The organism is Chitinophaga chungangae (assembly GCF_017742215.1).
Lineage (GTDB): Bacteria > Bacteroidota > Bacteroidia > Chitinophagales > Chitinophagaceae > Chitinophaga > Chitinophaga chungangae.
On the sequence record NZ_JAGHKP010000003.1, the window covers coordinates 1,117,703 to 1,175,373 of the forward strand.

Here is a 57,671-nt window from a genome sequence, read left to right on the forward strand (position 1 = left end):
GTGGCGGAGTTCAAAGAGGCGGGTTATGCCAATACCCGCAAGATCACCGGCGCTCTCAGCGAGGCCGACCTTATTAAAGAAGTGAAAGATGTGCACCTGCTGGGCATCCGCTCGAAAACACAGGTTACATCGGCTGTACTGGCCGCGGCGAAAAAGCTGCAGGGCATCGGCTGCTTCTGTATCGGCACCAACCAGGTGGACCTGAAAAGCGCCACTGAGCATGGAGTAGCCGTATTCAACGCCCCTTATTCGAATACCCGTTCGGTAGCCGAGCTGGTGATCGGTTTGTCGATCATGCTCATCCGCCGTATACCGGACAAAAATATAGCCGCCCACCAGGGCACCTGGATGAAAGAAGCGACCGGTAGTTATGAACTGCGGGGCAAAACCCTCGGCATCGTGGGTTACGGCAATATCGGCAGCCAGGTAAGCGTGCTGGCCGAAGCGCTCGGCATGAACGTGCTGTATTACGATGTGGAGACCAAACTGCCGATGGGCAACGCCGTTCAGATCCGCACCTTAAAAGACCTTTTCAAACAATCCGATATCATCTCCCTGCACGTGCCTTCCAACAAAAGCACGGTGGACATGATCAACAAGGAAACGCTGAAACACGCAAAAAAAGGCGCGATCTTCCTGAACTACGCCCGCGGTGAAGTAGTGGTGCTCGAAGACCTGAAGGAAGCGCTGGAAAAAGGCCAGCTGTCCGGCGCGGCGATCGACGTGTTCCCGGTAGAGCCTGAAAAGAACGGCGCCGCTTTCAGCACGCCGCTGCAGAAGATCCCGAACGTGATACTCACCCCCCATATCGGCGGCAGCACCGAAGAAGCCCAGCACAACATCGGGCTGGACGTGAGCAGCAAAATGCTGAACTATCTTGAAAAAGGCGCTTCATTCGGCTCTCATACCGTTCCGGCGCTGAGCGTACCGGCGATCGAGAACACGCACCGCATCCTGCACATCCACCGCAACGTGCCGGGGGTGCTTTCCGAGATCAACAGCACATTGTCGAACAAAAACATCAACATCCTGGGGCAATACCTCAAAACCAACGAACAGATCGGTTACGTGGTGCTCGACGTGGATTCCAAACTTTCACAGGAAGCTTTTGCGCTGCTGAAAGAAGTGAACCACACCATCAAAACAAGGATGTTGTATTAATATCGTTTTTTACGTTCAAAGCCCTCTTCCCGGCCGGGACGGAGGGCTTTTTTTATTTTGTGGTCCGGTGAAATCTGCTGAGCTTTGCCCATCAAATAAACCGAAATGACCGACCGCAATATCCTTAAATTGCTGAAACTGGAAGAAGCCGCCATGTTCGCGCTGGCTTTACTGATGTTCGAACAGCAGTGCACCATTTCGTGGTGGTGGTTCTTGGGATGCCTGCTGCTGCCCGACCTGAGCATGCTGGGGTACCTGACCAACGCGCGTACCGGCGCTTACGTTTACAATTTTTTTCATCACAAGGGCGTGGCGCTGCTGGTATATTTCGCGGGCACTTTTTTCGCTTACGAGCCGCTTGTTTTCACGGGCATCATATTGTTCGCCCATTCTTCCATGGACCGGGTTTTCGGTTACGGCCTCAAGCTGGTCACCGGTTTCCAGGACACACACCTCGGGCGTATCGGCAAACACAAATAGTTTATCAGGGAAGCACCGTAACGGTATCGCGGTGCCAAAGGCCGTTGTTCCGCGCAAACTTCAGGTAATATGTGCCCGGCGCGGGAAAAGCGTATTTGAACGGTTTGGTGTGATAGCGGATCTCTTTGGTACAGCCAACGTCTTTCGGGGTAAGGCCCCAAACTTTTATGATCAAAGTATCCCCGTCGCGGTGGCTTTCGAACGAATCGAAAATGCTGCAGCTGTTCTCCAGGGAAAACTTTATGTCCATCGTATTCACCTGGCCCGCCCTGGGCACATAAGTGAATGTGTTGCTGGTTACCTGGCCCTGCGTTCTGTTATACTCCACCTGCGGGTCCCTGCTGCAGGAAATTGCCGCCAGCAGGGCGATTGCAACGATATAAACTTTCATAAGCAAGCGTTTTATTTGACGGTGATGGTATCGCGGTGTGTGACGGTTTCAGGGCCGCTCTGCGCCGGGCCTACCCATTTGATGTAATAGGTGCCGGGCGCGGGGAATGTCTTTTTAAAAGTGGCCGTCCGCTGCGGGATGTCCTGCGTGCAGAAGGCTTCTTTGGGGTAACGGGCGAGCACTTTTACCACGCCGGTGTCTTTATCGCTGGAAACCACGAAAGAATCGAACTGGCCGCAGCCGTTGTAAACTTGGAAAGTCACCTTTAAACTTACCGTAAGGCCCGCCGCGCCGGCGTTCTGCAGTTCGGTGCTCACCACGGGACTGAATTTCCTTTCGTATTTGCTTTCTGCCGGGTCGTCTTTATGGCAGGACGTGATGGCCGACAGCATGATTACGGCAGCGAGGTATAGCTTCATGAGGGTCCGTTTCGTGTTTAAACGGGCCGGTATTCAAAAAAGTTACAATCCATATAAAAAGAGAGGCCGCCCAAATGAGCGGCCCCTTCCGGTGAAAGAATCGGTTTTTTGTTTGAAAATATTATCTCACAACGGTCACGTCTCCTTTGATGATGAATGCCGGGCCGTTGGTTACTTTCTTGTAAGTGAGCCACCATACGAAGGTTCCCACGTCTACCGGGCGGCCTTTGTAAGTACCGTCCCAACCCTGGTACTGGTCTTTGCTGAGGTACACCAGCTCGCCCCAACGGTTGAAGATGCGCAGTTCGTAGTCGTACATCGGGCCTCTTACCACGGGACGGAACAGGTCGTTTTTACCGTCTCCGTTCGGCGAGAAGGCGTTGGGTACTTCCGGTTTGCTGTCGCATTCTTTTACATCGATGGTGATCTCGTCTGTACTGCTGCCACAATCGTTGAACACTGTCACGCTGTAGGTGCCCGGCTCGATCACTTCGATGTAGCTGGTGGTGGCGCCGTTGCTCCATTTATAAGCGGTGGCGTTCACAGCGTTCGCCTTCAGTACGTGGCGGCGGCCTTTACAGATGATGGTGTCGTTGCCCAGGTTCACCGTCGGCGGGCCTGCGATGGTCAGTTTCAGGCTGTCTTCCTGGTACCTGTCGCAGTAGCGGTCGAGGATGCCCAGTTTATACGTACCGCCCACGCTGAGGCTCTTCACAGGGTTCAGGTCTCCGTCGTTCCAGCGGTAAACGGACGCATCCGGATGGGTGGCGTTGACAATGATGCTTCCGCCTGGGCAGATGATGCGGTCCGGGCCGAGATCGAACGATATGTCCGGGCGTTCGGCCACTCTCACTGATTCACGCACCACGCAATTGTCTCTGTACACTGATACGGAGTATGTTCCGGCCCTGCTTACGAGGATGGAGTTACCCATTTCACCGGTACCCCATTGTATGCGTCCCGCGTTGGTATTTACGGTCAGCATTACGGTCTGGCCCGGGCAGATGGTGGTATCCCTGCTCAGCGTAATATCCGGCGGCGGGTTTACGGTCACGTCGATGGTATCGATCGTGATACAACCGTTTTTGATCACCTGTACCCAGAAACGTTCCTGCGTGCTTACGTTGATGGCCGGCGTAGTGGCGCCCGTGCTCCAGAAGTAGCTGGACGCGCCATCCACGGTGGCGTTGAGCGTTACGCTTTGGCCGCGGCAGATCGTGGTGTCCGGGATGTCTATCAGCGGCATCGGTATCACGCTTACTTCGATCGAATCCATGGCGGTACACATGCCGTTGCTTATGGTCACTTTGTATTTTCCGGCCTGTGTTACCCTGATGCGCTGGGTGGTTTCGCCGGTGCTCCAGGTGATGTTGTACCCGAAGTTGGCCGGGCCCGCATCCAGTACCATGCCGTTGCCGCCGCAGAGGCTGGTGTCTTTGCCGAGGTTCACCACCGGCATGTTCAGGTAGTTGATGGCGTAGGTCATGGTGTCTGACACACAACCTGTGAGGCCGTCCCTTACAATGAACGATGCGGAAGTGGCGCCGTTCACATTGAACATCGGGTTGGTGGATGTGATCGGTACCTGTACCGCGTTGGCGGGCGTTACCGCTACGAGGGTGTATACCGGCCTGTTCACACGGCCGCGCGTTTTGAGCGTGATAAACGGCGTGCTGCTGCAGTTGGTGAATACATCGGCTTCCAGCTCAGGTTTCGGACAAGGCAGCACGATAATGCGCTGGATCACGTCCTGGGCTGCGTTGCCGCATTCGTCCGTAACGCTCCACCTCCTGGTGATGATGTAACCGTTACAGAGGTCAGGCGTATACGGGTCGACGGTGTATTTCACTTTTTTCGGGAAGCTGCCGTCGCAGTTGTCTGTGGCGTTCAGCTCTATCATGCCCGTGGGGATGGCTTGCCCGCAGCTGAGCGTGATGTCGGCAGGCGGCGTGTCGATCACCGGTCTTGTAGTATCGCGTACCGTGATCACCTGGCGCATGATGGCGGTGTTGCCGCACTCGTCTTTGGCCGTCCAGGTGTAGATCAGGCGGTAGCTGCTGGCGCAAGCGCCCGGGATGTTTTCGCGTACCTGGTTGAAGGTGACGCTTACAGCGCCCGGCATGCTGCAGTTGTCTGAAGCGGAGATGCTGATGGGCGAGGGGATAGCGTCGCAGCTTACCGTTGTATCCGCAGGGGCGGCCATGTTGAATACCGGTCTGGTGGTATCTATCACGGTGATCACCTGTGTAGCGGTGGCGCGGTTGCCGCACTCGTCTGTAGCCACCCATGTGCGGGTGAGCCTGTAGTTGTTGATACAATCGTTGGACAGCTGCATTTTGGTAAAGCTGTACATGATGGTCACATTATTGGCGGAACAGTTGTCTGTCGCTGTCATTACAGGCGCGGCGGGCACTTCGTCGCAGTTTACGGTGATGTTGGTCGGCGGCTGCAGTGTGAATACCGGTGCGGTCTTGTCTTCCACGGTCACCACTTGTCTTACGGTGGTGCTGTTGCCGCACTCGTCCGTCGCGATCCAGGTGCGGATCAGGCGGTAGTTGTTCGTGCAGGCGCCAGGGATGTTCTCGCGCACTTCATTCTTCACAATGTTCAGGCTCATCGGAGAACAGTTGTCTGTAGCGTTCAGGTCAGGCATTGCCGGGATGGCGTCGCAATCTACCGTTACATCGGCCGGTACCGTAGTGGTGAACACCGGTGCGGTGCGGTCTGCCACAGTCAGTACCTGTTGAATTGTCGTGCTGTTGCCGCATTCGTCGGTAGCGGTCCAGGTGCGGATCAGGCGGTAATTGTTCGCGCAGGCGCCGGGGATGTCTTCACGGCGTTCCGCTTTCACCACCACTACATTATTGGCCATGCTGCAATTATCGCTTGCGGCGAGGTCGGGCTGTACCGGTATCGCATCGCATTCCACGGTGGCGTCAGCCGGTTTGGTTACGGTGAATGTTGGCGCGGTGCGGTCTGTTACGGTCAGTACCTGCTCAACCGTCCTGCTGTTACCACATTCGTCGGTAGCCGTCCAGGTGCGTACCAGGCGGTAGTTGTTCGCGCAGGCGCCCGGAATGTCTTCACGGCGTTCTGCTTTCACAACGGTCACACGGTTTGAAGGCGTACAGTTATCGGTCACGTTCAGATCAGGCATGGCAGGTATCGCGCTGCATTCTACAGTGGCATCCGCGGGGATGGACACGGTGAAGTTCGGCCTGGTGGTATCCTGAACGGTGATGGTCTGTGTTACCGTTCTCGCGTTGCCGCATTCGTCTGTAGCGGTCCAGGTGCGGATCAAACGGTAATTGTTCACGCAGGCGCCGGGTATGTCTTCCCGACGTTCCGCTCTTGTTACCGTGATGCGGTTGGTGGCGCTGCAGTTGTCTGTTGCGGTCAGCTGCGGCTGTGCCGGGATGTTGTTGCAATCCACGGTGGCATCTGCCGGTACAGGCATGGTGAATGTGGGCGCGGTGGTATCTGTTACGGTGATCACCTGCGTTACGGTGGCGCTGTTGCCGCACTCGTCGGTAGCCGTCCAGGTGCGTATCAGGCGGTAGTTGTTCGCGCAGGTTGCGCCCGGTATCTGTTCAGTGCGTTCGGCGCGGGTGATGGTCACTCTTGCCGTCTGGCTGCAGTTGTCGGTAGCGGTCAGCGTGGGCATCGCCGGGATGCTGCTGCATTCCACGGTGACATCGGCAGGTACGAGCAGGGTAAACACCGGTTTGGTAGTGTCCTGCACAGTGATCACCTGCGTGCCGATGGCGGTGTTGCCGCATTCGTCCACGGCCGTCCAGGTGCGGATGAGGCGGTAGATGTTCGCGCAGGTGCCGGGGATGTTTTCACGGCGTTCCGCTCTTGTTACCCTTACGCCCGCAGCAGTGCTGCAATTGTCGGTAGCGTTCAGCACCGGCTGCATCGGGATGCCGTCGCAGTTCACGGTGGTATCGCGCGGTATCGCGGTGGTGAACGCCGGCCTGGTCGTATCCTGTACGGTGATGATCTGGAGCACACGGGTCATGTTGCCGCAGCCATCGTTGGCCGTCCAGGTGCGCAGCAGGCGGTAATTGTTCGCGCAGGCGCCCGGGTTGTCGATATGCTGTTCGTCGTAAGTGATGCTTACGGCAGGCGCGCAATTGTCTCTCGCGGTCATTACCGGAGCAACAGGGATGGCGTCGCAGTTCACAGTGGTGTCGCGCGGGATCATGCTGGTGAACACCGGTTTGGTACGGTCTGCCACGATGATCGTTTGCGTGATGGTCCTGCTATTGCCGCATACGTCCGTTGCCGTCCAGGTGCGGATGAGGCGGTAAGTGTTGGCGCAGCTGCTGTCAATCCGCTGTTCCGCTTTGGTGATGTTCACGATGCCGGAACAGTTGTCCGTAGCGGTCATATCGGGCTGAGCGGGCACTGCGTCGCACTCAACGGTGATGTTGGCGGGAGCGGGGGCGCTGAATACCGGCGGCGTTGTATCGCGTACGGTGATGATCTGTACGGCGGTGGTGAAGTTGCCACACTCGTCGGTGGCGGTCCAGGTCCTGCGCAATTGATAATTGTTCACGCAGGCGCCCGGGATATTCACGCGGGTTTCGTTGTATGTGATCGTGATCCTGTTGGTAGCGCTGCAATTGTCCCTTGCGGTCATCTCCGGCGCAGACGGGATGTTGCTGCATTCCACTGTTACATTGGCCGGGATGGTAGAAGTAAATACAGGTGCTGTACGGTCTACCACAGTGATGGTCTGCGTTACCGTTCTCGCGTTGTTGCATTCGTCCAGCGCCGTCCAGGTGCGGATCAGCAGGTAATTGTTGGCGCATGCGCCGGGAATATTCTGCCTGATCTCGTTTTTCAGAATCCTCACGGATGCGGCGGGACTGCAATTGTCGGTCGCAGCGAGGTCCGGCATGGTCGGAATGTTGCTGCATTCTACGGTCACGTTGGCCGGGGTGGCGATGGTGAACGCCGGCGGGCGTGTATCCTGTACGGTGATGATCTGTATCACGGAATCACGGTTGCCGCAGATGTCACGGGCGATCCATACGCGACGGAGCTGGTAATTGTTCCGGCAGGCGTTCGGCGCGCGAACGGTATCCTGGCGTTTGGTCACGGTTACGAGGCCGTTACAGTTGTCGGTAGCGGACAGGTCTCCATGAACCGGGATGCTGCTGCACTCAACCGTTATGTTAGCCGGGGCTGGTGTAGTAAATACCGGCGGGCGGGTATCGCGTACAGTAACGATTTGTATCACGGAATCGCGGTTGCCGCACACATCGGCAGCGATCCACACGCGGCGCAGCTGGTAGTTATTCAGGCATGCATTGGCTGCGCGGATGGTATCCTGGCGCCTGGTCATGGTTACGAGGCCGTTACAGTTGTCGGTAGCGGACATGTTCCCCTGAACAGGAATGTTATTGCATTCCACTGTCACGTTGGCCGGGGTAGGCGTTGTAAATACGGGCGGGCGGGTATCGCGAACGGTGATGATCTGAATCACGGAATCGCGGTTGCCACAGGTATCGCGGGCGATCCATACGCGGCGGAGCAGGTAGTTGTTCAGACAGGCGTTGGCGGCACGGATGGTATCCTGGCGTTTGGTGATCCTTACCAGGCCATTACAGTTGTCGGTTGCGGTCAGGTCTCCCTGGACAGGGATGGCGCTACATTCCACCGTAGTGTTGGCCGGGGCAGGCGTTGTGAACACAGGCGGACGGGTATCGCGCACCGTGATAATTTGTATCACGGAATCGCGGTTGCCACAGGTGTCGCGGGCGATCCATACGCGACGAAGCTGGTAGTTGTTCAGACATGCGTTGGCGGCACGGATGGTATCCTGGCGTTTGGTAATTCTTACCAGCCCATTACAGTTGTCGGTTGCGGTCAAATCGCCCTGAACAGGGATGGCGCTACATTCCACGGTCACATTAGCCGGGGCAGGCGTTGTAAACACCGGCGGGCGGGTATCTCGAACCGTGATGATCTGAATCACGGAATCGCGGTTGCCACAGGTATCACGTGCGATCCACACACGGCGGAGCTGGTAGTTGTTCAGACATGCGTTGGCGGCACGGATGGTATCCTGGCGTTTGGTAATTCTTACCAGGCCATTACAGTTGTCGGTTGCAGTCAGATCACCCTGAACAGGGATGGCGCTACATTCCACGGTTACATTAGCCGGGGCAGGCGTTGTAAACACCGGCGGGCGGGTATCTCGAACCGTGATGATCTGTATCACAGAATCACGGTTGCCACAGGTATCACGAGCGATCCACACGCGGCGGAGTTGGTAGTTGTTCAGACATGCGTTGGCGGCACGGATGGTGTCCTGGCGTTTGGTAATTCTTACCAGCCCATTACAGTTATCAGTAGCCGTCAAGTCTCCCTGAACAGGGATGGCGCTACATTCAACGGTTACATTGGCCGGAGCCGGAGAATCAAATACTGGCGGTCTTGTATCCTGTACCGTGATAATTTGTATCACGGAATCGCGGTTGCCACAGGTGTCGCGGGCGATCCATACGCGACGAAGCTGGTAGTTGTTCAGACATGCGTTGGCGGCACGGATGGTATCCTGGCGTTTGGTAATTCTTACCAGGCCATTACAGTTGTCGGTTGCAGTCAGATCACCCTGAACAGGGATGGCGCTACATTCCACGGTCACATTGGCCGGGGCAGGAGAATCGAACACAGGAGGACGTGTATCCTGTACCGTGATGATCTGAATTACAGAATCACGGTTGCCACAGGTATCGCGTGCGATCCATACGCGGCGCAGTTGGTAGTTATTGGGGCAAGCGTTGGCGGCACGGATGGTATCCTGGCGTTTGGTAATTCTTACCAGCCCATTACAGTTGTCGGTTGCGGTCAGGTCTCCCTGAACAGGGATGGCGCTACATTCCACGGTTACATTAGCCGGGGCAGGCGTTGTAAACACCGGCGGGCGGGTATCCTGCACGGTGATGATCTGAATCACAGAATCACGGTTACCACAGGTGTCGCGGGCGATCCATACGCGGCGAAGCTGATAGTTGTTCAGACATGCGTTGGCGGCACGGATGGTATCCTGGCGTTTGGTGATCCTCACCAGGCCATTACAGTTGTCGGTTGCGGTCAAGTCTCCTTGAACGGGGATGGCGCTACATTCAATGGTTACATTGGCCGGGGCAGGAGAATCGAACACAGGAGGTCTTGTATCCTGCACGGTGATGATCTGAATCACGGAATCGCGGTTGCCACAGGTATCACGAGCGATCCACACACGGCGGAGTTGGTAGTTGTTCAGACATGCGTTGGCGGCACGGATGGTATCCTGGCGTTTGGTGATCCTCACCAGGCCATTACAGTTGTCGGTTGCAGTCAGGTCTCCCTGGGCAGGGATGGCGCTACATTCAACGGTAATGTTGGCCGGAGCCGGTGTTGTAAACACCGGCGGGCGGGTATCCTGTACCGTGATGATCTGTATCACAGAATCACGGTTGCCACAGGTATCACGAGCGATCCACACGCGACGAAGCTGATAGTTGTTCAGACATGCGTTGGCGGCACGGATGGTATCCTGGCGTTTGGTGATCCTCACCAGGCCATTACAGTTGTCGGTTGCAGTCAGGTCTCCCTGGGCAGGGATGGCGCTACATTCCACGGTGATATTGGCCGGAGCCGGCGTTGTAAATACCGGCGGGCGGGTATCTCGAACCGTAATGATCTGTATCACAGAATCACGGTTGCCACAGGTATCACGAGCGATCCACACGCGGCGGAGTTGGTAGTTGTTCAGACATGCGTTGGCGGCACGGATGGTATCCTGGCGTTTGGTGATCCTCACCAAGCCGTTACAGTTATCAGTAGCGGTCAAGTCTCCTTGAACAGGGATCGCGCTACATTCCACGGTTACATTGGCCGGGGCAGGAGAATCGAACACAGGAGGTCTTGTATCCTGCACCGTGATGATCTGTATCACGGAATCACGGTTGCCACAGGTATCACGAGCGATCCACACACGGCGGAGTTGGTAGTTGTTCAGACATGCGTTGGCGGCACGGATGGTATCCTGGCGTTTGGTGATCCTCACCAAGCCGTTACAGTTGTCGGTAGCGGTCAAATCGCCCTGAACAGGGATCGCGCTACATTCAACGGTGATGTTAGCTGGAGCAGGAGAATCGAACACAGGAGGTCTTGTATCCTGCACCGTGATGATCTGTATCACGGAATCACGGTTGCCGCAGGTGTCGCGGGCGATCCATACGCGGCGCAGTTGGTAGTTATTGGGGCAAGCGTTGGCGGCACGGATGGTATCCTGGCGTTTGGTGATTCTCACCAGGCCATTACAGTTGTCGGTTGCCGTCAGATCACCCTGAACAGGGATGGCGCTACATTCCACTGTGATGTTAGCCGGAGCCGGAGAATCAAATACCGGCGGGCGTGTATCCTGCACGGTGATGATCTGAATCACGGAATCACGGTTGCCGCAGGTGTCATGTGCGATCCACACACGGCGCAGTTGGTAGTCGTTCAGACAAGCGTTGGCCGCGCGGATGGTATCCTGGCGTTTGGTAATTCTCACCAGGCCATTACAGTTGTCGGTTGCGGTCAAATCACCCTGAACAGGGATAGCGCTACATTCCACGGTTACATTGGCCGGGGCAGGAGAATCGAACACAGGAGGTCTTGTATCCTGCACCGTGATGATCTGTATCACGGAATCACGGTTGCCGCAGGTGTCGCGGGCGATCCATACGCGGCGAAGCTGATAATTATTCAAACAAGCGTTTGCCGCACGGATGGTGTCCTGGCGTTTGGTGATCCTCACCAGGCCATTACAGTTATCAGTAGCGGTCAAGTCACCCTGAACAGGAATCGCGCTACATTCAACGGTGATGTTGGCCGGAGCCGGTGTTGTAAATACCGGCGGGCGGGTATCCTGTACCGTGATGATCTGAATCACAGAATCACGGTTGCCACAGGTATCACGGGCGATCCATACGCGGCGCAGTTGGTAGTCGTTCAGACAAGCGTTGGCGGCACGGATGGTGTCCTGGCGTTTGGTAATTCTTACCAGGCCATTACAGTTATCAGTAGCGGTCAAATCGCCCTGAACAGGGATAGCGCTACATTCAACGGTGATGTTAGCTGGAGCAGGAGAATCGAACACGGGAGGTCTTGTATCCTGCACCGTGATGATCTGAATCACGGAATCACGGTTGCCACAGGTGTCGCGGGCGATCCATACGCGGCGCAGTTGGTAGTCGTTCAGACAAGCGTTGGCGGCACGGATGGTGTCCTGGCGTTTGGTAATTCTTACCAGGCCATTACAGTTGTCGGTTGCCGTCAGATCACCCTGAACAGGGATGGCGCTACATTCCACGGTGATGTTAGCCGGAGCCGGAGAATCAAATACCGGCGGGCGGGTATCCTGCACCGTGATGATCTGAATCACGGAATCACGGTTGCCGCAGGTGTCGCGGGCGATCCATACGCGGCGAAGCTGGTAGTTGTTCAGACAAGCGTTGGCCGCGCGGATGGTATCCTGGCGTTTGGTAATTCTCACCAGGCCATTACAGTTGTCGGTTGCGGTCAAATCACCCTGAACAGGGATAGCGCTACATTCCACGGTTACATTGGCCGGGGCAGGAGAATCGAACACAGGAGGTCTTGTATCCTGCACCGTGATGATCTGTATCACGGAATCACGGTTGCCGCAAGTGTCGCGGGCGATCCATACGCGGCGCAGTTGGTAGTCGTTCAGACAAGCGTTGGCTGCGCGGATGGTATCCTGGCGTTTGGTAATTCTTACCAGGCCATTACAGTTATCAGTAGCCGTCAGATCACCTTGAACGGGGATGGCGCTACATTCAACAGTTACATTGGCCGGGGCAGGAGAATCGAACACAGGAGGACGTGTATCCTGTACCGTGATGATCTGTATCACAGAATCCTCGTTCCCGCAAGCATCCGTAGCGATCCATACACGGCGAAGCTGGTAATTATTGGGACAAGCATTCGCTGCACGGATCGTATCCTGGCGTTTGGTCGCAGTTATCAGCCCGCTACAAGCATCAGTAGCCGTCAAATCATTATGGACAGGGATTGCGCTGCATTCCACCGTCATATCCACAGGCAAAGGCGTATTAAACACAGGCGGCGTATTATCCGTCACGGTGATCGTCTGGCGCGTTTCAACCGTTCTCCCGCAAGGATCTTCAGCCGTCCAGATGCGCGTGATCGTAAAGCCGCAGGTCTGCGCTGCCGTTGAATCCCTGTAAGTGGTGGTCAGCGCAAGGCCCAGGGGATGACTGAAGGTCGGCGTACCGAACAACGTCGTATAGTCCGTCCCGCTCACGCAAGCTGTAGTTACAGGAGGAGGCGTACTGCTCACGGAAGGCGGTACGGTAGACACCGTGATCTCCACGGCATTGCTGATGCTTTCGCATTCCGTACCAGATCTCACGATCCTGCGATACCAGGTGGTCTGTGTTAACACCGGCGGCTGGAAAATGCTGCCGGTAGCGGAAGGAACGGTTGTAAAACCAGCTGTGGCGCTGGTAGTGCTGTATTCCCATTCATAAGTATAAGTGCCGCTGCCGCCTGAAGGCACACCCGCGCCTGTCAGCTGGCTGGGTTGCGTATTGGGACAAATTACCTGGTCCTGCTGGATAACATTATTCCCGATCTCGTCGCGGTTAATAAGCACGACGTTATCGCCCGGGGTTGTACAGGTATTGTTCGTTACGGTCCAGGTAAGCGTTGCGGTCTGGCCGGCTGGCAGCGTAACGGTCGCTTTCGGATCATGCAGGTCGCTGATGGTCATGCCGGGAGTAAGCCCCGTCCAGGTACCGGTGCCGATATTCGGAACGGTAGCGTCCATGATGAAAGTAGCATCGTTACAATGCTCCTGGTTCTGACCGGCATTGGCCGCATCGGGCATTTTGTCTACAGTAATGGTCGCGGTGGCGCAGTCAGTATTTTTACAAGCCCTGTCGCTTTCCGCCCTCACGGCAAAAGTAGTGGTTTCCGTAGGCTGGAAGGTAATGGAGGTGCCGGTTCCGATGGAAGTACCCGCGCCACAATTATCCTGGTACCACACCCACTCGGCATTGGAACCGAGCGTGCCGCCTTTTGCGGTAAGGGTAACGGTCTGGCCTTCGCAGATCCTGCTCGGCGTTATTTCGATCCATGCCGGGATGGATAACGATTCAAGCGTGGTGGTGAAAGTATCCGCTTTTTCACAACCGTCTGCATTCCGCATCACGATCCTGAACCGGTATTCCCCGGCGGCCGTGGTAGGCGGGTAGTTGATAGTGATCTGTCCGCCCGAGAAACTTTGATTGAACAGATCGGTGAAACCGGGCAGCTCGTAACCGGGGATTGCCAACAGGTCGTAACGGTTGGGCGCCCCGGAAATAATGGCATATTGCACTTCAAATTTACCGGACGCGTTACAGGCGGATACAGGGTCTGTAATAGTGAATTCAGGCACTGCAGCCACTTTTACTTCAATTACGTTGCTGTTGGAAGTACAGGCGCCGGAAGTAACGGTTCTCCTGTAATAAGTAGTGACCGTTAAAGCACCAGGCTGATAGGTAGCACCGGTGGCGCCGCCGATGTTCGTAAAGGTGCCGGTGGCGCTGGCGCTGCGCTGCCATTGATAGGTATAGGCGCCGGTGCCGCCGGTTGGCGCTGTGCCGGTAAGTTCGGCAGGCGTGGTGTTGGGCGGACAAAGCACCTGGTTTTGTTGTATGGTATTATTTGCGATCGGGTTCCTGTTAATTAACACAACGTCGTCTGGCGTTGAGGTACAGGGGCCATTGGTGATGGTCCATGTCAGCGTTGCAGTTGTGCCTGCAGGCACGGTCACGATCGCGTTCCTGTTATGAATATCGCTGATGGCAATACCCGCCGGCACTACCGTCCAGGTGCCTTGTGCGCCTCCAATGCTAGGCGCGTCGGCAGTCATGTTGAAGGTCGCGTTGTTACAGTGTTCCTGGTCCGCGCCTGCCTGAGCGGCAACGGGCATCTGGTACACGGTTACCGTGGAAGATACGCAGGTTGAATTGCCGCAAGCCATCGGGCCTTCCGCTCTCACTGAATAGGTAGTGGTAGTGCTCGGGTTTACATTGATGGAAGTGACGCCTCTTGCGATTTCCGTGCCTGTCGTGCAATTGCCGCGGTACCATACCCACTGGGCATTTGAGCCCAATGAGCCGCCGTTGATCGTTAACGTGGCCGAAGAACCGGCGCAGATGTTCGGCGTAGGCAGCGTAATTGTCGGCGCAGTGGAAGGCGTATTGATCGTTACCGTGAAGAAAGATTCGGAAGCACAGATCTCACCGGTCATCGTCATCTTTTCAGCGCGGATCAGGAAGGTATATACGCCCGGCGCAACACCCGCAGGGTAGGGGATGCTCAGCGTTCCGTCCGTTGCGTACAGGGGCTCGTCGGTAATGTTTGAGAAGCCCGGCATCGGGTTGGCGCCCACCGCTTCCAGGTCGAATTGCTCGGGATCGTTGGTGGAAGTCCAGGGCAGGTCGAACTGGCCGGCGCCGTCGCGGCATTCGTCGATATTGGAATCAACCGAGATGGTCGGAGGCTCGGCAAAATCGAGGATGATATCTATTGAACGGGGCGCACAGGTGGAACCGGGACGGTTTTTTGTGACCGTCCAGCGAAGCATCGCGGTTTGCGGGCCGTTGTTGATCGTAGCGGTCGCATTCGGGTTATGAATATCGGCGGGAGCGATGGTCACATCGCCCGAAATCACCGTCCAGGTGCCCGTCATGCTCGTATCTTTCACCGGGTCCGCATCCAGCGTGAACACGTTGGTACATTGCGCCAGGTCTCTCGCCACCGCATTGGGCACGGATTCTACGAGGAATGTCTTTTCGTCTGTGCTGATACAATCGGTGCCGCTTACCTGTATGCTCAGCCGCACGGTTACCGGCGTGTTGAGCGGCATTGTGCGCAGCTGGCGGTTGTTGGGAGCGTCTACCGGGTTGGTCGTCACCAGCGTGGCGCCGTGATTGGGGCCAACGAAGGTCCAGGTCACGATATGAGGCGGTGTTTCGCCCGGGTCGATCGGCGTAACCGGTCTCAGGTTGATGTTGGGAGCAACGTCCGCGCAGTAATTGGTGATCGCATTGATCCCCGCGGGCGTAACCACCGCGCCGGTGATCTTCACGGAATCCCTCACCGTACACTGGCCGTTGCGCACGTTCACTTTATATTCCTGCGTAACCGCCGTAGAAGGCGCTGTAATATTAATGGCCTGCGTATGCAGGTTGCCCGGCTGCCAGGTGATGTCAAAACCGGCATTGGCCGCGCCCGCGTCGAGCGTCAGCGGTTCGTTCACGCATAGCAGCTGATCGGGTCCAAGCTCCACAACAGGTGGCTGGTCCACCGTGATCATGATGCTGTCTTTTTTGGTACATACGCGCGGCTGCCCGTTTACGTACGCACCATATTGTATACTACCGGTTACATTATACTGGCTCGTTACCGACGGCCTGATCAGGATCTGGTTCTTCGGCTGAAGGCCTGGCCCCGGCCATGGCAATATATCCGGGCCGGTCCACGTAAAGGTTTCGTAACCGACGACGCCCGGCGACTCCAGGGGAGTGGCCGTCAGGATCGTGGAATCGCCACGGCACAGGGAATCCCTGGTGGCGTTGATCTTCGGCAGCTCGGCCACCGAAATGGTTACCCGGTTCGATGGCGTATAACACGTTCCCCCCGAGAGGTTGCCCGCTTCAATCACCATCAGCTGGTACCTGATCACATCTCCTTCCTGCAGCACGTCCGGGCCGATATGCAGCACGGGGGTATTTACACCGGTATAACCGGGCTCGTTGACCGTTGTATAAGGAGCACCATTTTTGCTGAACTCCCAACGGTAAACAGGATTGGTGAAATAGTCCGCAGGCTGGATAACCGAGGTCACGTTCAGTTCGGCGCCAGGGCACACCTGGTCTTCTTCCACACCCAGACCGTCGATATAGGAATAAATTTTGGGCGCGCAGAATACGAATTCGATGTCGTCTACCGCGATGTCGTTACCGCAACCGCCGGGGTTATTGTTCCTGATCTCAACGACCACGTTCGTTTCACCGGGCCCTAAGGTTACGGTACCGCCGAACTGCTGCCAGCCGGTCATGCGCTGGTCTCCGCCATTATTAATGGAAAGGTCCATCGATACGTCGTTCGTATTGAACTGACCGATGACGGCGTTGTTTGTCGCGTTTCTTACAATGAAGGTAACGCCTGCGTACCGGTAGTTGCTGTTCCAGTTTTCGCAGACATTATTCAATACGCCTAAGGAGTTCAGGTTGATGAACCAGGCGGAAAAGTTGTATTTCGCGCCGGGACAAAGGCCTGTTACGGTTCTTCTGTAAAAAGACCGTGGCTCTTCGGATGAGTTGGCGATGAGCATGCCGCCATATCCGTCGTTGGTATGGTCGAATATATCGCCCCATTCATTTTTACCGCCAAGCTTGGCGCTGTAGTGAATAGCGTAATAGTTGTCTTTCAGTTCGCCGTCGCCGTCGAAAATGTAATCGATGGTGGCAGGCGCGGGTAAAGCCCTGGCCGGCCCGTTAACGGTAAAATTGCCGAACGTCTCTTTAAAGTTCGTCGATGGCGTGAAAGTACCTTCACACACTTCCATCTCACAACTTTCGGCAACGAAGGTCCTGGTAACTTCAGCGTAAGCAGGTACCCATACGCCGTTTACGCGAACGGTGCCTTTATATATTCTTGCCGTTATCGTGTAAGTACCTATTTCTTCAACATTGAAGGTCATGGATTCGCTGTTGGAAGCGATCCATCTCACTATTGGGTTCGGGCCGCGCGGCTCGCTATATACGACAGTCGGGCCTACTGGCAGATCGATGGTCCAGCGGACGCTGTCCACCGAGGTTTTGGGATATTGCCATCCTCCGTTCTGCCAGACGCCGTCAATATTCTGCAACCAGGCGTGAACCGAGGCGTAGGCGCCACTGCAGACCCTTGCGGGGGCTGTCATGAAAGGGCGGCGGGTATCGTCGTTGATAACCTGCGAAAAGGCCCTCAAGCCTGTTAGTGTAAATAGTATAAGGAGTAAAAATCTTCTCATTGTAGCAAACAATTAAGTGAAACAAGTCCGTTGCAGGTGATAGGCTGCACGGGCGGTCATTTCCTTCGGAATGCCGGAGGATTGGCCGTTTTAACAGAAATTGTTTGAGACAATAAGCTGCGCCGGATGCTGCGCAGATGATCACAGGTGTAAAGGATCGTTTTCATAGGCTTCGGTTATTCGATATTCGGTTCTTTCAATAGGTATAGTCTGCCGGTTTGCACACATTTCAACTAAACTGAAATTAAAATTAATGATAATATAGACAATTCAAAAATATGAATTTCTCTCGAGAGTGTGAAAAAACAGTTATATGATGTTTATATTGTATGAGTGACTTGAAAGTCAAGTCTTTAATCCCGTGGAAAATTTGTTAACTTTTTTTCGTTGTTTCGGGAAAGGTTTCAATTTTTTTTGATAGAATATGTTATTTAAAAAATAATTACCTACCTTTGCAGACCAAATTCGTAGTAAGATGCCTAAAGTAAAGACTCATAGCCGTGCGAAGAAGACGTTTACGGTGACCGGTAGCGGCGCTATCAAACGCCCGAAGGCTTATAAAAGTCACTTGCTGACTAAAAAGTCCAACAAAAGAAAACGTTCTCTGAGAGGAAGTAGCCTGGTGGCCGACGCCAATCTGAACCTGGTGAAGCGTATGCTCGTACTTCGCTAATTGAATCCAATTTATTAAACAAGTTTTAAAAAGCATAACATGCCTCGTTCAGTAAACGCAGTTGCGTCCAGAGCCAGAAGGAAAAAGATCTTAAAACAGGCCAAAGGCTTCTATGGTAAACGTAAAAACGTATATACCGTAGCGAAGAACGTTCTGGAGAAAGGCCTTACCTATAGCTACGTAGGCCGCAAACTGAAGAAAAGAGAATACCGCACCCTGTGGATCGCCCGTATTAACGCTGCGGCCCGCGCTGAAGGAATGACTTACTCCCAGTTCATTCATAAATTGTCAGAAAAACACATCGGCCTCAACAGAAAAGTACTGGCTGACCTGGCAATGAATGAGCCCGAAACTTTCAAAAGCCTTATCGCTTCTGTTAAATAAGCACTTATTCTCTCCAAAATAATAAACCGGTTACCACAGTAGCCGGTTTTTTTGTGCCCGTTCGACAAGAAGTTCAATTGCTTGAAAATCAATCTAATGCATCAATTGTGTAAAAATACCCTTAAAGTTTAAACACCCTGTAATGCCCCTCCCAAACCGCCTCCGGCCATTCTCCCTTCGGAAATATTCCCACCACCGCCGAACCGCTCCCGCTCATCGTAGCGTAAACAGCCCCCGCACGGTACATTTTTTCTTTGATGTTCCGGATCGCCGGGTACTCCCTGAACACCGGCCCCTCAAAATCGTTCGTCAACATTCCCTTCCAGCTGCTCACATCTTTCCAGTCCACTTCCCGTAACCCCGTTTCCGGCCTGCCCGGCGTAAGCTGCCCGAACGCCCAGCCAGTATTCACATGTATTCCCGGATGCACCAGCAAAAAGGAATAACCCGACAGGTCCAACTCCCAGGGCTCCATCACCTCGCCCCGCCCCGTCGCGAAACAGGGCCGGTTGCGGATGAAAAAGGGACAATCACTGCCGAGCCGCGCCGCATAAGCTTCCAGTTTTTCTTCGGGTATATCCAGGTTGTATTTGATATTCAATGCTTTAAGCATAAAGGCGCCGTCTGCCGAGCCGCCGCCCAAGCCAGCCCCGATAGGTACATGTTTGTGAAGATGGATGTGCACGGCCGGCAGCTGCGGGTAGTCTGCCTTCAGCAGGGCATAGGCTTTATTGCAAAGATTGTCTGTTGCATCGCCGGGGATCTCGATACCGCTGTGCGAAAAAATGTTTTCCCCTGCGGTGATCACCTCCAGCGCGTCTTGCAGGGGCAAAGGATAAAATACCGTTTCCAGGTCATGAAAGCCGTCTTCCCGCCTGTGCAGGATATGTAAACCAAGATTGATTTTACAATTGGGGAAAAGGATCACGATTGTAGGCTATTTACTTTTACGGCTGTTGATCTCGTCGCGGATAGCGATGGCGCGGATATAATCTTCCTGCTCCAGCACTTCCTGCAAAAGCGTGTTCAGCTCCTCGAGATTGAGGGCCTTGAGATCGTCTTCAGCACCTTTCTCATGTTCGGAGATCGACGGGCTGCCGGAAGCCTTGGTGGTCTTTTTGCCGGCGGGGTCGTCCAGCAGGATGCCCGCGCTGTTGAGGATGTTCTCGTACGTATAAATAGGGCAGCCAAATCGTACCGCCAGCGCCAGCGCGTCTGAAGTACGGGAATCTATCTCGATCGTATCGTCGTTATTGGAACAAATGAGCTTGGAATAGAAAATACCTTCCTGTAAATTGCTGATAATGACCTCATGCAATTCAACATTAAACGCATTCATGAAATTCTTCATGAGGTCATGGGTCAACGGCCTGCTGGGCTGCATCTTCTCCAACGCCACCGCGATGGCCTGCGCTTCAAACCCGCCGATCACGATCGGCAGACGCCTTAATCCGTTCACCTCTCCCAGTACCACGGCATACGAATGGGTTTGTGTAATGCTATGCGACAAAGCAACTATTTCCAATTCTATTTTTCTCATACTGTCATTACGCGTAAGCGCTCACGTTTATTACTGTGTAAGACGTGAAGTTAGAAAAATAATCGATATCTAAAAAGCATTGGCTGCCGAAGATTAGGGCGCGCGTGAAGTTTATTCCGCGTCCCTTCCGCCCGGCAGCCAGCGCATTGTAATTATTTCCCTTTATACTTCTTTACAGCTTCGGTCAGTTTGGGCACCACCTCGAAGGCGTCGCCCACGATCCCGTAATCCGCCGCTTTGAAGAATGGCGCTTCCGCGTCTTTGTTGATCACCACGATCACTTTGCTGCCGTTTACGCCAGCCAAATGCTGGATAGCCCCGGAAATACCGATCGCCACATACAGGTTGGGCCGCACCGTAAACCCGGTTTGCCCCACATGCTCGTGATGCGGGCGCCAGTGCGCGTCCGCCACGGGCCGGCTGCAGGCCGTTGCCGCGCCCAGCGCATGCGCCAGGTCTTCCAGGATGCCCCAGTTCTCAGGGCCCTTCAGGCCGCGGCCGCCGCTTACCACGATCTCCGCCTCGGTCAGCGGCACTTCGCCGCTCACGGTTTCCACCTTGGTGATCTTTATTTTGAAGTCCGCATCGCTGATGGAAGGCGCAAACGCCTCCACCGCCGCCGTTCCGCTGCCGGCTTCCACGTTGAACGTATTGGGCAGCACGGATACGATCTTTTTTGCGGAGGTGATGTTCACATTGGCAAATGCCTTGCCGGAAAACACGTTCTTTTTCACCACGAACCCCGCCGAGGTATCGGGCAGGGCGATGGCGCCCGCTACCAGACCTGCTTTCAGGCGGGCTGACAATTGCGGCGCAATGGCGCGGCCGGAGAAATTATGCGAGAATACGATCACATCGGCGTTTTCCTTTTCCACGGCTTCGGCGATGATCTTCACGCCAACGCCGGTTTCCAGCTCGTTCAGCCGCGCATCCGCCACATGTAGCACTTTGGAGGCGCCGTACCGGCCGAGGGACGCCAACTCGTCTGCGCTCACTTCACCCAGCACGATGGCCGTAGCCTGCGTGCCCAGCTGCTGCGCTACTTTGGAACCGTATTGTACGGCTTCCAGCGCGGATTTTTTAATGTTACCCTGAAATTGATCGGCAAATATTAAAACAGACATCTAGTTCGATTTAAGGAATGAAAAGATCAGATCACTTTGGCTTCTTCGTGCAGCAGTTTCACCAGCTCTTCCACGTTGTCCGGCGAAATCAGCTTTACGCCTGCCTTTGCGGGCGGCAGCTCGAACGAGGTTACGCTCGTAAGCTGGTCTACCGCCACGGGAGCGATCACTTTCAAGGGTTTGGTGCGCGCCGCCATAATGCCGCGCATATTAGGAATACGCGCTTCGGCCATGCCTTTCTGCGCGGAGATTGCCACGGGAAGGCTCACTTCCACGGTTTCCTCGCCGCCTTCGATCTCTCGCCTGAGCGTGGCTGTTGTGCCGTTCACGTCCAGTTTGGAGGCGATGGACACAAAAGGCAGGCCCGCCAGTTCGGCCACCATGCCGCCGATCGACGATCCGTTATAATCGATGGTTTCTTTCCCGGTCAGTATAATATCGTAGTTTTCCGATCTGGCATGCGCCGCGATCTGCGAAGCAATAAAATAACTGTCATGGCTATCCGCATCCACCCTGAACGCTTCGTCGCCGCCAAGCGCCAGCGCCTTGCGGATCACGGGCTCGGTATCAGCGCCGCCAACCGTGATCAGGTGCACCGTGGCATTCAACGTTTCCTTCAGCTCCAATGCCCTTACCAGCGCGTACCATTCGTCGTAGGGATTAATGATGAACTGAACGCCCGCTTCACTGAATTTCGTGTTGTTGTCTATGAAAGCTATTTTTGCAGTGGTGTCGGGCGTTTTACTGATACATACTAATATCTTCATATCCGTAAACTGGTTTTTATTAAAAAATGCAGTGTTTACAAATATATGGGATTTAGCATTCCGGCAATCAGCACCGCACGAGCGTTTTAAAAATAGCATTATCGCACATGGACAGGATTTCCCGATTACAGGCGTTTCTCGCAGACAGTCCGCAGGACAGCTTCCTGCAGCACGCGCTGGCGCTTGAATACATCAAGATCAACGACGACCGGAGCGCCCGCGGCGTTTTCGAAGCCTTGCTGGCAAACGATCCCAAATATGTTGGTTCCTATTACCATCTCGGCAAGCTGCTGGAAAGGATGGGAGAGCAGGACGCAGCCATCGCCGCATATGAAAAAGGAATGGAAGTGGCCCGCGAAATACGGGACATGCACGCTTACAACGAATTGCAGGCTGCGCGCGAAGACCTTTAACAACAATTACATTACATGATCGGAAGACTACGGGAATTTATCCGCGAAGAAAGGATCTTTAACGAAGGAGAAGGGCTGCTGCTGGCCGTTAGCGGCGGGCTGGATTCCAGCGTGCTGTGCCACCTGCTGGTGAAAGCCGGCTGGAAAGTGGAACTGGCGCATTGCAATTTTATGCTGCGGGGAGCGGAAAGCGACCGCGACGAAGCTTTTGTGCGCTCGCTCGGCGAACGTTACCAGGCACCCGTACATGTTACCCGTTTTGATACGGCCGCATATGCGGAACAGCACAAACTGTCTGTGCAGGTGGCCGCCCGTGACCTGCGCTATGCCTGGCTGGAGCGCCAAAGGGCCGCGCTGGGGCTGGCCGCGGTGGTTACCGCGCATCATATGCAGGATAATGTGGAAACGCTTTGGATGAATCTTTCCAAAGGCACTGGCATGGCCGGTTTGCACGGCATTCTTCCTTTGCAGGGGCATATCGCGCGGCCGCTGCTGTTCGCTACGCGGGAGGAAATTGCCGCATACGCCAAAGAAGAAGGGGTCGCGTTCGTGGAAGATAGTTCGAATATAACGGACAAGTACACACGTAATTATTTCCGCCACAATATATTACCGCCGCTGCAGGCGCTTTTCCCGGATGTAGTGCGGCAAACGGGCGCTTCCATCGATCGTTTCCGCGAAGCGGAGGAGTTGTACAAACAAGCGGTGGAAGAACATAAAAAGAAACTGCTGGTAAAAAAAGGGGAGGAGTACTTTATCCCGCTGGTCCGTTTCAGCCAGGCGAAACCGCTCGCTACTATCGCGTACGAACTGCTGAAACCCTTCGGATGCAGCCCCGCGCAGGCCTCGCAGGTAACCGCGCTGCTGGATGCGGAACCGGGAAGGTACGTCACCACTGCTTCGCACCGCATCGTGCGCGACCGGAAATGGTTCATCGTCGCACCGCTGAATACTGCGGAGGCGGGTTATTTCATCATCGAAAAAGAACAGGAAAACCTGCGCCTGCCAAACGTTGCATTCAGGTTCCAGTATGCGCAGAACGATACCAACGCCGTAAGCGCAAACGCTGCCGTGGCCTGCATCGACGCGGCCGGGCTGCAATTCCCGCTGATGCTGCGCCGCTGGAAGCAAGGGGATTATTTTTACCCGCTCGGCATGAACCGCAAAAAGAAACTGAGCCGTTTTTTCATCGACCAGAAACTGTCGTTGCCGCAGAAGGAAAAGGTGTGGGTGCTGGAATCGGCGGACAAACGGATCGTGTGGGTAGCGGGCATGCGGATAGACAACCGCTTCCGGGTGACGGAAAAAACACGGCAGGTATTGCGCATTACGATGACGGAAGAAAGATCCTAGAAAGGCAGCCGGGTGATTTTTTCGAGGAACACCCTGGCCAGCTCCGGCCGCATCACCAGCGGGAAAATGAAGCCCAGCACGGCTCCCCAGAAGTGCGCGTCGTGGTTGATGCCGTCTCCGCCGCCGCGGCGCGACATATAGGCGGAATAAACGAGATACAGCAAGCCATACAGGATGCCCCAGATGGGGATCACGAAATACAGGCCCAGCTTATGCCAGGGCTCGAAGAAGATGGAAGAGAAAAGAACGGCGGACACTGCGCCGCTAGCCCCGATGGTGCGGTAGCCGTATACGTCTTTATACCTGAAAAAAGTATATACATCGGGCAATATCAGCCCCAGCACGTACAGGAGAATATAAAAAAACTTCCCGCCCAGGTATGCCTGCATATACGATTCCGCTACGCTGCCGAAGAAATACAGCGTCAGCATATTAAAGAACAGGTGCATAAAATCGCCGTGTATAAAACCGCTGGTCAGAAAGCGGTAATACTCCTTGTTATGAGCGACCTTATAGGGCCAGAAACTCAGCTTGTCGATTTGATCGGGTCTGTTGAACGAAGTAATGGAAACCAGGCAGGTAATGATAATGATCGCTATGGTAAGAGACATAAATTCTTCTGTTAGTTTGTAAAAATAATCATTGATGATGATATTTTTCGTTATTGAGCACGGTATAGGCCCTGTAAAGCTGCTCGGTAACGATCAGGCGCACGATCTGGTGGGGAAATGTAAGCGCTGAAAGCGACATGGTGGTTTGCGCCCTTTGCAGCACGGCCGCGTCGATGCCGAAAGCGCCGCCGATCAGCACGATCAGCTGCCGCGTGCCGGAATTTTCACGCTGCCGCACGAAATCCGCCAGCTGCATCGTGCTCATGCTTTTGCCGCGTTCGTCCAGCGCCAGCAGGTAATCTGCCGGCTGCAGCATATCCAGCACCAGTTTGCCTTCGGCTTTTTTCAGTTCAGGTATGGAAAGACTGGCTGCCTGCTTTACCGTCGGTATCAGTTTGATGTCAAAATCCGTATAATGCTGTAATCTTTTCTGAAATATTTTAATGCCTTCGTTGATATACGCATCATTCTCTTTTCCGATGCTCCAAAGCTGTATTTTCACGGGTTTCAGCGTTTTAGATGTAACGTCAAAAATAAATGGAAAATCGCGGATGCGGAAAAAAAGCAATGAAAGGTTTGCAGAAATAAAAATTCTCCATACATTTGCATCCCGTTCAAGAACAGAACAATGGCTCTGTAGCTCAACTGAATAGAGCATCTGACTACGGATCAGAAGGTTTCAGGTTTGAATCCTGACAGAGTCACTAACAATCTTCTACGAATGGATAAGCCCGGCATACGAACAGTTTGCCGGGTTTTTCTTTTTAACCCCATTTACATTAAAATTTGGCAAAATATGAGCGTAGTGACGGTCAAAACAGCCATGCCGGCGAAACAGCTGTGAATAATGCATGTTGATAATTTATTTCTTACTGCTGATTGATTTTTAAAAAACTATTCCTACTTTTGCTACCCGTTCAAAACAACATGGCTTTGTAGCTCAACTGAATAGAGCATCTGACTACGGATCAGAAGGTTTCAGGTTTGAATCCTGACAGAGTCACAGAAGAACAGAAGGCCCGCCAGACAGAAGTTTGGCGGGCTTTTTCGATAATACGCAGCCTTATGAACAATTACAGCATCGTATTATTTATCCTCGCGATCATGACCGGCCTTTCCGTAGTAGCGGAAAAGATCAAACTGGCGGCGCCCATCCTCCTGATCGTTGCCGGCATCGCCATCGGTTTTTTCCCCGGCCTGCCGGAAATAGAGATCAATCCCGAGATCGTGCTTCTCATTTTCCTGCCGCCGCTGCTGTACGACGCCGCGTTCAATATCGATTTCAAGACCTTCAAAACGAATATCAATACCATTTCCACGCTGGCCATCGGCCTCGTGTTCGTTACCGCCTGCGGCATCGCCGTGGCTGGGTATTACCTGATCCCCGGCATGACCTGGCCGCTGGCCTTCGTGCTCGGCGCCATCCTTTCCGCAACAGATGCGGTGGCAGCTATCAGCATCACCAAAGGGCTTGGTCTATCGCACAACACCATCACCATCATTGAAGGCGAAAGCCTGATCAACGACGCTTCCGCGCTGGTGGCTTACCGTTTTGCCGTGGCGGCGGTGGCCGGCGCTTCTTTCGTTATTTGGGACGCCCTGCTCGTGTTTGCCGGTCTGCTCGCGGGCGGCGCGCTGGTAGGCATTGTAATGGGAAAAATTTTAGGGTTTGTATTACGCGCCGTGCGCGACAATCATCTCGCCGTGATGAGCTTTATGCTGCTGGCGCCATTCGTGACGTACCTGCTCGCGGAAGAGCTGCATGTTTCCGGCGTGATCGCCGTGGTAATGCTCGGCCTGAACATGTCCAGGCTCAGCAACCAGCGATTCCCTGAGCACATCCGCAACCAGTCCAAAAACATCTGGGAAACCATCATCTTCCTGCTCAACGGTTTTATCTTCATCCTTATCGGTCTCGAATTTCCCATCGTGGCCCGCGCGATAGACGACAGCCAGATCTGGAACTACGTGGGTTATGCGTTGCTCATTACCATTGCCGCGCTGCTCCTCCGCATGGGCAGGATGTTCATGCAGCAGGTGAACCTTCAGCGCGCGTTCACCGCCAAAAAAAGAAGGATCACCGAAGCGGCTTTGCTGACGCTGGAAGAAAGCATGATCATCAGCTGGTCTGGCATGCGCGGCATCGTATCCCTGGCCATCGCCATCGGTTTGCCCAGGACGCTGAAGAATGGCGAGCCTTTCCCGATGCGGAACGAAATTATCTTCATTTCAACCGTAGCGGTATTGCTCACGATCATCGGGCAGGGCATCACACTGCCCTGGATCGTGCGGAAAATGCAGGCGGGAAATAAAAAGCCCGCCAAATTGTAGTCTCTTTTCTTTTTTACTCTATCGTGGCTTTCAGCCCTTCGTTCCAGTGTTTATGCTCCGGCATGTAGTACAGGTAAGCCACCGAAGCCTTGCCCTGGTACTTCCCCGGAATATCCGCCTTCAGGTCCAGCGCGATATTTTTTGTTTCTCCCGGTTCAAATGCCCGCCAGTAAAGCACGAGATAGTTATCAAACAATTCGTAATAAGCGAGGCTGTTTTCTTCCGACAATTGTTTCAGCTGCCAGGGCTGCAGCGAAAGCCCCGCGGGAATGCCGATCTTGGCCACTGCCATCGGCTGCGGCGTATTGCGTTTGTTTTTTAGCGAAATGTTCAATCGTACGGTTTCTCCTGTTTTTACTTCATGCCGTAACAGTTCCGTGCCCAGTTCCAGCTCGGCTTCGGGGCTGTTGGGCGGGTAGAAGGTCTGGTATGCCATTTCTATGGAATAATAGAGGCCGCCCTTGCCGTTGGTGTAGCTGGCCGTGAAAGTTTGCGGTTGGTCGTCGGTTTTTGCCGGCGCGAAAACGCCGGGTTTCATTTCTTCCCCGTTCAATGTAAAATGAGCGTCCGTGGCGGCGGCCATCTCCCCGACGCGGGAGGCATAGGCCGTCATGGCCTGCAGCGCCAGCACCGTTCCCTGCGTAGAGCCGTAACCGTAGTATGATTTCATCTTCATGATCTTTTCCAACAACCGGGACATTTTATCGATGTCTGGTTCCTTTTCGCGGGTCATCGCCAGCACGCGGAGCGCGGCTACTTCCACTTCCAGCGAAGCGCCGCGGGATTTGACCATGGAGGTCTGCGCGGGGAGGGTTTCATCCTCCAGCATGTTCATCAGTACGCGGAAATCCGCTTCCAGCTCCAGGTTGTCGGCCGCAAGGGCCATCAGGCCGAGCAGGTAAGGGTCTTTATTGTCCACCGCCTGTTTGAACGCGTATTTATATTCCCGCATGATCTCCGCGCCCATGCCCGCCTGCGTGAACGCGTACACGACGTAACAGTTGGTGACCGCCGCGGAAAAACCGTAAAACTGCCCCATGCCGTGATCGTTCATTTTAAAACCGCCTTTGCCGTCGCGGCGGCTGAGCAACCATTTTTTTGTGCGTTCGATCATTGCGCGGTCTACATTTACGAACTCCTGCATATCGGTAAACTCCATCAGCCCCATGGCGGTAAGACCGGTGTGCGGCGGCGTATGGCCGAACCATTCGAAGCCGTCCTGTTTCGTTTCGAAGGAAATGAGCCGCGCATATCCCTGCTGTATATAATCCATCGCCTGTTTTTCCACTGCCGGGTTGGATTTCCCGCTTTTGCGCAGCAACCGCAGGATGAGCACGTTGGGCCAGGTGGTGGCGGAAGTTTGTTCGAAGCAGCCGTGCGGCTCGCGCAGCAGCGATGTGATCCCGTCCAGCAGCTGGTTTTCGAGGCCGGAAAACAGGCGGAGGTTGTATTGGAGGCTGCCGGGGATGGGTTTTGAAATCGGGAAACGATGCGTGGCCGGCCGGCTGCCAGAGAATACCTCGCGGATGGGAAATCCTTTCGGGGCCGCTTCCACCGGCACTTCCAGCGCTTCTTCCATACCGTCTCCGCTTGCTCGTATGAGAAGCGTTTCTTTGCAGGCCTTCAGCGCTTCCACCGGGATGTTGATCTGCTTTGCACTGCCCGGGTTGAGCGTTACATCCAGCTCGTAATGGTTTTGCATGTAACCGCGACCTGCTTCGCCAACGCCCACCTGCACTGCCACCGGCGCCGTTACCAAGATTTTCAGGTACGCAACGCCGGTGCCGTTATTCTTGAGGTTGAGCGGCATCAACACATGATCGCCCACGGAAATGGCGGGTGGCATTTTGGCGTCTATCACCAGCGGCTGTTGCGCGCTGTAGGTCGTTTCGGTTCGGCCAGGCTCGCCGGTGTAGCCAATACCTTCCGCGATGGCCCTGAAAGTAGTGGTGGCGTCGGAATTATAAAAGCTCACAACGGCCTCGCCGTCGCGGTTGGTCTGTATTACGGGGTTCCAGTAAAGTGTTTCCCTGAAATCGTCCCGTACCGCGGTTTTCACCGATGCGTAAACGGGGGAGTAGAATTTTTTCGCTACCACGAACACCGGTTTGTCCTGCCATACCATCTGCGCCATGTAATCGCCGGGCTTGTACAACTTAAGCCGGATACTTTTTTGCCATCTTCTGGATTGGATGAGGATAACGCCATTGGCTGCCATACATCCGTATATCGCCGTTGCCGCGGCGTCTTTCAGCACGGTGATGTTGAGAATATCATTCGGGTCTATCCGCAAGCTGTTCATCGAAGCGGGCACGCCGTCTATCACCACCAGCGGCTGGTTGTTGCCGGCCAGCGTGGATTGCCCCCTGATCATCACTCTTCCGCCCGCGATAGCGCTGGTCGGTTCAGCGGCCTGCACACCGGTTAGCCGGCCAGACAGCAAAGTGGCAATATCCTGCTGCGCGCTCAGTTCCATACCGGAAATCACGGCTACCGCCGTGCCCGTGCTACTTACCTTCCTCGCCATACCCATCGCGATCACCACCACTTCCTCCAGGTTTTTCGTGCCTTTGTCCAGGTCATTCAGCAAACCGGCCAGCTGTTTTTCTTCAGATCTAACCGCCGCCATGTTGATAAACCCGTCTTCGGCGGAAGCAAGCGTATCGCTCATGAAAAGGGCCGCCTTTTCCCGCGGCGCGGGCAGCATTACCGAACCAAAACCTTTGCTGGTAACGGATACATGTACCCTTTCACCTTTTTTCCGCGAGCGCGCGATCACGTAATATTGTTCGGCGGGCCGGAGACCGGAGAAATAAAATTGACCGTCTTCTTTCGTTTCCATGAACGCCACTTTATCGTTTCTCCCCGAATTTCTCGCGTTCAGCAGGTAAATGCGCCCCGCAACCGGTTTATTGGCCGTATCGAGCAGCACGCCGTTGAGCGCGTTCGTTTGTTCGGGAAGAAAATGCAAACGATCGTCGTTTTCCGTTTGCTGCGTGTATTCGTAATACCGGTAACCATGTGTGAGCATCACGAGATCCAATGCGGGTAAGGCTTTCGGCTCGTTTTCCTTGAAATAGAAATTGGGCTCTTCGACCTTGCCGCTCAGCTCGGAATTCATCAGCAGCCAGGCGAGTATATGATGTTGTTTGTCGTCCGCGAACGTCCAGAGCTTATCGTCTACCACCGCCAGTGAGAGATTCGACGGCACGGCCTGCTTCGCCGCATTTTCGGTCTTTATCTTCAGCGTTACTTTTTCGCGCGGCAGGTACGTCGGTTTGTCCGGCGTCAGCGAAATGCGCAGCGTTTTGTTCGCCTGGAGAAATACTACTCTTTCCGCCAGCGGCAGCCCGGCCATATCGAGTACCGTAAACCGCGCGATACCGGCCGGGAACCTGGATGTATCCACCGCAACTTCTGTATTGCCCGCATCGAGGTCGGTTATTTTTTCAAACAGCAATCGTTCCCTGCTGAAACCCGCGATTCGCACGCGTTGCCTGTTCGTACTGCGCAGGCCGAGCACAAGTCCTTCGGATTTGCGGTTGAAATGCATTACCAGTCCCTGTTCTGCGGCAACGGGCAATACATATCGCCGCGAGATGCCTTTGGGTGAGGTGATATGCGCTTCATACCGCCGGCCGCTTTCGGGCGTAAAAGAAAAACTGCCCATCCCGAAGTGATAGCTGCTGAAACGGGCCACCGTATTGCCTTTATCGTCCATAACGATTCCCTGCACATCCGCCGCTTTTCCAAATTCGTTGACGGCTTTAAAGGCCATGTTAGCGGGAAGCCCTTCCACCAGCGTGCCGCCTTCCGGCAGGAATTGCAGGTCTATTTTGTTCAGCACGATAGGAATGGCGCGGGAAATGGATTCAACGTATGCGTCGTATTTCACGGTCACGTTAAGCAGGCCGTTGCTGGTTTCCAGCGTTTCGGGCAGGCGGAACCTGATGGTGGCTTTGCCGTCTTTGTCTGTACTGAAAACATTGGCGGCGGCGGATTTGCCATTGAGGCTCATCGTATATTCGCACGGATACAGGGCCACGGGCCTGCCTTCAAGATTGCGCATGGAAAATTCCGCGGCCACTTCGCTTCCCGGGCCATAACCTTTCCCCGGAAATTCAAGCTGCATCAGCACGCGTGGCGCCACTGCCCGGTGCAGCGTGATCTCTTTGGTGAACCAGCGGCTTTCTTTTTCGTTCTGCATCCACGCCGTATACGCTCTCAGCCGGTACACGCCGCCCGGCGCGGCAGTGGCAAAATCGTACGAACCTTCTACATACCCGTCTTTCACCGGCAGCTTCAACTGCTGCACCACGTTGCCCGCGGGCGCGATAATGTCCACGTTCAAAATGCCGCTGATGCCGGAAGGGCGGAGGTTCTCGCCTTTCACCACGTAGGCTTTGAAAAACATCGTTTCGCCGGGTTTGTAATATACGTGACTGGTTTGCACATATACTTTTTCCTTTCGCCCGGCATAGGCGGATAACTGTGCATGTGCCGCGCAACGGCAAAAAATGGCGAGTATGAATAATATCAGGCAATGTTTCATAGATCAGAATTGAAAGGAAAAGTGAAGGCCATAACTTTGAACGGGAGGGAGCTGGAAAAAATCGAGGCCGGATGTGTTCGGCTGGTCGAACAGCAGGCGGTCCGGGTCGGAGCCGGAATAAGCTTTCCAGAGAATGATGTTGCCCGCCGAAGCCGCGACGGTTATTTTCTGAAACACTTCTTTTAATGTCCAGCTGTAAGCCAGCTCCACGTTCCTCAACCGCAGGCAATCTCCTTTTTCAATGTAATCTTCCGCCACGCCGCCATACCCGTAACGCACCCAACGGTTTTGTTCAAAAGGTTTCGCCGGGTCGTAGAACTGCACCGGCGTGTTATTGGGATGACCGTTTTGCGTTACGCCGGGGAAAACATAGCCGCGAACATCGCGCTGCAGGTCGCTTTTGGCAGACCGGCCATAATAATCCAACACCGCGGCGGTGCCGTTCCAGACATCGCCGCCCTTGCGCCATTCCAGGTTTGTTTGCAGGCGGAATTTCCGGTACCGCAGCTCGTTGGTGAATTTCATGATGAAATCCGGAACGGGGTTGCCGATGATCTTCGGCTCCGGCGCCACCAGCGGGAATCCGTCCGCGCCGATCACCATCCGGCCGGAAGCGTCGCGCAGCCAGGCGCTGCCCATGATGACGCCGAAAGGCTGATCTTTCGCCATCACTTTGTACACATCGCTGAAACCGGCCAGCGGCGTGTAGTCGTAGCCGTTTTCGACAGCGGTTACACGGTGTTTCCAGGTGGTGAAGGAAATCGTGCCGCTTGCCGAAAATTTGCCGCCGCTATTTTTACTGAACTTTTCCAGCTCCAGTTCCCAGCCTTCGCGGCGGTGACCGCCCACATTCCGCAATTCCAGCCGGTCGCCCGCGGCTATGGGAAACACGTCGTGCAGGGTTGCCTGCCCGAACCGGTTAACCGTCAGCACAAGCAGATGATCATAAGTGACCTCAAGCCCCGCGTTCCAGGAGCGCGCCTTCGTTTGATCGAGGCCGTCGAAGCTATCTGCCTCGGTATTCGGAAGATAAAGATTGGCCTGGCTTACGGCGTAGCGCAGCAGGTTGGCGTAAGCGAGCGAATTGCCGACGGGCAGCTCGGTGGCAGTTTGCCGGTAATTCCCGCTGGCTTTGAAGATTAACGCGCTATGGTAATTATCGTCGAAAGTGAGGTGCCCCGATACCGATGGCATCATCCAGCTGGTATTGCGGGCCGTGTTGGAAAAAACGGAAAGGGCGCCCAGCTCCAGGCCGCCGCTAAACCGGCCGACGTTTCTGTAGCGGATATCATATTGCAGGGAAAGGTTGCCGGCGCTGCGCTGGTAATCGTATTGCATGGCGCTGAGGCGGTAAGCGGTAACACTGCGGTTATCCGTAAATACAAAGCCCGCGCTGGCTTCCATGTCCAGCCCCGACGCGAAATGCGGTACATAATAACGGGCTTCCGTTTGCAGGAAATAATTACGGTCCTGCTGGTCGCGCAGCACGATTGCCCCTGCGGGAAACCCCGCCGTACCGGGCATATAACTTTCATTGGCGTGTTCATCCACCTGTTCGTAAGACTGCAGCGCTTTTAGTTTCACCCTGCGAAGGTTAAGCAACAGGCCCAGCGAGCCCTGCTGCTGCCGACGGGAATAATTGCGCCCGTTGCGGTCGAGCAGGAAACGGGGATTGTCCGCATTGCTGCCATAGGCAGGCGTTCCAGCGCCGTAAGCATTGTCGAAACTGGCGGGCGTGAGCAGCATGTTCCTGTAAACCCTTTGCAGGAAACCGTTGCGCGAGGGATTGGCGAGCTTGTCTTCATTCAGCAGGTAACCGGTGCGCAATTCCAGCTTTTTGAAAAAAACGTTCACCCGCGCATCCAGCTGGTGGCCGGTATTGTGGTTTTGCGGCAGGATGAGCTGTTCGGAGCTGTTGCCGATGCGGAAGTTGAAGTCGAGGATGCGACGGGAAACGGTATTAAGCTCGCCTGCCAGGCTGAAGGACTGGTTGAACAACGAGCCGGTGCGCAGCAGGGAATTATCATAGGGGCGTGCCGCTTTGCCGTTGCCGGTACCTGCAGGTACGAGGCGGCCATTGGCGTCAAAAGGATAAGTGCTGCCGTCGTATTCAAGTGCAGACAGGGCGGGGCCGTAGCTGAACATTTCCCCGGTTTCCGCGCCACGCCATGAAAGCGCGCCGGCCACGCTGCGGCCCTGGGCATACCGGCGCTGCAGGAGCGGGAGCGAAGCCGCACGTTTGAAGGAATACCCCGCGGAATAGGAACCTCCAAGCCTGAGCACGGGCTCCTTGCCTGGAACGAACTCCACTTTACCGTTGTGCAGCTGCACGGTCTTTACGTCGGCGGTAAAAAAATGCCTTTTGAAAAGGCGGAGGGAAGTGAGCCGCATATCCGTGGCCGAATCGGCGACCGGGCCGGCCGCCAGCTCTTCACGGATCAGTTTCAGGTAATCGTCGGATTCCTGGGCGAGCAAACAGGAAGGAAAGATCAGGAACAGGAATAAAAGTCGCTTCATACGTGCCGGTTTGGGAAAGGATGTTGCCGCGGCAAAAATTCCATAAAGCGTGAAATTTTTTTTTTGTATCTTGGTAGGGATACTACTGCAACTGTTTATACCAACACGACAAAAGACCAGATTTCGATAACCCATTTCGTGAAAACCATATTCCCGGTTAACCGGCTCAAGATGAAAAAACTTATACAAAGTCTGCTGAACGCGGGAACCGCGCAGATAGAAGATTCCCGGGTAAGGCGTTCGATCGTTATTATCAATACCCTCTCTTTATTGACGGCCGTGATGGTCGCGCTTGTTACCGCATTCCTTTACTGGTATACCCGCAGCCTGTTGATCCTTATCCCGTCCCTGCTCGAGATCTGCTGTTTTGCCGGCGTGATCATGCTGAATTATTACCACCGCCACAATGCGGCCAGCGTAGCCACTTTATTGATCCATTGCTGCTTCGGCATCTATTTCGGTTCCGTGCTCGGCAACGCCATGCCCATCGAACTGATCACCGCTTTCCTCTTCACCTTCCTGATCGGGGCTTCGTTCCTCGTGTTCAAAAACCTGAAAGTGCGGCTGATCTCCCTGGCCTGCGCCATCTTCCTGATCGTGGCCGTGCAGCTCAACGATTATTTTAATATCGTGCAGCCCATGTACGTAGTGCCCGCGCTGGTGCCGGTCCTGAAAATGGGCTGCTGGGGAGGCATGCTGATACTGATGGCTTATGTAACGTTTTTCATCATCCGGCAAAACGATATGTTCCTGAAAGAAAACCAGCAGCTGCTGAGCGCCCTGAAAGAAGCCAACGCCGCCAAATCCAAGTTCCTCCGGGAAACCAGCCACGAGATCAGAACGCCGCTCAACGCTGTGTTCGGCATCGCGCAGCTGCTGCATGGCCGCAAACACCAGATCGACGATCCCGAACTGCAGCAGGACATCAATTATCTTTATGCCGCGGGTTTTCTGTCGCGCGAGATCGTCAACAATGTGCTGGATATGGCGAAGATCGAAGCGGGCAAATACAGCGAGCCTGTAATGGAAGCCGTAAGCCTGAAAGAGAACGCGGAAAGCTGCGTGGCCCTCAACCGATACGTGGCCGCCACCCGCAGGGTGCGCATCCAGCTGGCGATAGACCCCTCTATTCCTGAATACATCCGCACCGATCATATTTTTCTGAGCAAGATCATCAACAACCTGCTGAGCAACGCCGTGAAATTCTCCACGCCCGGCGCCGGCGTGGAAGTGCGCTTCAGGCAGTGGCAGCAGCAGCTGTACTGCTCCGTGAAAAATGAAGGGCACCTGCGCGCCGAACAGCTCGATAAAGTATTTCAACCGTTTGAGGCCGAACGGAACGGTCAGGTGGAAGGCACCGGCCTGGGCCTGCAGATCACCCGGCACCTGGTGCAGCTGCTGGGCGGTGAAATTGTGGCGGAAAACCAGGGCGAACAAATACAGTTCGAATTTCGCATACCGCTGCAGGCCGCTACCGCATTGACTTCCGAGGCGGGCGGCCCGGCTGTGGAAAAAGGTGAGTTCAACGGGTATAAAGTGCTCGTGATCGAAGACGACCTGTTCAGCGGCCACGTGATCCGCAAATTCCTGTCTGAAGCCGGAGCGGATACGCTGCTGGCAGACAGCGGGGAAGAAGGCCTCGAGCTGCTGGAAGCCTATCACCCGGACCTGCTTATCACCGATTCGCACCTGCCCGGCATACAGGGCCGGGAAGTGCTGGCGCGCCTCCGCGGCATGCCGTCGTTCCGCCATCTGCCCGTTATTATCGCCTCCGGCGATGCGTTCACCGAAGCGAGGGAAGAAATGATCCGTGCCGGCGCAAACGATTATCTCGTTAAACCCTTCCTGTACGCCGATCTACACAAACTGCTGGAAAAATACCTGCCTGCCCGTGTGGAACAGGTCGCCGGGTAATGCGCCCCGCCGCAATCTCCACCGCATTTGCCGTCAAATTGATTAATTTTAGTGAGAGACACGCTTATTCTCCACCCGAGTTAACAATTTTATGATCTACCTATGCAAATCGGCAGTAACCGCTTCCATGAGGGAGCTTTATATTATTTGGCGCTTCATCAATAACGACATCTGGGACACGGTGATCCCCTGCCTCATCACCTTCATCACCGCCTGGGTCTACCACAACAAACCCGTAGACGATTTCCCGTTGTATTTTCTTTTTGCTGTACTGTACACCGTCCTTTACATCCTCACGTTCTGCATCGCCAACCAGGTGAATTCCGTGGAGGAAGACCGCATCAACAAGCCAGACAGGCCGCTGGTGCAGGGTTTGGTAACAGAAGTGGAAACCCGCAGACGTTTCGTGGTGTACAGCATCCTGTTCCTGATCGTGGCGGTGTGCCTGCAGCTGCTGTGGCTGGCCATCGCCTGGATGATCGTTACGCAGATGCTTTGCAAATGGGGCTGCAGCAATCACTGGTTCACCAAAAACGTGGTGTGCATTTCATTGGGCACGGTTACGCTGCTGGCCGCGGAATGGAACATCGTGGAGCCGGTAACGGGCAATGTGTGGGCGTACATCATCGCGATCAGCCTCTGGGCGGGGCTGGGCCTTCCTTTGCAGGATATGCGCGACCAGGTGGGCGACCGCATCATGGGGCGAAAAACACTGCCGCTTTCCGTAGGCGATACTACAGCGCGGGTATTGCTCAGCGTGTATTTTTTCCTGTTTTCGCCGCTGGTCTATTTCTGCATCCTCCTCACGCAATCCGGCGTACGGGAGATATTCGCCAGCAAACTGCTTACCGGCATCGTGATCGCGGAAGTGCTGTGGCACTGGTGGGTGGCGCTGCGGTTGTGGCTTTACAAATCACCGAAGGCAGACGACCGCACGTATCACTGGTTCGTATACCTGTTTATCGTCACCATTCCGCTGATCTGTTTTTTGTAAGCAACCAAAAGGCCGGCTGTGCGGCCGGCCCTGGTCTATGTATGCAAACCTAAGCGTGAGCCGCCTTTTTACGGGTGGCACGTTTAGCCGTGCTTTTTTTCGCCGCCGATTTTTTTGTTGCGGCCTTGCGGGTGGCGCGTTTGGGGGAAGAACGTTTGATCGCCGCCTTGCGCGTCGCTTTTTTTGCCGTGGCTTTTTTTCGTGTACCGCTTTTTGCGGTTGTTTTTTTAGCGGCGGCTTTCCTGGTGCCGGCCTTCTTCGTCGCACCTTTGCGGGAAGCGGCTTTTTTACCCGCCGCTTTTTTCGGCACCTTGGCGCCTTCCTCACGGGCTTCGCTGAGACCGATGGCTACCGCCTGTTTGCGGCTGGTCACCTTTTTGCCGCTGCGGCCGCTCTTTAACTTTCCTTCCTTCATTTCATGCATGGCCCGCTCCACTTTGTCGCCCGCCTTTTTTGAATACTTTGCCATAAAATGGGTTTTTAGTTATCTATGCTCCCACAAAACGCAGACCATACAAACTGGTACAATATTTTCAACGTATATCCTTAAAAGGAAACCATGGCCCTGAAAACATTTACAACCCTGATCGCATGCATTTTCTTTGCAGGCTCATCGGCATACGCACAGGCACAGTACAGGATCAAAGTCACCAATCTCGACAACAAAACAGGCAAGCTGTACATCGGTTGGTATAAAGACGCGGAGAGTTTTATGAAGCCCCGTAAAACCGCGCTGGTAAAGATTGTAGAGGTGAAAGACCAAAACGAGGTGACTGTTGGTTTCGACGAAGTGCCAAGCGGCACATATGCCATTTCCACTTTCCTGGACGAGAACGGCAACGAAGACCTCGACCTTTCCGTGATCGGCAAACCCAGGGAAAAATACGGCTTCTCCAACAATGTAAAACCCGCTATGCGGCCGGCGGAATTTAAAGAAGCCGCTTTTACCGTGAACGGGGAAAACAAGACCCTGACCATCCACCTCAAATAGTTTTTTGTGGAAGGATCGCCACAACCATTTGCCCGTTATGGTTGTTAATCCTGTGGCCGATCTCCCCGCTTATGCGTTATCTTTTTCCGATCGCGGCGTTAAAAAGCCGCCGTCGAAAATACGTCGCTGATGTTCGGGGACGAATGAACCGGCCGCTTCAAAATTTGTATAAAATTCAGGGATAATTTACCGCTTTATTCATTTTTTAAATATTTGGTATGACCAGCGTAAAAGCATATGCCGCTCAGAATGCCACCTCGCCGGTGGCTCCCTGGAGCTTCGAGAGAAGAGACCCCGGGCCCCATGATGTTCAGTTTGATATCCTTTACTGCGGTGTTTGCCACAGCGACCTCCACCAGATCCGCGATGAATGGGGCAATTCCATTTTCCCCATGGTGCCCGGCCATGAGATCGTGGGCAGGGTTACCAAAGTAGGCGACAAGGTTACAAAATTCAAACCGGGCGACCTCGCCGCGGTGGGCTGCCTGGTAGACAGCTGCCAGCATTGCGATAATTGCGCGGAGGGCCAGGAGCAATATTGCGAGAACGGTTCTTCCGGCACGTATAATTCTTATGAGCAGGACAAAAAAACGCCTACCTACGGCGGTTACAGCAGCATGATCGTGACCCACGAAAAATTCGTGCTGAAAGTATCGGACAAGCTGCCGCTGGCCAATGTGGCGCCGCTGCTGTGCGCGGGCGTTACTACTTATTCGCCGCTGCGCCACTGGAAAGTAGGCAAGGGGCATAAAGTGGCCGTGATCGGTTTGGGCGGATTGGGCCATATGGCGGTGAAGTTCGCCGCTTCCTTCGGCGCGGAAGTGACCATGCTGAGCACTTCACCCAAAAAAGAAGCAGATGCAAAGGCACTGGGCGCCCACAAGTTCATACTGACCTCCGACCCGGAACAGGTAAAAAGCGTGCGCAACACCTTCGATTTTATCATCGACACCGTGTCTGCCCCGCACGATTATAACATGGTGCAAAGCATGCTGCGCACCAACGGCATCCAGATCTGCGTGGGCGTGCCGCCTACGCCGCTGGAGCTGTACGGTTTCAGCCTGATCGGCAACCGCAGGAGCATTGCCGGCTCTATGATCGGCGGCATTCCCGAAACACAGGAAATGCTTGATTATTGCGCCGAGCACAACATCGTGAGCGACGTGGAAGTGATCGATATCAATTATGTGAACGAAGCGTACGAAAGAATGCTGAAAGGCGACGTGCGTTACCGTTTTGTGATAGACATGAGCACGCTGAAATAATTTTCTTGCCACACATTTGCCAGGCCGGCCGGTTAACCGCCGGCCTTTTTTTTTGCCGCGTACATTGTGTATTTTCATTCCGCAAATCTTTGCCTGTGAAACAATTTTTTCTTTTCCTCGCCCTGATTGCGGTAATGCGCGCCAACGCACAGCCGCTGCGGCCCACACCCGGCCTGATGGCCAAATTCTCCCAGGCTATGCTCCAAGAGCAGGAAAAAACGCCCATTCGGGAAAAACTGACCGCACTACTGCAAACGCCCGGCAATTCCTTTAATCTCAAAAAGTCCATTCAGCGCGCCACGGAAGACCCGCAAACGTTCGCATCGCTACTCTCCGCTACTTTCAGGATCAATAACAACCTTCAGCAGGAAGAACATAAATACCTGCGTTCGTTGCGGCTGACGGAGAAGGAAGCCGCCGGGCTCACGGAATACGCCATGTATCTTTTCGCCGCCGGAACAAAACCGGATTATGGTCATGCTGCGGGGTTCCGTTACGGCGTAAAACGTTTCCGCGACATTGCCGGGAAATGGTTTTATATCGTCACCATTACAGCCGGGCATGAGATTGAAATGAAACGGTACGCCACCGGCGCAACGGAGCCCGTTCAAAAGATAACGGGAACACTGAACGGCAACCTGGTCGTAACGGAAACCGACAGTCTCAATTGGAAATATTATTTCGTGGAGGGCGTATTGGGCATATCCAAAGGCGGAAGGCATTTTGACGAATATTTTGAGAGCACGCCGGAAGGGGAATTTACCGGCGACGGGCCGGGAAGCGCTTTCAGTGACTATTCCCTGGAAAAAATGACGGAGTATTCCGAGGATTCAAGTGAAGTGCGCTACCCGGACCCCATACTTGTCAGGCTGCCCTACAAACCCTGGTTTCCGGGAGGGAAAGCGGGATTGGCGAAGTATTTCGAAACGAACCTGCAATACCCTGAAGAAGCCCGGAAGAACAATGTGGAAGGAAGGATAAAGGTCTCTTTGATCGTTACTGAGAAAGGGAAAGTTAAGGACATCGAAACCACCGGCGAACACATTGGTTTCGGACTGGAAGAGGAAGCCATACGCCTGGTACGCGCGATGCCGGACTGGGTGCCTGGCCGGCAGGGCGGAAGGGCGGTGAAGGTGAAAATGACGGTACCGGTCGATTTTGACATCATGCATTAAGCCCGCGATATTTCGCACTTTCCCCTAATTTCGCTCCGCAATCTGTACCCATGAAGCGATGCATTCACCAGTATTCGGGCATCGGCGGGCAGATGGATTTTATACGCGGCGCGTCGTTGTCGCCCGGCGGAAAATTCGCAAGTTCCGGGTGGCGCGGCAGGGCAGGAGCGGGTAATTTGCAGGCATGAAAGAAAAACTTGCCGGCACAGACTGGGCAGCCGTTACGCAGGAGCTGCACGAAAAAGGGTACGCCATCGTTCCCGGCGCGCTCAAACCGCTGGAATGCACGGCCCTCACCGTGTCTTACCTCGATGATACCCTATACCGCAAAACGATCTCCATGGAGCGCTACCGTTTCGGCGCGGGTGAATACAAATATTTCAGTTACCCGCTTCCCCCGCTGATACAGCAGATCCGTGAAACGGTATACCCGCACCTGGCGCCTGTGGCCAACAGCTGGATGAACGCCCTGGGCATCGAACGCAGGTACCCGCCTTCCCACGCGGAACTGCTGAAAGAATGTAATGCCGCCGGGCAAACCAAACCCACGGTGCTTATCCTGCAATATGGGCAGGGCGGACATAATACGCTCCACCAGGACCTCTACGGCGATGTATTTTTCCCGTTCCAGCTGGTGCTTTTTTTATCGCAGCCGGGGCAGGACCATAACGGCGGGGAATTTGTGCTGGTAGAACAGCGGCCGCGCGCGCAGTCGAGGCCGGTAGTGCTGCGCCCGGCGAAAGGGGATATGCTGATCTTCACCACCAATTTCCGGCCGGTGAAAGGCAGCAAGGGTTATTACCGCGTGAACGTGAAACACGGCGTGAGTGAAATAACTAACGGCCACCGCTACACGCTTGGCATTATTTTCCATGACGCGCAATAAAACCGGATGACGATGCATTTGTTTCTCCATAAAGACCTGGATGGCCCCGCGTTGCGTTCGCTAATGCGGGCGGGGAAGATCAGGTTCGCCGGCAACCGTAACCTGAAGATCTACGGCAGGCTGGATTGCGTATCCGGCAAAAGAATGAAGCGGGAGAACCGTGTGTTCTTCGCCAGCGAAAGATCCGCGCAGGCAAACGGTTACCGGCCCTGCGGGCGTTGTATGCGGGAAGCGTACAGGCGGTGGAAACGATCGGCGGAATAAAGCGCGTTATCTAATTTTTTATTCACCCATGTCATTTTTTGCCCCGGCCGCATCCGCATTTCCAGCAGAGAACTGCCCCGGCCATCCGGCGTGAGCGGCAGCCTGATGCGAATCGTTATTCTCAATTCTTCCGTGAGCGGCGGTAATTGCTTAATTTTGCCAGCATCATGGTTACAGATCAGGCAACTTACAACAGGAAAAAATTCAGGAACCAGATACTCATCTTCATCGTCAAGCTGGCGGTGTACCTGGCGGTGGTATACGTCAATTTCACGCAGCATGAGTGGTTTGAAAAACATGCCATAGCAGCGCGCATCGCCAATGCCCTGTCTATTTTCCTCGGCGCCAACCTGCTGATCTCCATCGGCTGGATCGTCATGATCTCCTGGTACCTCCGCAAAAACCGCATGCAGCGGCTCACGAGAGACAACTTCGTGCTGGGCCTCAACCGCATCTCCTCGGTGCTCAACACCATTTTCGCGCTCATTTCCATCATGGTGGCGTTCGGCGTGAACATCGCCGATCTGTTCGTGAGCGTGAGCATCGCCGCGGCGGCGTTCGCCCTGCTGTCTAAAGACTACGTGACCAATATGATCAACGGCCTCATCATCATGTTCTCCGACCAGCTGAGCCTGGGCGACCAGGTGAGGGTGGGAGAGTACCGCGGCAAAGTGCTCGACATTACTTTGATCAACGTGGTGCTGCAGAACGACGACGACGATATCGTGCTGATCCCCAACAGCGTTATTTTTTCGACTATGGTGCTCAACCAGAGCAAACAGAACATCAAAAAACTGACGATAGAGTTCGAGCTCGACCTCAAATACCAGTCCTCGCCTGATGAGCTGGAAAAAGAGCTGAAAGGCGTGTTGCGCCCGTTTGCCACCAATATCACCGAGAACAGTTTTTCGCTGAAGATACTCGAGATCAAAAAAGATCTCGTTCATTACAAGGTGCAGTTCCTGATCCCGCGGCCAGACAAAGAAACGGAACGCAAAATGCGCAGGCTGCTGATCAACACCATCCTGTCTTTCTCCGGCAGGGAAGTGAATGCGGAGGACGAGCCCCTGTAATTTATTTGTATATATTAGCGTTCAAAATCACTGAAATGGAAGAATTAACAGCAGGCATCGGCTCCCGGGTGCAGCATGCGCGTTTCGGGCCGGGTGTGATCATCGGCGTGAAATACGCGCAGTACGTTGTAACCTTCATCAACAGCGGCGTGGAAGAGATCGATAAAACAGACCCGCTTTTCGAAGTGTTGTACAGCGAAAACCAGACCGTTGAAATAGAAACCGCTTCGCAGCTGGAAACCTCGTTGCTGAAGATCCTCCGCCTCTGGAACGGCTTCGGCGAAGTAGTGCCCATCGGCGAACGCTGGGCCGGCGGCACTATGGTACTGCAGCCGAAAGACTCTTCGCTCAAAGGAAAAGAAGTGCCGCTGGAAGTATTTTTTCACAAGATCGTAATGGTGCGCGACAGGCTGCGTGTGCTGGAGCAGCAGATCAACGGGCATAAGCAGCTCAGCGAAGAAGATAAAGTGAACCTGCAGCAATACATCACGCGGATATACGGTTCGCTTACCACGTTCAACGTACTTTTCAGGGAAAAGGAACACTGGTTCACAGGTGAAAAAGGTGCGAACGGCGAGTGAAAAAAATGCAATATTTTGTTATTCTGATATTATTCTATAATTTGCCCCGATAAGGCAATACTACAATTGGAAATTTATGAGCCCCGGCAAAAAGCCGGGGCTTTTTCGTGCGCGGAAATAACGGGTACGGGCACACGTCTCCGTTATGCCCTTATCACCGCCTGCGGAACGATCCGCGTGCTGATAACGTTCCATGCATCGTGGTCCCAGCGAAAGTGCATGGCCTCGGCGCTGTTGAAACGCGCGTAACGTTGCGGCCGGTAGCCACGGCGAAGCGATACGAAAATGAGCAGGCGTTCGCCGGGAAAAGCATGTTTAGGGTCGCGCAGCGTTACTTCCCCGTTTTTAACGGCATATACGCCGGCCGACCGGATGTTATTCCAGGGAAAATCCCTTTTCCAGAAAGGGCAGGAGAAACGGATGCCGCCTGCATTGAGGGTAACGGTCACTGAATTGCCGCCCAGGCGCACGAGCACCATCAGGCTGAGCAATAGCGCGCCGGTAATGATATAGGCTGGTTTCCTCAAAATAATGCCGGTGAATAAGATCGTCAGGTTAATGGTAAAAAAAAGCAGGCGCAGCAACTGGCGTTTCAGCCTGCGGCCGGCCCTGATCCGGATAGTCCGGGTAATATTGGCCATGGTTGCCCGTTTATAAAAACTGCGGTGCATAAGCATGCACCGCAGCATCAGTAGGTAGTATTATCTGTGTGTATTCAGTTAAAAAGGAGACGGGAACGGATTAATTCTCATATTCCTCCCCGCGCAGCGTACATTCGATCTGGTGCTTTACAGGCGCGCTGAAGCCAACCAGTTCAATGTTCGGACGCTCGTCCAGGCAGATCTTGATCTTGCCGTTTTCCGTGATCAATACGTCGTGAATCGGTTCGAGAAGGGCAAAAAGCATACGTTTTCCGCTTTCTGCGATCTGGTTCATGATGGAATCTTCGAGTTGGTAAAACTCACGGTTTTTGTACGAATAGGATACTTGTACCATCTGTTTGGTTTTTTCGATAGGATATCTTGACCGCATAAAAATACTGAATTTATTAAATTGTCAAAATTTATTATGGATAATTTATCAAAATTCATTCCACTACATAATCAAAGAAGTTTGAAAACCTTGAGTGTATTACATTTCCCCTTGAAGATCAACGGGAAAGAAAAAATGTTACCACTTACCATTTATAATATTCCGGCCCCGGGTTTGGGCCTGAATCCCTTATTTTTATGTTCATATCAATTTCATAATATCCAGTATGCGATCATTTAACAGACTATTCCTGCTGATCTGCCTCCTTATCGCAGGCACTGCCGATGCCCAGCAATTGAAATGGAACCGCGCGGGCGACGCGTTTTACCAGCGGCAAGACGGCGCCATTTACACCATATCCGCCGCCAACGGCCAGCGTACCGAACTGGTGACCGCCGGGGCGCTTACCCCGGCCGGCGCAGACGAGCCTTTACCGGGCCACCATTTCACCTTCACGCCGGATGAAAAAGGGCTGCTGCTGTTCACCAACACCAAACGCGTTTGGCGGTACGAAACCCGCGGCGATTACTGGTATTACGACCTCACCGGTAAAAAGCTGCGCCAGCTCGGCAAAGGTTTGCCCGAGGCCTCGCTCATGTTCGCCAAGATCTCGCCCGACGGCAAAAAGGCCGCTTACGTAAGCCGGCATAACCTGTATGCGGAAGACCTGGCCACCGGGAAGATCGAACAGCTCACTAAAGACGGCACCCGCAAGCTCATCAATGGTACTTTCGACTGGGCTTACGAAGAAGAGTTCGGCTGCCGCGACGGTTTCCGCTGGAGCCCGGACAGTAAGAACATCGCCTACTGGCAGATCGACGCGAAAAATATCCGCGACTTCCTGATGATCAACAATACCGATTCGATCTATTCCTTCACCGTGCCAGTGGAGTATCCCAAGGCCGGGCAGGACCCGTCGCTGTGCAGGGTGGGCGTGGTGAGCCTCGCCACTAAAAAGACCAGCTGGATGAAAGTGCCCGGCGACCCCGTGCAGCATTACATCCCGCGCATGGAGTGGATACCGGGTACGGGCAAACTCATCATCCAGCAGCTGAACCGCAAACAGAACACCTCCAAACTGATGGTGCTGCAGGCGGCCACAGGCGCGGCCAACACCATTTTCACCGAAACCGACAACACCTGGGTGGATGTGAAATCCAGCTGGGACGACGGGGACATTACCGGCTGGGACTGGCTCAACAACGGCCAGTCGTTCCTCTGGGTCAGCGAAAAAGACGGCTGGAGGCATATTTACGAGATCAATACCGCCAGCGGTAAAGAAAAACTGCTGACCAGCGGCGATTACGATGTGATCAATCTTTGCCAGTACAGCGAAACCGAAGGCCAGCTATACTTCCTGGCTTCCCCCGGCGACGCTACTGGTCAATACCTTTACCGCACCAGTCTTTCCGGTGGCGCGCCCACGGCCGTAACACCGAAAAAAGAACAGCCCGGCACGCACAAATACGAGATATCGCCGAACTGCAAGCTGGCGGGGCATTCCTACGAAAACCACCGGCTGAGCCCGGTACTGGAGTTTGTTTCGCTGCCCGATCATAAAAGCATCACCGGGAAAGATTTCGCGGCGGAAGCCGCAAAAGCGGCGCAGAAGCCCGACAACACCACGTATTTCCAGGTGACCACGGCAGATAACATTACGCTGGACGCCTGGATGACCAAACCCGACAACTTCGATTCCACCAAAAAATACCCGGTGGTATTTTACGTATACGGCGAGCCCGCGTCTTTCAAGATCACCGACAGCTGGGGCGCTACCAACAATTTCCTCTATGATGGGGACATGGGCAAAGACGGCTACATCTACATTTCCCTCGACAACCGCGGCACGCCCGCACCCAAAGGCCGCGAATGGCGCAAAAGCATCTACCGCCAGGTAGGCCTCATCAACGCCCGCGACCAGGCGATGGGAGCGAAGGAAATACTCAAACTGCCGTATGTGGACAAAGACCGCGTGGCCGTATGGGGCTGGAGCGGCGGCGGTTCCATGACGCTCAACCTGTTGTTCCAATACCCGGAGATCTACAAGACCGGCATCGCCATTGCGGCGGTGGCCAACGAGCTGACGTACGACAACATTTACCAGGAACGTTACATGGGCCTGCCGCAGGAGAACCGGGAAGATTTCATTGCCGGCTCGCCCATTACACATGCGAAGAACCTGCAGGGCAAGCTGCTGTATATCCATGGCACGGGAGACGACAACGTTCATTACCAGAACGCTGAAATGCTCATCAACGAACTGATCAAACACAAAAAGATCTTTCAGATGATGGCTTATCCCAACCGCACCCACGGCATTTACGAAGGCGAAGGCACCAGCGAGCACCTGAGCGCGCTGTACACGCACTTCCTGAAAGAGAATTGTCCCCCCGGCGCTAAATAAAATACTGCCTGAAACATGAAGGGCCGGCGGAAATTTAGTTTCCGCCGGCCCTTGTTATTCTCTTTTTCATAAATTCACCCTTACTTTGCGTTCCCAACAACACCGGATCATGTCAAAATCTTCCATATCAGGCATCATAGCAGCGGCGATCGTTATCATCAGCGCTTTTCTTCCCTGGATCAGCGTTCATGCGGACGGCCAGCATTTTGTGTTCACCGGCCTGCAAAGCGAAGGTTCCGCCTTCGGCGAGCCGGGCAAGCTGAGCATTGTCGTGTCTGCAATGGCGATCCTTTTATTCCTGGTGCCCAAAGCCTGGAGCCCGCGCGTCAATCTTTTCATCAGCGCATTCCTCGCCGCATGGGCGTTCAGGAACATGCTGCTGTTCTCGCGCTGCGAAATGGGCATCTGCCCGGAACAAAAGATCGGGTTGTGGCTGAGCCTTATCGCGGCGCTCGCGGTATTCGGCTGTGTGTTATGGAACTGGAAAACGCTGGTGAAGTAAAGGGATTTACTACCGTTCCATTACGGTATGAACGCTTTTACATTACTAAAGCACTACTAAAGCTATACTGTTGCCCTACGGCTGAAGCCGGGTTAACCTCAGATAAAAGAAGAGATCATATAAGAAACCAGCACTACCGCGCCCCCGGTCAGCAGGTAACGCAGCGCCATCCGTACCGAGCCCTGGCCGGTGATCTTCGATTTCAACAAAGCAAATACCAGAAGTAATAAAAGACTGACAGTCAGACTGGTACGTGAGGCTGCCGGGAAATCTTCCTGCACCAGGTACGGCAGGAACACCACGCAGCTGCCCAGGAAAAAGAACACCCCGGTGGCGATCATGCTGCGGAGCGCGTGCAGGGTGCCGTAGGAGCGGAGCTCGACCGCTTCTTCCTCCAGCGTTTTTTCCCACACCTGCTGGTCTTTCTGCATTTCGTCGGCGATATGGGCAATCGTGTTATCGGAGATATCGAGTTTTTCGAGCTTTTCTTTTTCTTCGGGGCTCATTGTGCCGTCTTCCTCATCGCCGCGGTTGGCGCGGAACACGGCGATCATCATCAGCAGGGTGGCGAAACCGATCACCAGGAAATGAATGATGTAAAACGCCTGCACGGTAAGGCTTTTGGAGTACAGCACCTGCGTGGTGAAAAGCAGGAGCAGCACCCCGTCGGGGAAGCCTATCATCATGTCCGTTTTCCAACCGGAGCTGCGGATGGCTTTGGTGTTTGTACTCATTTATAAAGTTTCCAGGCTTTTTTGAATAATGCCCACACATTCTTCGATCTGCGCGGCATTGATAATGAGCGGCGGCGCAAACCGGATCTTGTCGCCATGGGTGGGCTTCGCCAGCAGGCCGTTCTCTTTCAGCGCAAGGCACAATTCCCATGCCGCGTCTTCGTGCGGGTGTTTGATCTCGATGGCGTTGAGCAGGCCTTTTCCGCGCACCACGCTGATAAACGGCGAGTTGATGGCTTTGATGCCGTTGCGCAGCAGTTCGCCCATTTTTACGGCGTTTTCCGCCATCCGTTCGTTGCGCAGCACTTCCAGCGCCGCCATGGCCACTTTGCAGGCCAGCGGGTTGCCGCCGTAGGTGGAACCGTGCTCTCCCGGCTGAATGGTCAGCATGACGGCATCGTCTGCCAATACCGCCGAAACGGGCAGCATGCCGCCGGAAAGGGCTTTACCGAGTATCAGGATGTCTGGCCGCACCTGTTCGTGGTCGCAGGCCAGCATCATGCCGGTACGGGCGAGGCCGGTCTGGATCTCGTCCGCTATGAACAATACGTTTGCGTCTATACAATATTGGCGCACCTTGGAAAGATAACCGTCGTCCGGCACCTTTACCCCGGCTTCGCCCTGGATGGGCTCTACCATAAAACCGGCCACGTTCGGGTCCTGCAGCGCCGCTTCCAGCGCGGGCAGGTTGTTGAAGGGGATCACTTCGTAACCGGGCATATAGGGGCCGAAGCCGCGGCGGGCTACAGGATCGCTGCTGAACGACACGACGTTCAGAGTACGGCCGTGGAAGTTTTCGGTGCATACAATGATCTTCGCTTTGTTCTCCGGGATGCCTTTCACTACGTACCCCCAGCGGCGGCAAAGTTTCAGGGCGGTTTCCACGGCTTCCACGCCGGTGTTCATCGGCAATACCTTGTCGTACCCGAAATAACGGGTAATATACGCGGCAAATTCACCGAGCAGCTGGCTGTAAAAGGCGCGGGAGGTAAGGGTGAGCTGCTGCGCCTGTTCTACCAGGGCGCTCACGATTTTAGGGTGACAATGCCCCTGGTTGACGGCGGAATAGCCGGAAAGAAAGTCGTAATACCGTTTCCCGTCCACATCCCACACATGTACGCCCTCCCCACGGTTGAGCACCACGGGCAGGGGGTGATAATTGTGCGCGCCGAATTCTTCTTCCAGTCCTAAATAGTGTTGCGTCCGTTCGCTGATCGTATAATTGGGTACCATGCGGTAAAGTTACTTATTCTTCAGCTGATTCACCAGCGCGATGTATTGCTCCATGGCCTCTTCTTTGGTTTTGCCTTTGAGGTGGGTCCAGGCGTCGTATTTGGCTTTGCCCACGAAGTCGAACATATTGGCGGGCGGCTCGATGTTGATGTCGCCCTCGGTGGCCTGTTTGTAAAGGGAATAAAGTTGCAGGAGGATGTCGTTATCCGGTTTGGAATCCAGTGTTTTGCTGGCCGCCACGGCCTCTTCAAATAATTGTTGCAGTGCCATGTTCTGTTTTTGTCGTTAAAAGTAAAGAAATACCCCCAAAAGCCCTTGCTACACATAAAAGAAGAACAAAATTTAATACCTTTGCGGAAATAATGAGTTACGAATTGACAGCTGCGGATCACGAATGAAAGGCCGGTTTACCCCGGTAGTCTTTGCTGACGCTACATTCGCTCACGGCAACTGCGGTTCGTAATTGTTTTTTATATATGAAGAATATCCGGAATTTTTGCATCATCGCACATATCGACCATGGGAAAAGCACCCTGGCCGACCGTTTACTGGAATTTACCAAAACCATTTCCGACCGGGACATGCAGGCGCAGGTGCTGGACGATATGGACCTGGAAAGGGAAAAAGGCATTACCATTAAAAGTCACGCCATCCAGATGAACTATATCGCCAAAAACGGCGAGAAATTCATCTTTAACCTGATCGATACGCCCGGCCACGTGGACTTCTCCTACGAAGTGTCCCGCGCGCTGGCCGCCTGCGAAGGCGCGCTGCTGCTGGTAGACGCCGCGCAGGGCATCCAGGCGCAGACCATCTCCAACCTGTATCTCGCGCTGGAAAACGACCTCGAGATCATCCCCGTGATCAACAAGATCGACATGGCGGGCGCCATGATCGAGGAAGTGACCGACCAGATCATCGAGCTGATCGGCGTGAAAAAAGAAGACATCCTGCTGGCGTCCGGCAAATCCGGCATCGGCATCGAAGAGATACTGGAAGCCATCGTGAGCCGCATTCCGGCGCCCAAAGGCCAGCCAGACGCACCGCTACAGGCATTGATCTTCGACAGCGTGTTCAACTCCTTCCGCGGCATTATCGCGTATTTCCGCGTGTACAGCGGCACCATCAAAAAAGGGGACAAGATCAAATTCGTCAATACCGGCGAAGAATATGAAGCAGACGAAGTGGGCATTCTCAAGCTCGGGCTGCAGCCGGAGAAAGAAGTGAAAACCGGCGACGTTGGTTATATCATCACCGGCATCAAAACCGCCAAAGACGTAAAAGTGGGCGATACCATCACCCTGGCCGCCAACCCCGGCGAAGCGATCAAAGGTTTTGAAGAGGTGAAGCCGATGGTATTTGCGGGCATCTTCCCGGTAGTGACCGAAGATTTTGAAGAGCTGCGCGACTGCATGGACAAACTCCAGCTGAACGACGCTTCGCTCACTTACGAGCTGGAAACCTCGCAGGCGCTGGGTTTCGGCTTCCGTTGCGGTTTCCTCGGCATGCTGCATATGGAGATCATCCAGGAAAGACTGGAACGCGAGTTCAACCAGACCGTGATCACCACCGTGCCCAACGTAGGTTTTAAAGCGTACGACACCAAGGAGAAACTGATCATCGTGAACAATCCCTCCGAAATGCCGGACCCCACCAAACTGGAACGCATCGAAGAGCCCTGGATCCGCGCGCAGATCATCACCAAACCGGAATACATCGGCAATATCATGACGCTTTGCCTCGGCAAACGCGGCCTGCTGCTCAATCAAAGTTATCTCACCACCACCCGCGTGGAACTGATATTCGAACTGCCGCTCACCGAGATCGTGTTCGACTTTTACGATAAACTCAAAAGCCAGACCCGCGGCTACGCTTCGTTCGACTATTCGCCGATCGGTTTCCGCGAAAGCGACATCGTGAAAATGGACATCCTGCTGAACGCCGAAAAAGTGGACGCCCTCAGTGCGCTGATCCACCGCAGCCGTGCGCAGGACTTCGGCCGCAAGCTCTGCGAAAAACTGAAAGAGCTGCTGCCGCGCCAGCAATTCCTTATCGCTATCCAGGCCGCCATCGGCGCAAAGATCGTGGCGAGGGAAAATATCAGCGCGATGCGGAAAGACGTGACCGCCAAATGTTATGGCGGCGACATCTCCCGTAAACGCAAACTGCTGGAGAAACAGAAAGAAGGTAAAAAACGCATGCGCCAGATCGGTAACGTGGAAGTGCCGCAGGAAGCTTTCCTTGCCGTGCTCAAACTGGACGACTAATATTTTTTCAAACAATAACCGATGCCGCAGGAACCCGACCTGCGGCATTTTTTTCAACCATATGGCCCATTCCCCTGAAAATATCATCTGCTCCTGGAGCGGTGGCAAAGACAGCTGTTTTGCGTTCATGCAGGCCGTGCAGGAAGGCCACCGGCCCGTTGCGCTGCTTAACGTACTGAACGAGAACGGCCTTATTTCACGCTCGCATGGCCTTCCCCCGGCCATTTTGCAACAGCAGGCGGCGGCATTGCAATTGCCCATTCACCTGCAGCCTTCCAGCTGGGCGGAATACGAAAAACATTTCACGGCCACGCTGGCGGAGGTTAAAGCGCAATACGGGGCTACGGCCGCCGTGTTTGGCGACATAGACCTGCAGCCGCACCGTGATTGGGAAGAAAAGGTCTGCGCCGCGGCGGGACTGCGCGCGTTGTTGCCGCTCTGGCAGCTGGACCGGAAGATGCTGGTGTACCGGATGCTGGAGCAGGGCGTAAAATGCCGCATCGTGTCGTGCAACGAACAACTGGGCGAAGATTTCCTCGGCCGTATGCTCGACGATGTGCTGGTGGCGGACCTGGAAGCCGCCGGGGTGGACGTTTGCGGGGAAAACGGGGAATTTCATACCGTGGTCACGGACTGCCCGCTCTTCAACATACCCGTGGCGCTGCCGCCGTACCGGAAAGTGAAACACGAACAATACTGGTTCATGGACTGGGAATCATAAAAAAAGGATGACAGCCGCTGTCATCCTTTTTTTATCAGTATAAAATACTTAAGGTGTTTACGCGTAAAGCCCTTCCTCGCTGTGATCCCTGACAAACACCGGTTTCAGCAGGGCATAGGCGCCAAAAAGCACGCCGCTGTAAAATACGTTGCCCATAATGGTGTTCAGGAAAAAGCTGCCGAACAGTTCGTTGCGGAAGAAGGGGATAGCCGCCCAATAACAGCTGATCAGTCCGCTGAGGGTATGCGGGTACATATCGCGGAAAAGCCAGGTGCCGAAGTTGGACATCAGGTAAAACACCAGCCCCGACGCGATGGACGCCAGGAAGATGTTGCCCGGGTTGGCTTTGCGGATGCGGGTGCCGATAAACGTGATCAGCAGGAAACCGCCGTACACGAAGAACATTTCGCCGCCGTAGAAACCGGGAATGGAAGTGAACAGCTGGAAAAAAAGATCGCTGAGGAACAGCGCCAGGATGGGCACCGCGTAAGCGTACTTTTTGTCTCTCAGCACTACGCCGGCAAACAGCGCGCCCGCGCCCATGGCCGTGAAGTTATAGATCTGAAGATGATTGGTGATCAAACGGCCGAGTACGGTCAAAAATATCAATCCGCCTATCAGCAGGATCTTGGATATTGATTCTTTCTTCATACGCAATATTTGCTTTAACGATACAAATATAAACAATTAAGGGATTGATGCTTTAAAGACTACCAGTTCTTCCGCAGCGGTAATGGTATAAGCCTCCCCGTAAGCCGCAAACACGGTTGCGCCCCTGGACAGTTCCAGTTCGGCCGAGCCGCTGGCTTTGCCTTTCCCGGACTGTACGATCCAGATCTCGGGAGCGGTGGAAGTATGGGCGTAAGTTTCGCCGGTCTTTAACAGGATGGTGCTGATCACAAAATCCGGCGCGGGAGTGTTGTAAATCCTTTCCTGCCCGTTATGGACCGCCTCGCCTTTCAGGATGTTCGGGTGAACGGCCTCAAAACGCGTGTGTTTCAGCAGTTCTTCCACGTCGATATGTTTGGGAGTAAGGCCGCCTCGCAATACGTTGTCTGAATTGGCCATCAGTTCGGCGTTCTGCCCTTCGAGATAGGCGTGGGGGATGCCCGCGTCTTGGAACACGGCTTCTCCCGGGGACACATATACGATGTTGAAAAAATAAATGGAAAAGATGCCGCGGTCCAGCCGGTTCATGCCTTCGGGATCGTTGGCGATGGCGCGGGCGGCCCAGAAAGCGGGATCGTTTTTTTGCAGGGTACCGGCCTGGTAAGCGGGTAGCACACGCTCGGCCAGCGGGCGCAGCAATGTGTTCACGTCTTCCTGCGGCATTTCCATCACGGTTTTGTACAGCCCGAAATACCCTTCCTTTTCGTATATGCCTGCCAGTGAGCGCAGCTCGGGCACGTCCTGCAATACTTTTTTGAGCTTGTCTTCCGGCAGAAAACCATGCAGCAGCCAGAACTCGCTGAGCGCCACCATGATCTCCGGTTTGTGATTATCGTCTTTATAATTGCGGTTGGGCGCATTGAGCGGGATGCCTGCCGCATTTTCGCGCGCAAAACCTTTTTCGGCTTCGGATTTGGTAGGGTGCACCTGGATAGACAGCATGTCTTTCACATCCAGGATCTTAAACAGGTAAGGCAGGCTGCCAAAACGGCCGGCGGCCTTCTGGCCGAGAACGGCGGCGGGCCTGGCCGCGATGTATTCGTTGAGGGGCAGGGGGGAGGCGGCTTCCAGCTGCGAAGGCGCGCTCTGGTGGGCGCCCATCCAGTATTCGGCGCAGGGTTTGTCTGTTATCGGAAGCCCCAGCATTTCGGGGATGTATGTAAATCCGCCCCAGGCGTAATGTTGTACTTTTCCTTTGAGATAGAATAATTTCGCTTCAGACATTTTTCAATAATTAAGGCGTAAAAATAGAAAAATAGGATGGCTTCTCATCATACATTAGGCAAAAAGGGGGAGACGATCGCGGCGGAATTTCTCCGGTCTAAGGGGTATCATATCCTGCACGCCAACTGGAAATACGGCCGCAAGGAAATCGACATCATTGCGCGGCTGGGGGAAACGCTGGTGTTCGTGGAAGTAAAAACAAGAAGCGGCCAGCTGTTCGGCATGCCGGAAGATGCGGTGAACCGGGTCAAGGAAGGGCATTTACGGAAGGCCGCGGAAAACTATCTTGAGCGGTTATGCCCCGAAACGGCAGAGCTCCGTTTCGACATCGTTTCCATTACATTAACAACGAATAAACCTATGGAAATCATGCATTTTGAAGATGTATTCTAAACGCTTACCAGTTGGTTAACACCGAGTTAACAAAATCAACATATAAAAGGATTTAAATAGTTGTATATTTGACCATCCAATCTTTTAACCACCTCCTGTAAAGAACCGCAAGCATCAACCATAAACGGTTCTTTATGTATTGCTGGAGTTTATTTTTGTTCATCCATATGAGTGTGACAGACATGCAACAGTTGCCATCGGCAAAGGGGCATGTGCGCATTCAGGTACCCGCCCTCGCTTTTGAGCAGGGAACCGTGCAATGCACCATTTATGACGCAGGTCAGATGCCCGTGAGAATGATACCGCTGGAAGCAGGGCACGAGCGCGGCGTATATACGTTGCAGTTAGCCACCCTTCCTCCGGGGAAATATACCGTGCAGGTGAAAGAGCGGCAGCTGGAGGTCAAACTCGAACACTAGGTTATTTAATATAGAGTCATCCCCCCAAACATAGATCCCCCGAAGCATTTCGGGGGACTTTGTATTTTTAGGCGGGACCTTATCCGGCGGCTGAACGAAGATCAGTAACCGTCTACCAGCACTTCGTACAGCTTTACTTTGAGTTCTTCGAGGGAAACGTTCTGCGTCAGCTGACCGTCCTGCGCAAAGGAGATGGTGGCGCGTTCTTCAGACACCACGATCGCCAGGTTGTCGCTGTGCTCGGTAATGCCTACGGCCGAGCGGTGCCGCATGCCGACGCGCGTGGGCAGGTTGGGACTGTCAGACATCGGGAGCATCGCCTTCGCCGCCAGTATCTTGTTGCCGACGATGATCAGCGCGCCGTCGTGCAGCGGGCTGTTTTTTTCAAAAATACTTTCTATCAGCTTGGCGCTCACGTTGCCATCTATCGTAATGCTCGACGCGGAATCGAACTTGACGCGGTAAGTGGTGGCGATCACGATCAGCGCGCCGGTCTGGCTGGCGACCATATGCCCCACGGCGGTGATCACCTCGTTAATGATATGCTCTTCTTCCTTGTAACTTTTAAAACGGTCGGGCAGGAACAGTTTGGTGAGGAAGCTGTCTTTGCTCAGGGGCGTCTTTTTCCCCAGCACCAGCAAAAACTTCCGGATCTCCGGCTGGAAAATGATAATAATGGCGATCAGGCCGATATTGATAAAGTTTTGCAGAATATTGGTGAGAATGGGCATTTCGAGGTAACGCACCACGAAAAACACGACATACACCATCAGCAGGCCAAGAAAAATATTAAAGGCCAGGCTGCCTTTCAGCAGGCGGTACAGCTGGATCACCAGGAAAATAACGATTACCAGGTCCACAACATACAGCCAGCGGAATTCAAATCCATAGAATTGGGAAACATCCTTCATGTCGTAAAAATAAAAATATTTGTCTTAGCTAAACGTTTTGCATAAAAGAAACGATCTCCACCGCTTCCATGGCTTCTTTTACGTCGTGCACCCGTAAAATGGAGGCGCCTTTCCGCAGGGCGAGGGTGTTTACCACGGTTGTTCCGTTGAGCGCTTCGGCGGCGGAACCGCCTAACAACCGGTAGATCATACTTTTGCGGGACATTCCGGCCAGGATGGGCGCGCCCGCCAGGTGCAGCAGCTCCAGCCGGTGCAGCAATTGATAATTATGCGCCATGGTTTTCCCGAAACCGAACCCGGGGTCGATGACCAGGTCTGCAATACCGGCCCGGCGGCAGGCGTCCGCCTTAAAAATAAAATAATCGAGCACTTCGCGCACCACGTCTTCGTACTGCGGGTTTTTCTGCATATCGGCCGGCGTGCCTTTCATGTGCATGGCGATATAGGGCGCTTTCAGCGAAGCGGCCACCGGTATCATATCGGGGTCCATTTCGCCGGCGCTGATGTCGTTGATAATGGAAGCCCCCGCCAGGATGCACTTTTCAGCCACGGCGGCATGATAGGTATCTACCGACAGCACCGCTTCCGGGTAATGGTTCACCAGCGCGTGGATTACCGGCAGCAGGCGTTCCAGTTCCTCGGCGGGGCCTACTTCTTCGGCGCCGGGGCGGGTGCTTTGCGCGCCAAGGTCCAGCATGGCGGCGCCAGCGGCGAGCATTTCGCCCGCGCGGGTAACTACGTGTTGCAGGCTGCGGCTGCGGCTGTTGGCATAAAAAGAATCGTCGGTAATATTAATAATGCCCATCACCAGGGGGCGGGAAAGCGAGAGCAACTTTCCGCGGCAGCGGATGGTAAAATCTTTGCGTAATAGTGTATTTTTGGAACCCAAGCGATAATAACGTATTAACAATGAGGGAATACTTTCAAAGTTATCGTAAAAATGATTAAATCCGCATTTGAATGACTTATCAGCAGGTGATAGACAGCAGCAAGGAAATCTTTATCAAAAAAACGAAAGATTACGGCACCAGCTGGCGCGTATTGCGCCCGGTGTCCATCGTAGACCAGATCTTTATCAAAGCCCAGCGCATCCGCAACATCCAGGAGCTGGGCGTTCAGAAAGTGGCGGACGATATCAGCAACGAGTTCAGAGGCATCATCAATTACGGCGTGATCGCCCTGATGCAGATGGACCTGGGAGGGGAAGACCCTTATACCGACCTGCCCGTGGAAAAAGTAGCCGCGCTGTACGACGAAAAGATCTGGTTCATCAGCGAAGTGAAGGAAGCCAAAAACCACGACTACGGGGAAGCCTGGCGCAGCATGAGCCAGGAATCGTTCGTGGATCTCATACTCACCAAATTGCTGCGCATCAAACAGATATTGCGCAACGACGGGAAAACCATCATCTCCGAAGGGATGGACGCCAACTATGTAGACATCGTGAATTATGCGGTGTTTGCCCTCATACTTATTGAAGAAAAGCAGATTAATTAATATTTTGAGCCTGGAACAAAACCGTGCATGACGGATTTCATGCACGGCTCCATCCGACCTTTAAAAGAAAAAAATTGATGAAACCGATCCTGATCCTATTCCGCATCCTCGTAGGGGTGTTATTTATCTTTTCCGGGCTGATCAAAGCCAACGACCCGCTGGGCCTGAGCTATAAAATGGACGAGTTTTTCGAGGTGCTGCACCTGCACTTCCTGATACCCGCTTCCCTGGCCTTTTCGCTGGTGATGAACGCTTTTGAGATCATCGCCGGCTTCGCGGTATTGCTGGGGTACCGCATGCGGTTCTTTTCTTTCCTGCTGCTGATACTGATCATATTTTTCACCTTCCTTACCGGTTTCGCGCTGTTCAGCGGCCTGATCCGCGAGTGCGGGTGTTTTGGCGACTGTATCAAACTCACGGCCGACCAGTCTTTTTACAAAGACCTCATCCTGCTGGTGATGATCCTGGTGATCTTTATTTACCATAAACGTATAAAACCTGCATTCCCGACGAAAGCCACGAACATGCTGATGGCGCTGGCCGTGCTGTTTCCGATTGCGCTGCAGTGGTATACGCTGGCGCATTTGCCCATCGTGGATTGCCTGCCTTACAAAGTGGGCAACAACATCATGGAAAAAATGAAAGTGCCGCCCGGCTCCACGCCCGATGTGTACGAAACCGTGCTGATCTACGAAAAGAACGGCCAGCA

The 57,671-nt window shown here is 54.1% G+C and carries 46 protein-coding genes and 2 tRNA genes (2 of these 48 running past the window's edge); 27 read left to right on the forward strand and 21 right to left on the reverse strand.

What is annotated here, in order from left to right; all coding sequences use genetic code 11:
- Positions 1–1,161: the 3' portion of a phosphoglycerate dehydrogenase gene (serA, locus tag J7I43_RS18845; RefSeq protein WP_209147410.1), read on the forward strand. It extends 78 nt beyond the left edge of the window; the window shows 1,161 of its 1,239 coding nt (coding positions 79–1,239); its start codon lies off the left edge, out of view; the stop codon is at positions 1,159–1,161.
- A 105-nt stretch (positions 1,162–1,266) separates the two neighbouring features.
- Complete coding sequence (locus J7I43_RS18850; RefSeq protein ID WP_209147411.1) at positions 1,267–1,641, forward strand: DUF4260 domain-containing protein; 375 nt, start codon at positions 1,267–1,269, stop codon at positions 1,639–1,641.
- Between the two features lie 4 nt (positions 1,642–1,645).
- On the opposite strand, the gene J7I43_RS18855 is transcribed toward J7I43_RS18850, so the two are convergent.
- From J7I43_RS18855 to J7I43_RS18865, 3 genes are all read right to left on the reverse strand, one after another.
- Positions 1,646–2,032, reverse strand: coding sequence for a hypothetical protein (locus J7I43_RS18855; protein ID WP_209147412.1), 387 nt, complete (start codon positions 2,030–2,032; stop codon positions 1,646–1,648).
- Positions 2,033–2,043: 11 nt separating this feature from the next.
- Positions 2,044–2,451, reverse strand: coding sequence for a hypothetical protein (locus tag J7I43_RS18860; RefSeq protein WP_209147413.1), 408 nt, complete (start codon positions 2,449–2,451; stop codon positions 2,044–2,046).
- Positions 2,452–2,572: 121 nt separating this feature from the next.
- The gene (locus tag J7I43_RS18865) at positions 2,573–17,458 is read right to left on the reverse strand and encodes a gliding motility-associated C-terminal domain-containing protein (protein ID WP_209147414.1); all 14,886 of its coding nucleotides are present in this window, start codon (positions 17,456–17,458) and stop codon (positions 2,573–2,575) included.
- 565 nt (positions 17,459–18,023) lie between these two features.
- Between J7I43_RS18865 and rpmI the strand changes: the two genes are divergently transcribed.
- Together rpmI and rplT are read left to right on the forward strand one after the other, a co-directional pair.
- Entirely contained in the window at positions 18,024–18,221 is a 198-nt protein-coding gene (gene rpmI, locus J7I43_RS18870; protein ID WP_109700507.1) for a 50S ribosomal protein L35, read from the forward strand.
- A 39-nt stretch (positions 18,222–18,260) separates the two neighbouring features.
- Entirely contained in the window at positions 18,261–18,605 is a 345-nt protein-coding gene (gene rplT / locus J7I43_RS18875; RefSeq protein ID WP_120515919.1) for a 50S ribosomal protein L20, read from the forward strand.
- A gap of 121 nt (positions 18,606–18,726) precedes the next feature.
- Here the strand turns inward: rplT and ispE are convergent, their stop codons facing one another.
- The 4 genes from ispE to J7I43_RS18895 form a co-directional block, all read right to left on the reverse strand.
- Entirely contained in the window at positions 18,727–19,533 is an 807-nt protein-coding gene (gene ispE, locus J7I43_RS18880) for a 4-(cytidine 5'-diphospho)-2-C-methyl-D-erythritol kinase (RefSeq protein WP_209147415.1), read from the reverse strand.
- A gap of 9 nt (positions 19,534–19,542) precedes the next feature.
- On the reverse strand, positions 19,543–20,145 hold the full coding sequence (locus tag J7I43_RS18885; RefSeq protein ID WP_209147416.1) for a bifunctional nuclease family protein: 603 nt from the start codon (positions 20,143–20,145) through the stop codon (positions 19,543–19,545).
- Between the two features lie 152 nt (positions 20,146–20,297).
- Entirely contained in the window at positions 20,298–21,269 is a 972-nt protein-coding gene (locus tag J7I43_RS18890) for an electron transfer flavoprotein subunit alpha/FixB family protein (protein ID WP_209147417.1), read from the reverse strand.
- A gap of 26 nt (positions 21,270–21,295) precedes the next feature.
- Entirely contained in the window at positions 21,296–22,036 is a 741-nt protein-coding gene (locus tag J7I43_RS18895; protein WP_209147418.1) for an electron transfer flavoprotein subunit beta/FixA family protein, read from the reverse strand.
- Between the two features lie 107 nt (positions 22,037–22,143).
- On the opposite strand from J7I43_RS18895, the gene J7I43_RS18900 reads away from it, so the two are divergent.
- A complete protein-coding gene (locus J7I43_RS18900; RefSeq protein ID WP_209147419.1) occupies positions 22,144–22,449 on the forward strand; it encodes a tetratricopeptide repeat protein in 306 nt (101 codons plus the stop codon).
- A gap of 15 nt (positions 22,450–22,464) precedes the next feature.
- A complete protein-coding gene (gene tilS / locus J7I43_RS18905) occupies positions 22,465–23,802 on the forward strand; it encodes a tRNA lysidine(34) synthetase TilS (protein WP_209147420.1) in 1,338 nt (445 codons plus the stop codon).
- Here tilS and J7I43_RS18910 read toward each other — a convergent pair.
- Positions 23,799–24,413 (reverse strand): rhomboid family intramembrane serine protease, encoded by a 615-nt coding sequence (locus J7I43_RS18910; RefSeq protein WP_209147421.1) that lies wholly within the window; start codon positions 24,411–24,413, stop codon positions 23,799–23,801. The two genes, tilS and J7I43_RS18910, sit on opposite strands and share 4 nt — an antisense overlap.
- A 28-nt stretch (positions 24,414–24,441) precedes the next feature.
- A complete protein-coding gene (locus J7I43_RS18915) occupies positions 24,442–24,915 on the reverse strand; it encodes a 23S rRNA (pseudouridine(1915)-N(3))-methyltransferase RlmH (protein WP_209147422.1) in 474 nt (157 codons plus the stop codon).
- A gap of 128 nt (positions 24,916–25,043) precedes the next feature.
- On the opposite strand from J7I43_RS18915, the gene J7I43_RS18920 reads away from it, so the two are divergent.
- The 3 genes from J7I43_RS18920 (at position 25,044) to J7I43_RS18930 (ending at position 26,744) form a co-directional block, all read left to right on the forward strand.
- Positions 25,044–25,117 (forward strand) — tRNA-Arg (locus J7I43_RS18920).
- Between the two features lie 225 nt (positions 25,118–25,342).
- Positions 25,343–25,416 (forward strand) — tRNA-Arg (locus tag J7I43_RS18925).
- A gap of 62 nt (positions 25,417–25,478) precedes the next feature.
- Positions 25,479–26,744, forward strand: a complete 1,266-nt coding sequence (locus J7I43_RS18930) for a Na+/H+ antiporter (RefSeq protein ID WP_209147423.1) — start codon at positions 25,479–25,481, stop codon at positions 26,742–26,744.
- A 13-nt stretch (positions 26,745–26,757) separates the two neighbouring features.
- On the opposite strand, the gene J7I43_RS18935 is transcribed toward J7I43_RS18930, so the two are convergent.
- Together J7I43_RS18935 and J7I43_RS18940 are read right to left on the reverse strand one after the other, a co-directional pair.
- Entirely contained in the window at positions 26,758–31,296 is a 4,539-nt protein-coding gene (locus J7I43_RS18935) for a TonB-dependent receptor plug domain-containing protein (RefSeq protein WP_209147424.1), read from the reverse strand.
- Between the two features lie 3 nt (positions 31,297–31,299).
- Positions 31,300–33,813, reverse strand: a complete 2,514-nt coding sequence (locus J7I43_RS18940) for a hypothetical protein (protein ID WP_209147425.1) — start codon at positions 33,811–33,813, stop codon at positions 31,300–31,302.
- Between the two features lie 171 nt (positions 33,814–33,984).
- On the opposite strand from J7I43_RS18940, the gene J7I43_RS18945 reads away from it, so the two are divergent.
- Positions 33,985–35,727 carry a hybrid sensor histidine kinase/response regulator gene (locus J7I43_RS18945; RefSeq protein ID WP_209147426.1) on the forward strand — a complete coding sequence of 581 codons (1,743 nt, stop codon included), beginning with the start codon at positions 33,985–33,987 and terminating at the stop codon, positions 35,725–35,727.
- A gap of 91 nt (positions 35,728–35,818) precedes the next feature.
- Complete coding sequence (locus tag J7I43_RS18950) at positions 35,819–36,721, forward strand: UbiA family prenyltransferase (RefSeq protein WP_209147427.1); 903 nt, start codon at positions 35,819–35,821, stop codon at positions 36,719–36,721.
- Between the two features lie 49 nt (positions 36,722–36,770).
- Here J7I43_RS18950 and J7I43_RS18955 read toward each other — a convergent pair whose 3' ends face one another.
- Complete coding sequence (locus tag J7I43_RS18955; RefSeq protein WP_209147428.1) at positions 36,771–37,190, reverse strand: DUF6496 domain-containing protein; 420 nt, start codon at positions 37,188–37,190, stop codon at positions 36,771–36,773.
- A 90-nt stretch (positions 37,191–37,280) separates the two neighbouring features.
- On the opposite strand from J7I43_RS18955, the gene J7I43_RS18960 reads away from it, so the two are divergent.
- The 8 genes from J7I43_RS18960 (at position 37,281) to J7I43_RS18995 (ending at position 42,956) form a co-directional block, all read left to right on the forward strand.
- A complete protein-coding gene (locus J7I43_RS18960) occupies positions 37,281–37,712 on the forward strand; it encodes a DUF2141 domain-containing protein (RefSeq protein WP_209147429.1) in 432 nt (143 codons plus the stop codon).
- 218 nt (positions 37,713–37,930) lie between these two features.
- On the forward strand, positions 37,931–38,977 hold the full coding sequence (locus J7I43_RS18965) for an NAD(P)-dependent alcohol dehydrogenase (protein ID WP_209147430.1): 1,047 nt from the start codon (positions 37,931–37,933) through the stop codon (positions 38,975–38,977).
- Positions 38,978–39,072: 95 nt separating this feature from the next.
- Positions 39,073–40,152: an energy transducer TonB gene (locus J7I43_RS24950; RefSeq protein WP_209147431.1), complete on the forward strand. Its 1,080-nt coding sequence runs from the start codon at positions 39,073–39,075 to the stop codon at positions 40,150–40,152.
- A 50-nt stretch (positions 40,153–40,202) separates the two neighbouring features.
- Positions 40,203–40,340, forward strand: coding sequence for an acetyl-CoA hydrolase/transferase C-terminal domain-containing protein (locus J7I43_RS18975; protein WP_209147432.1), 138 nt, complete (start codon positions 40,203–40,205; stop codon positions 40,338–40,340).
- Positions 40,337–41,038, forward strand: a complete 702-nt coding sequence (locus tag J7I43_RS18980; RefSeq protein WP_209147433.1) for a 2OG-Fe(II) oxygenase — start codon at positions 40,337–40,339, stop codon at positions 41,036–41,038. The genes J7I43_RS18975 and J7I43_RS18980 overlap by 4 nt, the downstream gene beginning before the upstream one ends.
- A gap of 12 nt (positions 41,039–41,050) precedes the next feature.
- Positions 41,051–41,302 (forward strand): Ada metal-binding domain-containing protein, encoded by a 252-nt coding sequence (locus J7I43_RS18985; protein ID WP_236023413.1) that lies wholly within the window; start codon positions 41,051–41,053, stop codon positions 41,300–41,302.
- 167 nt (positions 41,303–41,469) lie between these two features.
- The gene (locus tag J7I43_RS18990; RefSeq protein WP_209147435.1) at positions 41,470–42,375 is read left to right on the forward strand and encodes a mechanosensitive ion channel family protein; all 906 of its coding nucleotides are present in this window, start codon (positions 41,470–41,472) and stop codon (positions 42,373–42,375) included.
- Positions 42,376–42,410: 35 nt separating this feature from the next.
- Positions 42,411–42,956 carry a hypothetical protein gene (locus J7I43_RS18995; protein WP_209147436.1) on the forward strand — a complete coding sequence of 182 codons (546 nt, stop codon included), beginning with the start codon at positions 42,411–42,413 and terminating at the stop codon, positions 42,954–42,956.
- Positions 42,957–43,099: 143 nt separating this feature from the next.
- Here J7I43_RS18995 and J7I43_RS19000 read toward each other — a convergent pair whose 3' ends face one another.
- Positions 43,100–43,597 (reverse strand): hypothetical protein, encoded by a 498-nt coding sequence (locus tag J7I43_RS19000; protein WP_209147437.1) that lies wholly within the window; start codon positions 43,595–43,597, stop codon positions 43,100–43,102.
- Positions 43,598–43,697: 100 nt separating this feature from the next.
- Positions 43,698–43,952: a hypothetical protein gene (locus J7I43_RS19005; protein ID WP_209147438.1), complete on the reverse strand. Its 255-nt coding sequence runs from the start codon at positions 43,950–43,952 to the stop codon at positions 43,698–43,700.
- Positions 43,953–44,214: 262 nt separating this feature from the next.
- On the opposite strand from J7I43_RS19005, the gene J7I43_RS19010 reads away from it, so the two are divergent.
- Both J7I43_RS19010 and J7I43_RS19015 read left to right on the forward strand, forming a co-directional pair.
- Positions 44,215–46,392: a S9 family peptidase gene (locus J7I43_RS19010; protein WP_209147439.1), complete on the forward strand. Its 2,178-nt coding sequence runs from the start codon at positions 44,215–44,217 to the stop codon at positions 46,390–46,392.
- 109 nt (positions 46,393–46,501) lie between these two features.
- Complete coding sequence (locus J7I43_RS19015) at positions 46,502–46,894, forward strand: hypothetical protein (RefSeq protein ID WP_209147440.1); 393 nt, start codon at positions 46,502–46,504, stop codon at positions 46,892–46,894.
- Positions 46,895–46,992: 98 nt separating this feature from the next.
- Here the strand turns inward: J7I43_RS19015 and J7I43_RS19020 are convergent, their stop codons facing one another.
- Genes J7I43_RS19020 through J7I43_RS19030 form a run of 3 tightly spaced genes read right to left on the reverse strand, consistent with a single transcriptional unit; the run spans position 46,993 to position 49,131 of the window.
- Entirely contained in the window at positions 46,993–47,628 is a 636-nt protein-coding gene (locus J7I43_RS19020; protein ID WP_209147441.1) for a VIT1/CCC1 transporter family protein, read from the reverse strand.
- Positions 47,629–48,861 carry an ornithine--oxo-acid transaminase gene (gene rocD, locus J7I43_RS19025; RefSeq protein WP_209147442.1) on the reverse strand — a complete coding sequence of 411 codons (1,233 nt, stop codon included), beginning with the start codon at positions 48,859–48,861 and terminating at the stop codon, positions 47,629–47,631.
- A 9-nt stretch (positions 48,862–48,870) separates the two neighbouring features.
- Positions 48,871–49,131, reverse strand: coding sequence for an acyl-CoA-binding protein (locus tag J7I43_RS19030; RefSeq protein WP_209147443.1), 261 nt, complete (start codon positions 49,129–49,131; stop codon positions 48,871–48,873).
- 206 nt (positions 49,132–49,337) lie between these two features.
- Between J7I43_RS19030 and lepA the strand changes: the two genes are divergently transcribed.
- The gene (gene lepA, locus J7I43_RS19035) at positions 49,338–51,128 is read left to right on the forward strand and encodes a translation elongation factor 4 (RefSeq protein WP_209147444.1); all 1,791 of its coding nucleotides are present in this window, start codon (positions 49,338–49,340) and stop codon (positions 51,126–51,128) included.
- 61 nt (positions 51,129–51,189) lie between these two features.
- A complete protein-coding gene (locus J7I43_RS19040) occupies positions 51,190–51,849 on the forward strand; it encodes a Dph6-related ATP pyrophosphatase (RefSeq protein ID WP_209147445.1) in 660 nt (219 codons plus the stop codon).
- A gap of 57 nt (positions 51,850–51,906) precedes the next feature.
- Here the strand turns inward: J7I43_RS19040 and J7I43_RS19045 are convergent, their stop codons facing one another.
- Together J7I43_RS19045 and manA are read right to left on the reverse strand one after the other, a co-directional pair.
- Complete coding sequence (locus J7I43_RS19045; protein ID WP_209147446.1) at positions 51,907–52,500, reverse strand: DUF6580 family putative transport protein; 594 nt, start codon at positions 52,498–52,500, stop codon at positions 51,907–51,909.
- A gap of 36 nt (positions 52,501–52,536) precedes the next feature.
- Positions 52,537–53,742, reverse strand: a complete 1,206-nt coding sequence (gene manA / locus J7I43_RS19050) for a mannose-6-phosphate isomerase, class I (protein WP_209147447.1) — start codon at positions 53,740–53,742, stop codon at positions 52,537–52,539.
- 36 nt (positions 53,743–53,778) lie between these two features.
- Here manA and J7I43_RS19055 point away from each other — a divergent pair, with 36 nt between their 5' ends.
- Complete coding sequence (locus J7I43_RS19055; RefSeq protein ID WP_209147448.1) at positions 53,779–54,135, forward strand: YraN family protein; 357 nt, start codon at positions 53,779–53,781, stop codon at positions 54,133–54,135.
- A gap of 167 nt (positions 54,136–54,302) precedes the next feature.
- Positions 54,303–54,554 (forward strand): flagellar hook assembly protein FlgD, encoded by a 252-nt coding sequence (locus tag J7I43_RS19060; protein ID WP_209147449.1) that lies wholly within the window; start codon positions 54,303–54,305, stop codon positions 54,552–54,554.
- 101 nt (positions 54,555–54,655) lie between these two features.
- Here the strand turns inward: J7I43_RS19060 and J7I43_RS19065 are convergent, their stop codons facing one another.
- Positions 54,656–55,465 (reverse strand): diadenylate cyclase, encoded by an 810-nt coding sequence (locus J7I43_RS19065; protein ID WP_209147450.1) that lies wholly within the window; start codon positions 55,463–55,465, stop codon positions 54,656–54,658.
- A 28-nt stretch (positions 55,466–55,493) separates the two neighbouring features.
- Positions 55,494–56,354 carry a dihydropteroate synthase gene (folP, locus tag J7I43_RS19070; RefSeq protein WP_209147451.1) on the reverse strand — a complete coding sequence of 287 codons (861 nt, stop codon included), beginning with the start codon at positions 56,352–56,354 and terminating at the stop codon, positions 55,494–55,496.
- 71 nt (positions 56,355–56,425) lie between these two features.
- On the opposite strand from folP, the gene J7I43_RS19075 reads away from it, so the two are divergent.
- Positions 56,426–56,962 carry a DUF1599 domain-containing protein gene (locus J7I43_RS19075; protein WP_209147452.1) on the forward strand — a complete coding sequence of 179 codons (537 nt, stop codon included), beginning with the start codon at positions 56,426–56,428 and terminating at the stop codon, positions 56,960–56,962.
- Between the two features lie 77 nt (positions 56,963–57,039).
- Positions 57,040–57,671: the 5' portion of a BT_3928 family protein gene (locus J7I43_RS19080; RefSeq protein WP_209147453.1), read on the forward strand. Its footprint extends 469 nt past the window's final position; the window shows 632 of its 1,101 coding nt (coding positions 1–632); it begins with the start codon at positions 57,040–57,042; its stop codon lies beyond the right edge, outside the window.

Excerpts from the sequence above, each read along its gene's own strand:
- J7I43_RS18990 (WP_209147435.1), top strand. The coding sequence starts at position 41,470 with ATGGTTACAGATCAGGCAACTTACAACAGGAAAAAATTCAGGAACCAG.
- J7I43_RS19000 (WP_209147437.1), bottom strand. The coding sequence starts at position 43,597 with ATGGCCAATATTACCCGGACTATCCGGATCAGGGCCGGCCGCAGGCTG.
- J7I43_RS18965 (WP_209147430.1), top strand. The coding sequence starts at position 37,931 with ATGACCAGCGTAAAAGCATATGCCGCTCAGAATGCCACCTCGCCGGTG.
- J7I43_RS18910 (WP_209147421.1), bottom strand. The coding sequence starts at position 24,413 with ATGTCTCTTACCATAGCGATCATTATCATTACCTGCCTGGTTTCCATT.
- rpmI (WP_109700507.1), top strand. The coding sequence starts at position 18,024 with ATGCCTAAAGTAAAGACTCATAGCCGTGCGAAGAAGACGTTTACGGTG.
- J7I43_RS19075 (WP_209147452.1), top strand. The coding sequence starts at position 56,426 with ATGACTTATCAGCAGGTGATAGACAGCAGCAAGGAAATCTTTATCAAA.
- J7I43_RS18885 (WP_209147416.1), bottom strand. The coding sequence starts at position 20,145 with ATGAGAAAAATAGAATTGGAAATAGTTGCTTTGTCGCATAGCATTACA.
- J7I43_RS19060 (WP_209147449.1), top strand. The coding sequence starts at position 54,303 with ATGAGTGTGACAGACATGCAACAGTTGCCATCGGCAAAGGGGCATGTG.
- J7I43_RS18985 (WP_236023413.1), top strand. The coding sequence starts at position 41,051 with ATGCATTTGTTTCTCCATAAAGACCTGGATGGCCCCGCGTTGCGTTCG.
- J7I43_RS18945 (WP_209147426.1), top strand. The coding sequence starts at position 33,985 with ATGAAAAAACTTATACAAAGTCTGCTGAACGCGGGAACCGCGCAGATA.
- J7I43_RS18900 (WP_209147419.1), top strand. The coding sequence starts at position 22,144 with ATGGACAGGATTTCCCGATTACAGGCGTTTCTCGCAGACAGTCCGCAG.
- J7I43_RS19030 (WP_209147443.1), bottom strand. The coding sequence starts at position 49,131 with ATGGCACTGCAACAATTATTTGAAGAGGCCGTGGCGGCCAGCAAAACA.
- J7I43_RS19055 (WP_209147448.1), top strand. The coding sequence starts at position 53,779 with ATGGCTTCTCATCATACATTAGGCAAAAAGGGGGAGACGATCGCGGCG.
- J7I43_RS19020 (WP_209147441.1), bottom strand. The coding sequence starts at position 47,628 with ATGAGTACAAACACCAAAGCCATCCGCAGCTCCGGTTGGAAAACGGAC.
- manA (WP_209147447.1), bottom strand. The coding sequence starts at position 53,742 with ATGTCTGAAGCGAAATTATTCTATCTCAAAGGAAAAGTACAACATTAC.
- J7I43_RS18935 (WP_209147424.1), bottom strand. The coding sequence starts at position 31,296 with ATGAAACATTGCCTGATATTATTCATACTCGCCATTTTTTGCCGTTGC.
- J7I43_RS18860 (WP_209147413.1), bottom strand. The coding sequence starts at position 2,451 with ATGAAGCTATACCTCGCTGCCGTAATCATGCTGTCGGCCATCACGTCC.
- J7I43_RS19045 (WP_209147446.1), bottom strand. The coding sequence starts at position 52,500 with ATGAAGAAAGAATCAATATCCAAGATCCTGCTGATAGGCGGATTGATA.
- J7I43_RS18975 (WP_209147432.1), top strand. The coding sequence starts at position 40,203 with ATGAAGCGATGCATTCACCAGTATTCGGGCATCGGCGGGCAGATGGAT.
- J7I43_RS18950 (WP_209147427.1), top strand. The coding sequence starts at position 35,819 with ATGATCTACCTATGCAAATCGGCAGTAACCGCTTCCATGAGGGAGCTT.
- J7I43_RS19015 (WP_209147440.1), top strand. The coding sequence starts at position 46,502 with ATGTCAAAATCTTCCATATCAGGCATCATAGCAGCGGCGATCGTTATC.
- J7I43_RS18890 (WP_209147417.1), bottom strand. The coding sequence starts at position 21,269 with ATGTCTGTTTTAATATTTGCCGATCAATTTCAGGGTAACATTAAAAAA.
- rocD (WP_209147442.1), bottom strand. The coding sequence starts at position 48,861 with ATGGTACCCAATTATACGATCAGCGAACGGACGCAACACTATTTAGGA.
- J7I43_RS18995 (WP_209147436.1), top strand. The coding sequence starts at position 42,411 with ATGGAAGAATTAACAGCAGGCATCGGCTCCCGGGTGCAGCATGCGCGT.
- J7I43_RS18940 (WP_209147425.1), bottom strand. The coding sequence starts at position 33,813 with ATGAAGCGACTTTTATTCCTGTTCCTGATCTTTCCTTCCTGTTTGCTC.
- J7I43_RS18930 (WP_209147423.1), top strand. The coding sequence starts at position 25,479 with ATGAACAATTACAGCATCGTATTATTTATCCTCGCGATCATGACCGGC.
- J7I43_RS18955 (WP_209147428.1), bottom strand. The coding sequence starts at position 37,190 with ATGGCAAAGTATTCAAAAAAGGCGGGCGACAAAGTGGAGCGGGCCATG.
- J7I43_RS18865 (WP_209147414.1), bottom strand. The coding sequence starts at position 17,458 with ATGACAGCCCCCGCAAGGGTCTGCAGTGGCGCCTACGCCTCGGTTCAC.
- J7I43_RS18855 (WP_209147412.1), bottom strand. The coding sequence starts at position 2,032 with ATGAAAGTTTATATCGTTGCAATCGCCCTGCTGGCGGCAATTTCCTGC.
- J7I43_RS18895 (WP_209147418.1), bottom strand. The coding sequence starts at position 22,036 with ATGAAGATATTAGTATGTATCAGTAAAACGCCCGACACCACTGCAAAA.
- rplT (WP_120515919.1), top strand. The coding sequence starts at position 18,261 with ATGCCTCGTTCAGTAAACGCAGTTGCGTCCAGAGCCAGAAGGAAAAAG.
- lepA (WP_209147444.1), top strand. The coding sequence starts at position 49,338 with ATGAAGAATATCCGGAATTTTTGCATCATCGCACATATCGACCATGGG.
- J7I43_RS19010 (WP_209147439.1), top strand. The coding sequence starts at position 44,215 with ATGCGATCATTTAACAGACTATTCCTGCTGATCTGCCTCCTTATCGCA.
- J7I43_RS18980 (WP_209147433.1), top strand. The coding sequence starts at position 40,337 with ATGAAAGAAAAACTTGCCGGCACAGACTGGGCAGCCGTTACGCAGGAG.
- J7I43_RS19065 (WP_209147450.1), bottom strand. The coding sequence starts at position 55,465 with ATGAAGGATGTTTCCCAATTCTATGGATTTGAATTCCGCTGGCTGTAT.
- J7I43_RS18960 (WP_209147429.1), top strand. The coding sequence starts at position 37,281 with ATGGCCCTGAAAACATTTACAACCCTGATCGCATGCATTTTCTTTGCA.
- J7I43_RS18850 (WP_209147411.1), top strand. The coding sequence starts at position 1,267 with ATGACCGACCGCAATATCCTTAAATTGCTGAAACTGGAAGAAGCCGCC.
- J7I43_RS19040 (WP_209147445.1), top strand. The coding sequence starts at position 51,190 with ATGGCCCATTCCCCTGAAAATATCATCTGCTCCTGGAGCGGTGGCAAA.
- tilS (WP_209147420.1), top strand. The coding sequence starts at position 22,465 with ATGATCGGAAGACTACGGGAATTTATCCGCGAAGAAAGGATCTTTAAC.
- J7I43_RS19005 (WP_209147438.1), bottom strand. The coding sequence starts at position 43,952 with ATGGTACAAGTATCCTATTCGTACAAAAACCGTGAGTTTTACCAACTC.